Source organism: Streptomyces griseus, assembly GCF_900460065.1.
Lineage (GTDB): Bacteria > Actinomycetota > Actinomycetes > Streptomycetales > Streptomycetaceae > Streptomyces > Streptomyces griseus.
Window position 1 is genome coordinate 56,908 of sequence record NZ_UAVD01000029.1, and the last position, 57,671, is coordinate 114,578.

Below are 57,671 nucleotides of genomic sequence, written 5' to 3' on the forward strand. Positions count from 1 at the left end.
TGAGGGCGTGTTGTGCCATGTCCTCGGACTTGGCAGCCGCCCGTGGGGCGCACGCGCGACCAGCTAGGGGTGACTGTCGGCATGTCCCATCCGGACCAGGGTCCGAGCCCGGTTCCGCACCCGGCCGGCGCCCGGGGGTGGTCGGCCGGGCCGCCGCCGGTCCGCCCGCTGGGGTCGGGTGATCCGGCCACCGCGGGCCCGTACCGGCTGGAGGGCCTGCTCGGTTCGGGCGGCATGGGCCGGGTCTATCTGGCGCGCACCCCGGCCGGCAGCCCGGTCGCGGTCAAGATCGTGCACCGCGAGTACGCGGCCGACGCGGCGTTCCGCAAGCGGTTCGAGCAGGAGGTGGCCGCGGCCCGGCGGGTGCAGGGCCTCTACACGGTTCCGGTCGTCGACGCGGATCTCGGCGCCGACGAACCGTGGCTGGCCACGGCGTACGTCCCCGGGCCGGCCCTGCACGACGCGGTGGCCGCGCGGGGGCCGCTGGAGGCGGAAGCGGTGCTGGCGCTGACGGCGCAGGTGGCCGAGGCCCTGCAGTCCATCCACGCGGCCGGGGTGATCCACCGCGACCTGAAACCCTCGAACATCCTCCTCAGCGCCGACGGGCCCAAGGTCATCGACTTCGGGATCGCCCGGGCCGCGGACGTCACCTCCGTGACGAGTACGGGCATGCTCGCCGGGACGCCCGGCTACATGGCGCCCGAGTACATCAGGGGCGAGAGCCTCACCGAGGCCGTCGACGTCTTCGCGCTCGGCGCCATCGCCGCTTTCGCCACCACCGCACGGCCCGCGTTCGGCGGCTCCGGGCACGGTGTGCTGTACCGCGTTCTGGAGCAGGACGCGGACCTCGAAGGGTGTCCCGAGCCGGTGCGGACCGTGGCCGCCCGCTGTCTGGCGAAGGACCCGCGGGACCGGCCCGGGCTGACCGAGGTCATCCGCCTGTGCCGCAACGCCGACGCGGCTGCCGACGCCGGCTCCCCGGCTGCCGTCCTGCCTCCGCAGCGGACCGTCCTCGATCCCGTGGCCGCGTTCCACGACGCGGCCACCGCGCCCGCCGCGCCGCAGGGGCGGAGCCCGCAGCGGGGACAGAACCCGTCGCCGGGCGCGGTGACCGTACCCGATCCCGCGCAGGCCGTACCTCCCCCGGGCACACCGCCGATCTCCACGCCCGGACTGCTGGGCTGGCTCGGGGTACTGGCCGTGGTCGTCGTACTGATCGCCGTGCTGCTGCCCGACGACCCCTCGAAGGGCGACGCACCCACCGAGATGGCGCCGACGGCCACCCTGGGCGGCTACCCCCGGGGCGAGGGGCCGGAAGGCGTGGTGTTCAGCCCCGACGGCAGGACCATCGCGACGGGTGGCAAGGACGGCAAGGTACGGCTGTGGGACGTGGCCCGCCGCAAGGTCCGCGCGACCCTGGCCCTGCGTCCCGCGCCCGGCCGCACCACGGTGTCGGTGACCGCGGTCGCCTTCAGCCCCGACGGGCGGCTGCTGGCCGCCGGGACGAGCAGCAGTTTCGCGGCGCTGTGGGACGTGGGCCGGCGGCGACAGGTCGCCACCGTCACCACCGGCGACTACGGCGCGAACACCCTCGACAGCGTGGAGTTCAGTCCCGACAGCCGGCTGCTGGCCACGGCCAGTGCGGACGGCGCCCACCTCTGGAACGCGGTGCCCGGCCCGGACCTGGGTAAACGGATCACGGTTCTCGGCGACGAGATGCAGACGCAGCAGGTGGCGTTCAGCCGTGACGGGAGGACGCTGGCCACCGTGGGCCACCTCACCGACCGGAACCCCGGCTCCCAGGGGGTCGTGCGCCTGTGGGACGTGGCCCGGCACAAGCTGCGCAAGGAGCTCTACACCGCCGAGGAGGCGTACGGTCTGTCGTACAGCCCCGACGGCGAGACCATCGCCACCGCGGCCAAGGACCGGAAGGTCCAGTTGCTGGACGCGTCCGACGGCCGCTCCACGGGCACCGTCGACGAGACGACGGTCGTGCCGGTCCAGAGCGTGCAGTACGGGCCCCGCGACTCCCTCCTCGCCGTGTTCAGCGGTGAGGAGGTCAAGGTCTGGGACGTGGCCGAACAGAAGCTGAAACACCGGCTGGTGGGAAACAACTGGAACGTCCAGCACCTGGCGTTCAGCCCCGACGGCACGCTCGTCGCCTCGGCGAGCTCCGACGGAGTGGTCCACCTGTGGAAGCTCCCGCGGTCCTGACCGGAGCCCCTGAGGGCCGCCGCCGGGGCTCCGGCGGCGGCCCCGCGCCGGTCAGGCCGGCCGGGTTGCCGCGTAGGCGTCGATGGCGGCCCGCTGATACTCGGCCAGGCCCGGTGCGATGGCCTCGTACACGGCGCGCCACTGCTCGTTGTCCACGCAGGAGCGCCCGATCGAACGGAACTCGTCGGCGGAGACCGGGTGCAGTTCCGTGAGGGCCCGGTACTGGCCTTCGATCTCGGTCTGTACGGGCCCGGCGTCGGCCGGGGTGCCGGCGGCCATGTGCTCGGCCAGCCGGATCATCAGCGCCGTGCGCTCGCGCTGTCCGGCCTCGACCTCCACCGGGGTCATGGCGGCGGCCCGTCGGCCGGTCTCCTCGGCGAGGCCGGGGAAGTCGCGCAGGTTCTCCTCGTACAGGGAGGGCTGAACTCCCGCGAACAGGTTCTCCGGCCGGTTGATGGCGGTCATGGCGGTACCGTCCTTTCTGGACTGCTCCAGTTCGGCGATCGTGCGGGAGACGGTCGCGGCCAGGGTGTCCAGCCGGTCCCGTTCGGTGAGCAGCCGTCGATGGTGTCCGCGCAGGGCCTCCACCGTGTCGACCCGGTCGGCCAGGACCCTGCCGATCTCCGGCAGTCCGACGTCCAACGCCCGCAGTACGAGGATCTGCTGGAGCAGCAGGAGTTGGTGCTCCTCGTAGTAGCGGCGGCCGTTGGAGGCGATGCCGGCCGGGGGCAGCAGACCGATCTCGTCGTAGTGCCGCAGGGTCCGGGCGGTCACCCCCGACATCCGGGCGACCTCGGAGATCGGCCAGTCCTTCGCCACGTCCTCACTCCCTCACGAGCGCCTCACGGGGCCGGTTCCTCCGGCCCCGGTCATGACCGTAGAAGCTGCCGCAGCGGCAACTTCAAGTCCGCGTCCGGGCCGGTCGGAGGACCGGCCCGGACGCGGCGGCCGGTCTCGGCACCGGCCCTCCGTGACGGTGACGGAGAGGCTCACCGTGATGTTCTCCAGCACCGACTCGGGCTCCGGCGCGACACGCCCGGACAGAACGGGGCGTCGACGTCCTCGGCCGTGACCTCGAACAGGTCCACGGACGGGTCCGGGTCCTCGTCGTGGGGGTCTCTCGCATCGCCGACGTACACGATGCCGCCCGCGACGCAACGATCGGCGGCCGGCGGGCGTCTCACCGGGTGTGATGGATCTTCCCGAGACCATGAGCTTCGCCGACACCGAGGACGAGGACGAGCGCGTGCGATCCGGCCCGCTGTGGCGTCATGCGCTGTGGGCGGCGATCGTGACCGCCGCCGGCCTGACGCTGGGGTGGCTGGGCGCCCTGTTCCGGATCGGCCCGGAGGAGTACGGCCTGCCGCCCGCCGCCCCGGGAGCGCTCTGGCCCTATCTGCTCGCCTGGGCCGTGATCGGCCTGGCGCTGGGCGCCGTCCTGCGGTTCGTGGCGGCCAAGGTGCCGGTCTACGCCCCGTCCGAGGTCCTCCTCGGCACGGTCATGATCGGCACCCGGCTGTCCCTGGGCTGGCGGCCGGAGCCCCTCGAAGTCGCGGGCCTGGCCGGGGCGGCGCTGCTCCTGGTCGCCTTCTGGTGCGCCGTCGCCCTGCGCGGGGCGGCCGTCGTGTCCCGGGAAAACCCTTAGGTTCCCCGCCCGCGAGGTCCCGTCCGGCCCGCGGGGCCCGTCCGACACGCCGCGGACTCGGGCGCCGGTGACGGGGGAGAGGCCGGGCGCGCGGGGCACACTGGGGCAACCCCCGCATCCCCGTACGAAGGAGCGTGCCGTGGCACTCACCCGTGACGAGCGCGAACAGTTCCTCGCCGAACCCCGAGTCGCCGCCCTGTCCGTCGCGTCGCCGGGCAGCGACCGGGCCCCGCTCAGCGTTCCCATCTGGTACCAGTACGCACCGGGCGGCGACGTGCGCATCCTCACCGGACGCACCTCCCGCAAGGCCGAACTGATCGCGGCGGCGGGCCGGTTCACCCTCCTGGTCGACCGGCTGGAGCCGACCATCCGCTACGTCTCCGTCGAGGGACCCGTCGTCGACACCCGTCCCGCCACGCGCGCGGACCTGGAGGAGGTGTCGGCACGCTACCTCCCGGCGGAGAAGGTCGCCGGCTACGTGGACTTCGCCTGGCAGAACCACGGCGAGCAGGTGGTGATCACCCTGCGCCCCGAGCGCTGGGTCAGCTCGGACCTCGGCCAGGTCTGAGCCCCGGCCGCCCGGCCCGCGCGACGGGGTCCCGCCCTGGCGGGCCGGACCGGGGCGCCCCGCCATGTGTGGGCGACACCGGCACGGGGGAGGCGCGCCCCATGCACTCCTGGACTCTCGACGACATGCCCGACCTCTCCGGCTCCACCGCCGTGGTCACCGGCGCCAACAGCGGCATCGGCGCGGTGACCGCCCTCGTCCTGGCCCGCTCCGGCGCGCGCACCGTTCTCGCGTGCCGCGACCCGGAGCGGGGACGGCGGGCCGTGGACGCCGTCCGCCGGGCCGCGCCCGGTTCGGACGCCCGGCTCGTCCGCCTCGACCTGGCCGATCTGAGCAGTGTGGCCGAGGCCGCGGAGGCCATCGCGAAGGAGGTCGACGGGCGGCTCGACCTCCTGGTGAACAACGCCGGCGTGATGGCCCTGCCGCACCTCCGTACGGCGGACGGTTTCGAGATGCAGTTCGGCACCAACCACCTGGGCCACTTCGCCTTGACCCACCGGCTCCTGCCCGTCCTCGGGGTCCTGGGGCCGGCGCGCGTGGTGACGCTCTCCTCGCTCGGGCACCGCATCGGCCGTATCGATCTCGGCGACCTCGACGCCGAGCGCGCGTACAGCAAGTGGAGGGCCTACGGCCAGTCCAAGCTCGCCAACCTGCTGTTCACGAACGAACTGGACCGGCGGGCCCGCGCCGCGGGCCGGAACCTGGTCGCGCTCGCGGCCCACCCCGGCCTCGCCGCGACGGAGCTGGGGCAGGCCGGGCCCCGTCTGGCCGGGCGGAACTGGGCGGCGAGGCTGGAGCGCGCCTCGCGTCTGTACACCCAGCCGGCATCGGCGGGGGCCCTGCCCGTGCTGTACGCCGCGCCCCTGCCGGACGCGCCGGGCGGCTCCTACTACGGCCCAGCCCGCCTGGGCGAGACCCGGGGAGCCCCGGCGCCCGCCCGGTCGTCGCGGCGCGCCCGGGACCCGCTGATGGCACGGGCGCTGTGGGACGAGTCGGCCCGGCTCACCGGGCTGGACGCCGACGCCGTGTGACGCCTCCCCGGTACGGGGCGGCCGGTGCCGGTGCAGAGGCGAAAACACCTCGCGCGGCCCGCGTCGGGTCGGTAGGAAGGGACGATGGACACCGAAGCGCTGGACCCCCTGGAAGCGCTGATCGCCGAGCGGGCCTGTGAGCGGCTGGTCGTCGAGTTCGTGCGCCGACTCGACCTCGGTGAACCGGGCGACGTGGCAGAGCTGTTCACCCCCGACGGGGTCTGGGAGTGGGCCGAGGGGGACCGGCGGATCGAGGGGCGCGAGGCTCTGCGCGGCTACTTCGGCGGACCGACCGAACGGCTGGAGCCCGCCGCGCACCCGCGACCGGGGGACGCCCGGCGCGAGGGGTGACCGGTGCCCGGTGCCCGGCAGGAGGACCTGCCGGGCACCGGGGGCGTACGCGCGGGAGGCGTGCGGGGGGTCAGACCGCCGGGGCCGGGAAGGTCGGGTACTCCACGCCGGAGACGTGCTGGACGACCCGGATGACCTGGCACGAGTAGCCGAACTCGTTGTCGTACCAGAGGTAGAGGATCGCGTTGTCGCCGTCGACCTTGGTGGCGCCCGCGTCGACGATCGAGGCGTGCCGCGAGCCGATGAAGTCGCTGGAGACCGCGTCGGGCGCGCTGATGAAGTCGATCTGGCGCTTGAGCGGCGAGGCCAGCGACACGTTCCGGAGGTAGTCGAGGACCTCCTCGCGGGTGGTCTCGCGCTCCAGCCGCAGGCTGAGGATGGCGATCGAGACGTCCGGCACCGGCACGCGGATCGAGCTGCCGGTGATCGGCGCCTTCAGCTCGGGCAGCGCCTTGGCCACGGCCGAGGCGGCCCCGGTCTCGGTGATGACCATGTTGAGCGCCGCCGAACGGCCACGGCGGTCCGAGCCGTGGTAATTGTCCAGCAGGTTCTGGTCGTTGGTGTACGAGTGGACGGTCTCCACGTGCCCGCGCAGCACGCCGTACTCGTCCGCCATCGCCTTCAGCGGCGGCACGATCGCGTTGGTCGTGCAGGACGCGCAGGACAGGATCCGCTCGTCCGGCTTGACCGTGTCGTGGTTGACGCCGTGCACGATGTTCGGGACGTCGCCCTTGCCCGGCGCGGTGAGCACCACCTTGGCGATGCCCGGCCGGAGGTGGTTGGAGAGGCCCTCGCGGTCCCGCCACCTGCCGGTGTTGTCGATCAGGATGGCGTCCTTGATGCCGTACGCCGTGTAGTCGACCTCCCTCGGGTCGTCCGAGTAGATCATCTGGATCTCGTTGCCATTGGCGATGATCTTGTTGTTCGCCTCGTCCACGGTGATCGTGCCCTGGAACTGGCCGTGGATCGAGTCGCGCCGCAGCAGCGAGGCGCGCTTGACGATGTCCTGCCCGGAACCCCTGCGGACGACGATGGCCCGCAGGCGCAGACCGTTGCCCGAACCGGCCTTCTCGATGAGCAGGCGGGCGATGAGCCGGCCGATGCGGCCGAAGCCGTAGAGCACCACGTCACGCGAGGCGCGGCGCTCGATCTTGTTGTCGCCCGTCGCCCCGGCGACGGCCTCCGCCGTGAACTCCTCGACGGAGAGTCCGCGCCCGTCGGCCCGGTAGGTGGCGGCCAGCATGCCTATGTCGATCTGGGACGGGCCGAGGTCGAGTGTCGTCAGCGCCCGCAGGAACGGCATCGTCTCGGTGACGGAGAGTTCCTCACCGGCGATCTGCCGGGCGAAGCGGTGGGTCTTGAGGATGCTGACCACCGACTTGTTCACCAGGGAGCGGCTGTGCAGCAGGACGTTGACGTCCTGCTCGCGGTGCAGCTTCCCGATGATCGGGATCATCGACTCCGCGATCTCCTCGCGGTGCATCCAGTTGGTGAACGAGTCGTCATTGACAGTCACAAGTTTATCTTTCGAGCTAGGCGGCGCTCATATGCTAACCGGCGGCCTCCTCGCCCCGTCGAGTGGTCCCCCGCCCGGTGCGGGCTCCCCTCGCCCGGTCCGGGCGGGGCCGGTGCGTCCGGCGCGGTGGCGGCCCGTTCGGCGCTCCGGGGCGAATCGGGGCCAAGGCGGCCCAATCGGGCGCGCGTGCGAGAGGTCATACCAGAGTGGGACGGATGGCGGGCAAGTTCGACAACTGCCCGTCGCGCATACGTCATTGACGACTACCGTGTGTGCCCGGTGATCAACGGTGGGCTCACAACGTTCGGGCCTGCCCGACCGATGACCCGCGCCTGACCGACCACCGTAGGGGCCACCGCATGGACGCCGGCACGACCGCCGGCCCCCGGTGCCCCCTGTACCGAGGACGCTGATGTCTCAACTTCGCGCACCCGACGCGCGACCGGACCGCCGTGAAGGCGGGCGGCACGGCCGCCCCGGCACGCGCGCCCACACGGCCACGAGCAGGCCGCGCCCCGCAGGGCCTCCCCCCGACGCCCGCATACGGCCCCAGTTGCTGCGGACCGCACTGCTCCCGGCCATCGCCGCCGTGCTCAGCGGGGCCGCGGCCGTCATCTTCACCGTCCGCGCCGGCGCCGTCGACGCCTCGCCCAGCCTCTGGGCGGCGCTCGGCGGATCCGCGGCGCTCGCCGTCGCCGCCGTCGCCGCCGCCTACCTCGGGGCCAACCGCGTCTCGGGTCAGGTGCTCGACCGGGCCCTCGCGCTCCGGCGCGCCAGCGCCCAGGGCCAGGCCGAGCTGCGACGGGTGATGGAACAGCTCCGCAACGGGGAAACCGTCACCGCCCGACCGCCCGCGCAGCCCGCGGCGCCCGGCGCCGACGCCTTCGACCTGCTCGGCCAGGAGATGGCACGGGCCCAGGAAGCCTCCGTCGCCGCGGTCGTCCAGGCGTCCCAGCTGTTCAGCAGCGCCGGCAACGACCAGAAGGTCGAGGTCTTCGTCAACCTCGCGCGACGGCTGCAATCCCTCGTCCACCGCGAGATCCAGATCCTCGACGAGCTGGAGCACGAGGTCGAGGACCCCGACCTCCTCAAGGGCCTCTTCCACGTCGACCACCTCGCCACCCGGATCCGCCGCCACGCGGAGAACCTCGCCGTGCTCGGCGGAGCCGTCTCCCGGCGGCAGTGGAGCAACCCGGTCACCATGACCGAGGTGCTCCGCTCGGCCATCGCCGAGGTCGAGCAGTACCCCAGGGTCAAGCTGGTCCCGCCGATGGAGGGCACCCTGCGCGGCCACGCCGTCGCCGACGTGATCCACCTGCTGGCCGAGCTGGTCGAGAACGCCACGGTCTTCTCCGCCCCGCACACCCAGGTCCTGCTCCGCGTCCAGCACGTCACCGCCGGCCTCGCCCTGGAGGTGGAGGACCGCGGGCTGGGGATGCCGGACCACGAGCAGAGGCGGATGAACGCCCTGCTCTCCGACCCCGACCAGGTCAACGTCGCCCACCTGCTCCAGGACGGGCGGATCGGCCTGTTCGTCGTCTCGGCCCTGGCCCGCCGCCACGGCATCGCCGTCCGCCTCCAGAGCAACATCTACGGCGGTACGCAGGCGGTGCTCGTCCTCCCGCAGTCGCTGCTCGGGACCGACCCCGACGCCCCGCCCTCGCCCGACGCCGTGCCCGTGCCGCCCCCGGGCGCCGTGCACCGGCCGCCGGTCGAGCCCCAGGCGCCGGCCGTCCCGCCGCGGAGCGGTGCGGCCCGTCCCTCCGAGGACGGCTCGCACCGGAGGCCCGGCCGCGAGCAGGACGCCGGACCGCGACCGCCGGCGGACGACCCCCCGCGCAACGGCCCGCCGCAACCGCCCGCGGGCGAGGCCCCGCCCCTCCCGCTGCGCGCCGAACGCATCGACCGCCCCGCGTCGCCCGCCTCCCCGCCCGAGCAGGACGACCGCTCCGCCCACGAGCGCGACGACCGCCCGGCTCCGTCCTCCCGGCCCGAACTGCCCAAGCGGACGAACCAGGAATCCCTCGTCCCCCAGTTGCGCGAGGCACCCGCCCCGCGCGTCGAGGACGAGCACGCCCTGCACGACCCGGGCCTCATGGCCGCCTTCCGGCGCGGCGTCGATCTCGCCGAGGCCCAGACCGCCCAGGAGGAGAGCCCCGACGGCGGATACGGGGCCCCCGGCGGCACGGGGGCCGGGGGGCAGGCCGCCCTCGACGCCCCGCTGGAATCCCTCTCGCCCCTTCCCGTACGCGGAGCGACCGTCCAGCCCGGCCTCCCCGGCCCGGCCGGGGAGCCGCGGCCGGAACACGCGCTGCCCGCGGCCGGCCTGCCCGTACCGGACAGCTACCCGCCCGACGCGTACCCGCACGACAGCCCCCCGTACGGGCGCGGCGCCCACGACCGGAGCGCCCACGACCGCGAACCGGGCGAACCCGGAGCGTTCGCGGCCGACCCCTTCCTGCCGGGCCGGATCCTCCCGGAACCGCGCAAAGACGCCACCTTCAAGGAGCAGACACCATGACGACCGACATGCCGTCCGGCCAGGTCACGGACCTGGACTGGCTGCTGAGCGGACTGGTCCAGCGCGTGCCCTACACGCGCAGCGCGGTCCTCCTCTCCGCCGACGGGCTGGTGAAATCCGTGCACGGCATGGACCCCGACAGCGCCGACCACATGGCGGCCCTGGCCGCCGGGCTCTACTCGCTGGGCCGCAGTGCCGGGGCCCGCTTCGGCGACAACGGGGACGTCCGGCAGGTGGTCGTCGAACTGGACTCCACCCTCCTGTTCGTCTCCACCGCCGGATCCGGCACCTGCCTCGCCGTCCTCTCGGGGCGCGAGGCGGACGCCGCGGTGCTCGGCTACGAGATGGCGATGCTGGTCAAGAGTGTCCGCCCCTATCTGACGACCCCGTTGCGGCAGCCGGCCGGGTCGCAGTTCACCCCGGGGCACTGAGGATGCCGGCCCCGCAGGACGGGCCCCTGCTCGACGACGCGGCCGGCCGGCTGATCCGCCCGTACACGATCAGCAACGGCCGCACCCGGCCGTCCACCGCGTTCGACCTGCTGTCCCTGATCATGGCCACGGGCATCGAGCCGGACATTCCGCTCGGCCCGGAGCACGCCGTGGCCCTCGGCATGTGTGAAGGGCCGATGTCCGTCGCCGAGATCGCCGCGCACCTCCGGCTGCCCGCGGTCGTCGCCAAGGTCATCCTCTCCGACCTGGTGGCCTGCGGCGCGGTCACCGCGCACGCCCCCGCTTTCCACGACATGCCCACCGACCGATCCCTGCTGGAGGCAGTACTCGATGGTTTACGACGACAGCTCTGACCGCACCCGAACCTCCGCGTTCTTCCCCGTGGCACTCAAGGTCCTGGTCGCCGGTGGATTCGGCGTCGGCAAGACGACGTTCGTGGGCGCGGTCAGCGAGATCGCCCCGCTGTCCACCGAGGAACTGCTGACCCAGGTCAGTGTGGGGACGGACAACCTGGAGGGGGTCGAGTCCAAGACGGCCACCACCGTCGCCATGGACTTCGGCCGCATCACCCTCTCCGAGCAGCACGTGCTCTACCTGTTCGGCACACCGGGCCAGGAACGCTTCTGGTTCATGTGGGACGAACTCTCCCAGGGCGCCCTCGGCGCCGTGGTGCTGGCCGACACCCGGCGCCTCGCCGAATGCTTCGCCGCCGTGGACTTCTTCGAACGGCGCGGCATCGGATTCATCGTCGCCGTCAACGAGTTCGACGGCGCCTACCGCTACGAGCCGGACGAGGTCCGCGCCGCGCTCGACCTCGGGCCCGAGGTCCCCGTCGTCCTGTGCGACGCCCGGATCGCGAGCTCCGGCACGGGCGCCCTCGTCACCCTCGTACAGCACCTCATCAACGCCACCACGGCGCCCGCACCGCTGCAGACCTTCGGAGCCCACCCGTGACGTCCTTCGCCACCGGCCGGATGCTCCTCACGCCCACCGACCGGCACGGTCCGGCCCGCGCCGAACGGCTGCGCAGACTGGACCTGGGCGAACGCCCCGACGCCTCCTACGACAACTTCGACGCCTTCGCCGACAAGGTGGCCGAAGTCACCGCCTCCCCCTTCTCGATGGTCAACTTCATCGACGAGAACCGGCAGTTCTTCGCCGGACTGCACACTCCGACGGGCAACCGCGGTGGCCGGGAGCTCGGTTCGGCCGCGGCGGGCAGCAACCGCAGCAGCCGGTACATGGCCCGCGACCACGGCTACTGCCCGCACGTCCTCGTCCGGCGCAAGGCCCTCGTCCTGGACGACGTCTGCGACTACCCGCGCTTCGCGGGGAATCCGGTGGTGGACGACATAGGCATCCGCTCCTACCTCGGGGCGCCGCTGATCGACCGCACCGGCATCGCGCTGGGCACCGTCTGTGCCGTCGACACCGTGCCGCGCCCCTGGGGGCGGGCCGGGCTCGACACCATCAAGTCGCTCGCCCATGAGCTCGTCCGCCAGATCGACGACCGGGAGGGCCACCACCCCATCTGACCCCCCGCAGCCGGTGCCGTTCTCAACTCCCGGGCGGCGCACCGGTGCTGCCCCGCAGGACCACGTTCCCCTCGATCCGCAGCACCCGGGAGCGTCCCGCCCCCGAAGGCGTCCGCAACGCGAGGGCGATGACCTGCTCGCCCATCTCCGTGAGCGGCAGCGCCACCGTGGTCAGCGGCGGCGACACCTCACGCACGACGGGAATGTCGTCGAACCCCGCCAGCGACATGTCCTCGGGAACACGTACGCCGGCCTCCCGCAGCGCGGCGAGCGCTCCGACGGCCATCACGTCGGTCACCGCGAACACACAGGTGGGCCGCGAGCCCCCGGAGGCCAGCAGCTGTCGTGCCGCCGCGTGTCCGCCCTCCCGGGTGAACGCACCCCGCACCACGCGCTCCAGCGTGATGCCCGCCCGTGCGAGCCCCTCACGAAAGCCCGCCAACCGGTCGGCCACGGTGGTCAGTTCGGGAGGACCGCTGAGCACCGCGAACTCCCGGTGGCCCAGCGCCACCAGTGAGGCCGCGAGTGCCGCGGCCCCGGCCCGGTTCTCCGGCTGCACGGTGTCCACCCGCATGCTCCGGTGCCGGCTGACCACCGCGACCCGCCCGCCCGCCCGGACGTACGGCTCCAGCTCCGCGTCCATCGCCCGCTCCCAGGCGCGGTCCTGGAAGCCGGAGCCGATCAGCAGGATGGCCCGGGCGCGCTGGGCCCGCAGCATCGAGACGTACGCGATCTCCCGGGCGGGCTCGCGGAAGGTGGAGGCCAGCATCACCAGCAGGTCCTGTTCGGCGGCGGCGCGCATCACTCCGCCGGCGATGCCCGCGAAGTACGGGTCGCCGACGTCGTGGCAGATCAGCCCGACCGTGCGGTTGCCCTCGGGGCTCGCGAGGGCCTGGGCGTGGGCGTTGGGGATGTAGCCGAGGAGATCGGCCGCCGCGCGGACCCGCCCGCGCAGGTCGTCGCGGACCCGGGCGGTGCCGTTCAGCGCCCGGGAGGCGGTGGCGAGCGAGACGCCCGCCTCGCGCGCGACGGCGTCGAGCGTCACATGGGCGGCGGGGGCCCGGCGTCGCGTATCGGGATGGACCGGTGTTTCCCGTTCACTCAACTCGACCCCCAGGGGTGCGGTGGTGGCAGGGCCCCGAAACTTCGGGACGACCTCTTGACCGTGCGAGCGAGCAGTCATTAGCGTGGCGGCACCTTACCAGAAAGCGCTTTCTGAAAGCGCCTTCACGGTGCGGGTCCGCAGCATCGCACCCTTGCGCAGGTCTCCACAACTGCCCCCGAAGTCCAGGGAGTTCACCGTGAGTCAGAGCGCGTTGGCCAAGCGCCCCGCCGATGTCGCGGGGGTCGCCCGCAGGGACGGCCCCACGGCCGGGGAACGGCTCGCCCGAGCGGCGGAGCAGAGCTGGCGGCCCCTTACCCTGCTGCTGGCCGCTCTGGTGGCCTGGTGGGTGATCGCCGCCGCCGAGCTGATCGAGCCCTACCTCGTGCCCTCGCCCGGCGCCACGCTCGACGTCCTGACCTCCAAAACCGGTTACCTCTGGCAGCACACCTGGGTGACGACGTACGAGACGCTCCTCGGCTTCATCATCGCGGTCGCCGTCGGTGTGCTCGCCGCGGTGGTGATGGTCTACTCCTCGACGGTGGAGCGCACGCTCTACCCGATCCTGCTTTTCGCCCAGGTCGTGCCGAAGATCGCCATCGCCCCGCTGTTCGTGGTGTGGCTCGGGTTCGGCATCGCCCCCAAGATCCTCATCGCCGTCCTCATCGCCTTCTTCCCGGTGGTGATCTCGATGGTCACCGGACTCAAGGCGGTCGACCCCGAGATGCTCCAGCTCTCCGCCACCATGGGGGCGAAGCCCTGGCAGACCTTCGTGAAGATCCGGTTCCCGGCCTCCCTGCCGCACCTGTTCTCCGGGCTCAAGGTGGCCGTCACCCTCGCGGTGACCGGTGCGGTCGTCGGTGAGTTCGTCGGGGCGAACGAAGGGCTCGGCTACGTCATCCTCCAGGCCAACGGCAACCTCGACACCCCGATGCTCTTCGCGGGGCTGCTGGTGATGTCGCTGATCGGCGTCGTGCTGTTCGTCGTCGTCGAGATCGCCGAGAAGCTGCTCCTGCCGTGGCACGCCAGCCGGCGTGAGTCCTCGGCCACCACCACGTTCTGAAACCCCCGTCGCGAGAAGGGCCAGCCCATGCACGCGCGCAGACTCCTCATCGGTGTCGTACCCCTCGCCCTGGTGGCCGCCACCGCCTGCGGCGGCGAGGACGCGTCGACCAGTACCAGTGACTCGGGCAAGAAGCTCGACAAGGTCACGCTGACGCTCAACTGGTATCCGTACGGCGAACACGCGCCGTTCTACTACGGCAAGCAGCAGAAGATCTTCGAGAAGCACGGCATCGACCTGGACATCCGGGCCGGGCAGGGCTCCCAGAAGACGGTCCAGGCCACGGCCGCCGGGCAGAGCGACTTCGGCTGGGCCGACACCCCGGCCCTGCTCGCCGGTGTCGACCAGGGCGTCCGGGTGAAGAGTCTCGGCGTCTTCCTCCAGACCACTCCCGCCTCCGTGCAGTCCTTCGACGCCGAGGGCATCGAAGGACCCGCCGACCTCAAGGGGCGGACCATCGCGGGCACGGCCGGGGACGCGCTGTCCAAGACGTTCCCGATCTTCCTGAAGAAGAACGGCATGGGGGAGTCGGACGTCAGCGTCCAGAACACCGACCCGGCGGGCAAGATCGCCGCGGTGATCTCGGGGAAGACCGACGGGCTGCTCGGCTACGCGAGCGACCAGGGCCCGATCATGCAGGACAAGGCCGGGAAGCCGGTCTCCTACATCCGGTTCTCCGAGCACGGGCTGAACTTCTACTCCAACGGGCTGCTCGCCGGGCAGAAACTCCTCGGCGCGAAGCCGGAGGTGGCGGAGCGCATGGTGAAGGCGGTCAGCGAGGCGTGGGCGGCCGCCGCGAAGGCGCCCGAGCCGGCCGTGGCGGCGATGGAGGGAGCCTCCGAGCAACTGCCGCCGAAGGCCGTGCTGTCCGAGCAGTTCGCCACGACGCTGACCCTGCTGCACACGGCCGCCACCGAGGGCAAGGCGCCCGGCGTCAACACCGAGGCGGACTGGCAGCAGACCATCGACGTGTTCGCCGAGGCGGGCATGGTCACGAAGCCGAAGGCCGTGGCGGAGTACTGGGACACCGACAAGGCGCTGAAGGGATGACGATGCAGAAGCAGCAGACGACACCGCGTACCGCGCAGGCCACCGGGGCGGCCCCCTCGGCGGCGGTCCGGCTCGCGGACGTGTCGGTCCGCTTCCGCAGCAAGAAGCGCGACGTCACCGCGATCGACGACGTGTCGCTGGACGTGGCGCCGGGGGAGTTCATCGCCATCGTCGGACCGTCGGGATGCGGCAAGTCCACCCTTCTCAAGCTGGTGGCCGGTCTGCTCACGGCCTCCTCGGGGGAGGTCCTGCTCGGCGGCGAGCGCGTCACCGGACCCCGGCACGACATCGGTTACGTCTTCCAGCGCGCGGCCCTGCTGGAATGGCGCTCGGCGCTGCGCAACATCCTGCTCCAGGCGGAGATCCGCCGCCTGGAGCCGACCGTGGCGCGCGCCAGGGCCGACGAGCTGATCCGGATGACCGGGCTGACCGGATTCGAGGACGCCCATCCGCACGAACTCTCCGGCGGAATGCAACAACGCGTCGCACTCTGCCGGGCGTTGCTCCACGAGCCGCCGGTCCTCCTGATGGACGAGCCGTTCGGCGCGCTCGACGCCCTCACCCGCGAGCAGATGAACACCGAGCTGAACCGGATCTGGCGGACCACCGGCACCACGGTCCTGCTGGTCACCCACTCCATCTCGGAAGCCGTCTACCTGGCCGACCGGGTCGTGGTGATGAGCCCGCGCCCCGGCACCGTCACGGAGGTCATCGAGGTGGGCCTGCCCGCCGAGCGCGACTACAGCGAGACGCTGGGCCGCCCGGAGTTCCGCGCCGCGGCGGCGCACATCCGGGATCTGCTGGGCGCGGTGTCCGCTCAGGACTGAGGGGTGCGCCCCGAGGGGGCGGGAAGCGGCGGAAGGTACGTGCCGGGCAGGCCCGCTGCCCGGCACGGTCGTGTTGTCGGCGCGCGGTGCGGACTACGACCGTACGGTCACGGCGGCGATGCCCGCCGCCCGCAACTCGCTCGCCAGCAGTTCGATCTCGGGCCCAGTGCCGAGATGTCCGCCGTCGAGTATCAGTTCCAGCGCCGCCCGGGCTTCGGCGAGCGTCCGACCGCCGTGCGACCGCAGAACACGGAGGGCGGGAAGCGACCGGACCGGGCGGTCCGGCACGGACAGCCGGAAGACACCGTGCTCGGCGAGCATCCGGCCGCGCAGCGGCTCGGGGAGGGTGCCGTCGCACACCAGCGTCGTCTCCCCGCAGCGGGAGCACTGGTGCTCCTCGTCCCAGCGCAGCCGGTCGTCCACCACGGCCTGCGTTCCCGAACAGCGCGTGGCCGCCCCGCATCCGTCGCAGGTGGTCGACCAATGGACCGTCGCGCACTTCACCGTGACCGCACCCCGTTCGGTAGGTGGGCCCATAGTGCCACCCGTGCCACTCCGTGAGGCGCCGCGGCTCCGCCCGGGGCCGGACGGCGGTCCGGCCCCGGGCGCGGTACCGCACCCGGGGCCGGACCGCCGGCGCCTTCGCTCAGTAGCGCAGCCGGGACAGATAGCGGTAACTGGCCCGCGCCGAGGCGAACGGGTCGGCCGGGGCGTCGTGCTCCACCAGCCACTGCTTCACCCCGCCCTGCCGCGCGGTGTCGAACATGGCCGGGAAGTCCAGGATCCCCGACCCGACGTCAGCGAAGTCCCCGTTCGGCGCCATGTCCTTCACGTGGAGCGCGGGGAACCGGTCCCGGTGCCGGAGGAACAGTTCCCCCGGGTCGGACGAGCCGCCCTTGGCCGCCCAGTAGAGGTCCAGCTCGAAGCCGACCAGCTCCGGATCCGTCTCGTCGAGCAGGATGTCGTACAGGCTGTGGCCGTCCACCACCTCGTGGTCGCCGCCGTGATTGTGGTACAGCAGCTTCAGCCCGGACTCCCGGGCGGCCAGGCCCGCCCGGTTGAACTGCCGGGCCACCTCCCGGTATCCGTCCGGTGAGTGCAGCGAACCCGGCAGGCTCGGCACCACGATCCACCGGCCGCCCAGGGTGTGCACGTCCTCCAGCGCCCGCGGCAGCCCGGAGCCGGTGACGATGTCGTAGCCGACGTGCTCCAGCACGGCCTTGAGCCGGTTCCGGTCCAGCATCCGCCTGATCGCGGCGGGGGAGTTGCCGTGCCGGCCGCTGACGCCGACCGTCGCGTACCCGATCTCCGCGAGCTGCTCCAGCGTCCCCGCGAAGTCCGCCGCGAGCGGCGTCCGCATCGTGTACAGGTGCATGCCGATCCCCGACGGAGGGATGCGCCGGCAGCCCCGCCGCCCGGCCGCGGCGGCCGGGGCCGCGCCGATCCCGACGGCGGCCACCGCCCCCAACGCCGCACCGAGGAAAGCTCGTCGGGCTCCGTTCGTGGGCATCGTTCCCATGGGGCTCCTCACTTCACGTCGATGCGGACGGCGCCGGTGCTCGTGTCGCCCTTGTCGTCGGTGACCGTCAGCCGCGCGGTGTAGGCGCCCCCGCGCTCGTAGGTGTGCTTCGCCGTCGCACCCTCGGGCCCGGACGGCTTCACGTTGTCGCCGAAGTCCCAGTGGTACGAGGCGATCGTGCGGCCCTTGGCCGGTGTGACCGTGCTGCTGAGCGACACGGCGAGGGGAGCGGTGCCGGACACGGGACCGGCCTTCACCCTCACCGTGGTCCCGGCCTTCTTCTCGACGCCCGGACCGTTGAAGTGCAGCCAGTCGACCGAGAGCAGATCGGCCTTGCCGGGAGCCCAGTCCGGGTGGGTGAACACGGCGTACAGCGTGGTCGTGCCGCCCGGGTCTTTGAGCTTCGTCGTCGGAGAGACCAGCTTCTCCCAACCGCCGGTGTTCGGGATGCTCACCGAGCCCAACAGGGCGCCGGTGGGGGAGCCGGCCCGGAATTCCACCGTGCCGCCGAGACCGCCGGAGGACGCGCCCACCGTCACGGACTCGACGCCCTTGAGGTTCACCGGTTCGAAGGCGATCCAGTCGCCGGCCTCGATCTCGGTCAGCCGCTTGCCGCCGGAGGCGTCGGCCCGGCTTCCGGTCTCCGCGCCGCCGTTCGCCCCGCCCGTCGCCGTACGGTGCTCGGCCTCGCGGAAGGAGGTCCGCAGGGTCAGCGAGGTGGACCCGGTCAGCGCCGGGGCGTCGGGCGCGCCCCGGTCCTCGTACTGTGCGGTGATCCCGTAGTAGAGGTTCTGCCCCGGGCCATGGCTGTCCCCGGCGTCCGTGATGATCTCGCCCGTGCAGCCGGTGTAGTTGTCCAGGGGATGCAGATGGGTGTCATGGCCGAGCTGCGACTGCACCACGACCCGCGAGCAGTCGATCCGACCACTCCCGCCGTCCTCCGCGTCGGTCACCTTCACCGTGAACGGGATCGTGTCCCCGAAGCTGAACATCCCTCCGTCCGGAGGCTGTTGGATCGTCACCTCGGGCCTGGTGTTGCCCACGGTGATGTCCTGCACCGCGAGCGCCGTCAGTTCGCCGGGGCCGGTCACGGTCAGCCGCGCGGTGTGCAGTCCTTTGGCGGTGTACGTGTGCGTGGGATCGGCCTCGGTCGAGTCCGTGGTGCCGTCGCCGTCGAAGTCCCAGGCGAAGGTGACCGGTTGGTCGCCCGGCAGGCCCGAGCCCGCGCTGGAGAACCTCACGGTCAGCGGATCCGTCCCGCTGTCCCGGTCGACGGAGATCTTGGCGTCGGGCAGCCGGCCGTCGCCGACGTAGTCGATCCGGTAGATCCCGGCGCCCTCGTTGCTGCCGCCCCGCCCGGTTCCGCTGCCGAGGCCGAAGTCGATGACGTACATCGCTCCGTCAGGACCGAAGTCCGCGTCGAAGGGCTGGTTCCACTCCATGTCCTCGAAGATGCCGTTGATCGACTGGAGGTCGCCCGCCTGCACGGGGTCGAACCGGGGGTCGGTGAAGCTCTGGTCCTCGCGCTGGTAGGAGAACGTCTTGAACCAGCGGCGGGTCAGCTCGTAGTTGAACGCCTTCCCCTCGAAGTACTCCGGGAACTTGGTCCGGTAGGTGTTGTCCGGGTCGTAGTCGTAGACCGGACCGCCCATCGGCCCGCCCCCGCCGGTGCCCACCTCGGGGAACTCGGCCGAGGCGGAGTAGGCGTACCAGACCGTGGCGGGCTGGGCCGGCGGCAGCTCCCGCAGGCCGGTGTTGTTCGGCGAGTCGTTGACCAGCGCCGAGCAGTCGAACCGGGGACCGGACGTCTTCGTCGCGAAGTCGTAGTCGTTGAACGGGGTGTTGTTCCCGATGCAGTACGGCCAGCCGAAGTTGCCCGCCTCGGTGATACGGGTGTACTCGACCGTGCCCTCCGGCCCCCGGTCCGCCTTCGCCTCGCGGGCGTCGGGGCCGTAGTCCGCGACCATCAGGGCCCCGCTGATCGGGTCGGTGGTGATCCGGAACGGGTTGCGCATGCCCATCGCGTAGATCTCGGGCCGTGTCCTCTCCGTACCCGGGGCGAAGAGGTTGCCCTCGGGAACGGAGTACGTGCCGTCGTCCTCGGGGGTGATCCGCAGGATCTTCCCGCGGAGGTCGTTGGTGTTGCCGGCGGTCATCTGCGCGTCCCAGGCCCGGCGGCCCGCGCCCTCGTCGATCGGGGTGAAGCCGTCCGAGGCGAACGGGTCGGTGTTGTCGCCGGTCGCCGCGTACAGGTTGCCGTCCTTGTCGAAGGCGAGCGAACCGGCCATGTGGGAGTTGGCCCGGCCCTCACCGCGCAGCGTCGGAACGGTCAGCAGCCGCTTCTCGGACGCCGGGTCGACGGTGTCGCCGTCCGCGGTGAAACGCGACAGGTTCAGCCGCTTCTCGACCTTGTCGGAGTAGAGCAGGTACAGCCAGTTGTTCTCGGCGAAGCCGGGGTCGAGCGTCAGGCCCAGCAGCCCGTCCGACTGGCTGGTCATCTCCGGGGTGTACGCGAAGTCCAGCGCGGTGGAGACCTTCATCGTCTCCTGGTCGATCACCTTCAGCTTCCCGGTCCGCTGGGCGAAGAACACCCGGCGGTCGGGTGCGACGGCCAGCTCGAACGGGTCGGCCAGATCACTCGTGGCCAGCGGGGTCCGCTGGAACGAACCGGTGCGTGTCGCGGTGCAGTCGCCCTCCGCCACGCCGGCCGCCCACTGGATGCCGCCGAGCAGGTGCTGGACGAACGCCTCCTCCTGGAAGGCCGCCTTGTCATGCCCGCCCGCCGTGAACCAGGACCGGCCGCCGTCGTAGTTCTGGCACCAGGAGAACGGGTGGTCCACGCCCTCGTCCAGCCCGTCGATCCCGTCGCGCACCTTGATCTGGGCGAGGGTGTGCACCGTGGACGTGGGATTGGCGCGCCAGTTGTACCACTCCTCCTGGCGCTCCCAGAGGTCGGGAAGGTGCTCGGTCGAGGGGTGGGTGTGGTCGAGGACCTTGACCCGGCCGGTCTGCGGGGCGGGGTGCTTGTCGAAGATCGCGCCGACGAGCCCTTCGTACCACTCCCAGTCGCGTTCGCTGGCGGACGCGGAGTGCAGGCCGACCCAGCCGCCGCCGGCCCGGATGTACCGCTGGAGAGCGGCCCGCTCCTCCGCGTTCAGCAAGTCACCCGTCTCCGGTGTGGAGTTGGTGTTGTTGAAGACGACGGCCTGGAAGCGGCCGAGGTCGGCGTCGTTGAAGACCGAGGAGTCGGCGGTGGCCTCCACCTCGAAGTCGTGCTCGGCCCCGAGCTTCCGCACCGCCTCGATGCCGGCCGGGATCGAGGGGTGGTCGGAGTTGGTGACCTCGGAGTAGACGAGCACCCGGTACGAGGCCGCAGCCTGCGCGCCGGTCGGCGACGCCACCAGCAGGGCGAGGACCAGCGCCAGAAGCGAGGTGACGGCGATGAGGGGGGAGGGGCCGCCGGGGGGTCGGCCGACGCGGCCGGCCCGGCGTGACGAACGGCGTCTCATGGGGCGCTCCCTGTGCGGTAGATGCCGACTGTGGGGTGTAGAAAGCGCTTTCTGAAGTACGCCGTTCAGAGTAGGTTCAGTGTTCCGACGGGGTCAATGGGTCTGCGGGGCCCACCGTGCCCGTCGGGGCGCGGGGCCGGGTCGCGCGTGGATGTCAGTGCCGGGCGTTACGGTCGAATCCCGGCGAGAAGCCGCCGGCACCCCTCGAAACGGAGGCCCGGGATGACCGCCGACGCCGCGATCACCGCCGCCGATGTCCGCTCGGCCGCTCTGTCCCTGCCCGACACCACGGAGAAGCTCGCCTGGGGGCAGCCCACCTTCCGGGTGGCGGGCAAGATCTTCGCCTCGCTCGGCGACGACGGGACGGCGATGGGCGTGAAGTGCCCGCGGGAGGATCGCGCCGAGCTGATCGCCGCCGAGCCGGAGAAGTTCTTCGTCCGCGAGGGGCACGACGACCACTACGCCTGGATGCGCGTCCGGCTGTCCGCCCTGGAGGACGCGGACGAGCTGGCCGCCATCCTCGCCGACTCCTGGCGGCAGGTCGCCCCCCGCCGACTGGTGGCGGCGCACCCGGAACCGGACGTGCCGGAGGCCGGAGCGGGCGGGGGAGGGCCGGAGGAGGAGAGGTGAGGGGCGGAGGGCGAGCGCGGCGGGTGTCCGGTGGGGGCCGAGGGGGCGGCGGGCCGGGCCCGCGGCCTGCGCGGATCAGGGGCGCAGGAATCCGCCGATCCGCTGCCGCAGCCCCCGCGGGTCCAGGCCGTGCGCCGCGAGGTGCTCCTCCATCTGCCCGTACCGACGCAGCTCGGCGCGGCCCACTCCCAGCCCGAGCACCCGGTGGGGCAGGTCGATCAGCGCTTCGCCCGCGGCGGCCGTGGAGGTGCCCGCCAGATACGGCTCCACGATCACCACGTCCGCGGTCGTGGCCGCGGCGGCGGCCCGGCGCACCCCCGCCGCGTCGAACGGCCGCACGGTCGTCGCGTACAGCACGGTGACGTCCAGTCCCTCGGTGGCGGCGAGGACGTCGTCGAGCATCGGGCCGACCGCGATCACGGTCCCGCGCCGCCCCTCGCGCACCACGGCGAACCCCGCGGAGCCGCTCACCGGCAGCGCCTCCCGGTTCGCCTGGAGCGAGAGGCGTACGTACACCCGGTCGTCGCCGGCGACGGACTCCCGCAGCAGGGCCTCGGCCTCGTCCGGATGGCCCGGCACGTGTACGGTCCAGCCGTCGAGCGTGTCGAGGAGGGCCACGTCACCGGGGGACATGTGCGTGAAGCCCCCGGCGGGCCAGTCGTACGAGCCGCCGGCGCTCACCAGGATCCCGCCGACCCCCTGGTGCCCGAAGTCCAGCTTGACCTGCTCGAAGGGCCGCTCGACCAGGAAGCTGGCGAAGGTGTGCACGATCGGCCGCATTCCGGTCAGGGCCATTCCCGCACCTGCCCCGACCAGCAGCTGTTCCCGGATTCCGACGTTGATCACCCGGTCCGGATGGGCGCGCAGAGCGGGGGCGAAGCCGTCGGCGCTGATATCGGCGAGCACGACGGCCAGCCGGGGCTCCTCGTCCAGGAGTCGCGAGGCGGTGCTGATGAATCGGTCACGCATGGTGTCCATGAGGGGTCCCTTCCGGGGGCTCCGGTGCGGTGGCGGCAGCGGTGCGGTGGTGGTCGTTCGGGGTGGGGCGGGGCGGCGCTCAGCTCTTGGGTTCGACGCGGGCGACGACGGCCAGCGGCCTGCCCGGGTGGGGTGTGGTGAACGCCGCGTGCAGGGCCTCGTGGTCGCGACCGTCCACGGTCACCGCCGCCCACCCGGCGGACGCGAAGCGGGAGGCGATCCCGCCGGGCCAGCCGTGGGTGGCGGAGGCGTTGTCGATCACCAGCGTGTGCAGCTGTTCGAGCCCGGCCGGGCCCGCGTGGGCGATGGCCTCGTGATTGCTGCCCTCGTCCAGCTCGGCGTCGCCGATCAGGACCCACACCCGGGGGTCGGTGAGACCCTGGGCGCGCAGCCCGAGCACGGTGCCGACGGCGAGCGGCAGCCCGTGCCCCAGGGACCCGCTGCCGATCTCCGCCCCCGGCACCAGCATCCGGTCCGGGTGGTGGCCGAGCGGTGAGTCGTACGCCCCGAAGCCGGGCAGCAGCTCCTCGTCGAAGAATCCGTGCGCGGCGAGGACGGCGTAGTACGCCATGGGCCCGTGCCCCTTGGAGAGCAGGAAGCGGTCCCGCTCGGGGGCGTCGACCGTCTCCGGTGTGACGCGGAGCACCCTGTCGTAGAGCACCCACAGGGCGTCGAGCGTGGAATGGGCGGCGGGCGCGTGCTTCTCCGCGCCGGTCATCAGGGCGATCAGGCGGGCGAGGTCGGGGAATGCGCGAGGTCCGCGTGCCGTCGCGGCGGTCGTGTTCGTCATGACACCGAGCGTTCAACATCAACCGTGGTTGAGGTCAAGCGCGGAATGGCGTTGGTGACCACCTGCTGGAGTGCGGTATTGTTCTCATGCGCGTTCAGCCAGGGGAAACCCCAGGTCAGACGGGCATCGGGACGTGGCGCAGCTTGGTAGCGCACTTGACTGGGGGTCAAGGGGTCGCAGGTTCAAATCCTGTCGTCCCGACTGGAGACAGTCGTTGATCAGGGCCGGTTACGGAGCAATCCGTAACCGGCCCTGATCATTTCGGGGACCGGTCGGGGACCAGCCGGAGGCCCGGCGCCCTGGACGGGGTCGGCGCGTCATGGGGGCGGGGCTCCGCAGCGAGCATGGTGCGCGCAGCGCGTTGAAGAGGGCCGGGAGCGCCGCCCCGGGGGCCGTTGTCACACGACCGCGCCGAAGCCTTGCGTGCCATGGTTCGACCCCTGCGCGGAATCGAGTCTCCACCGGGCCCGGGGCGGTGCGCTCGCGGTTCAGGAGGACGGTGCGTCCAGGTTCGGCTTCCGCCTCACCTCGGTCACGGACACGCTCTCGTCGACGGGGGCGCCGAAGGGTTCCGCGATCACGCCCGTTCCGGTGCCGATGACCTCCACCACCAGGCCGGAGCCCATGAACCGAAGGTCCACTCGTGCGCGCGGGTCGCCGCCGAGGTCGGGCATCTCGTGGATGCGGTCGGTGCGGTATCCGGCGGCGACGATGGTCTGCTGAAGTGCGCTGTAGGTGGTGTGCGGCTCTCCGGCGGCTTCGGTGGTCAGGCGCTCGGCGTGCTTGGCGGCGGCGCACTTCTCGATCGCGTCGAGTTCGACTTCCTGCGGCGGGCCGGACCGCATGGGCTTGTCGGGCATCTCACCTGACTCATCGACGGGGATGGGGATGTCGCCGTTCGCGTCGGGTGTCCCCGCGGGCTTTTCGGTGCGGGGGGCCGCGCCGCTGGGGATGCCGCCGGGCAGTGTCCCGGGGTCCGGTGCGGCGCCGTTGTCGCTGGGGGCGTCGGGGGAGCACTGGCGCGCGAACTCGTTGAGGGTGTCGAGGAACTGCTTCTCGGTGGGCTGCAGGGCGGGTGCGGCGGAGACCTGGGAGCCGACCGGGGCGGCGGAGGATGCGGACGAGGCTGTCTGGGTGCCGCAGGCGGTCAGGGCGAGGGAGCCCGCAGCCGCTATGACGACGGACGCGGTGAAGCGAATCGATGGCATGGATGAATCTTCGCCACACGCCCACCTGGGCGCATGAGTATGCGTACTCATGGCTTGATCACAGGCCGGAAATAGTCGTCCAGATCTGTGGGCCGATTATTCTCGGTCTCGTTGCGATGGCTTGATTTCGACAAGTTCGTTGGCGAAGCCGTCATGGTTCTCCGGGAACGGCTCCGGTGTGGTGACGCTCTGGCCGATTTCACGATGGCTGGTTAGATGTCGTAGACGGCGCAAGCGTCCCGCGGTGGAGCGGGCCGCGGCGGGTGCGGGCGATGCCGGCTCGTCCGGCGAGGGGGATCGCGCTGATGGCCAGGTTGCGGAAGCCGGCTGATGTCCGCGGAGCCTTACTGCACCTGACCTGGGATTTTCCCTCGGGAAGGTGCTGTCCGGGTCGGATCGGGCGGGCTTGCCGCCGCTCATGACGGGGGGTCTCCTGTCGGTGCTCTCCAGGGCTCACCCGCCGAAGCGGGAAGCCTTCTCCAAGGCTGACGGAGAGGGGCTCGACGGCCGTCCCGGGCCCATTCGGCCAGGCATCCTTTTTTCGCCGGTCACCCGAGGCCGATTCACGAATCCCGGGTATTCCTCGGGGTCTCGACAACACCGATGAATGGAGGAGTCGGTTCCAGTTTTATGGTCTTGCAGACACATGTTCGGATCGCATAAGTTCCCGGATTGTTGATCAGAGTTGGTCAACTTGAGCGAAGGGAACACAGTGCGCAAATTCGCGCTTCCTGTGATAGCAGCGGTTTCCCTGGCCATGCTGCTGCCGCAGTCACCCGCCGTCGCCGAAACCACGCCCAGCGCACCTCTGGCTGACGGCACGGTCACCAGCATCGGCCCCGGCCTGTACGAGTCCGCCATCGACACGTACACCGTCACCGAGAACGATGTCCCCGTCGGTCTGATGGGTCGCTCACATGCCGTGAACGGGCAGGGCTCCGGCGCCGCCGGCGTTCAGCAGGCGCCTTCTGCGCGTGCGGACCTGGACGTGTTCGGCACGGCATGGGAGGCCGAGTTCCTCGGCGGACAGCTCAACCGCACCCTCGCCTCCTCCAGTGGTGCGATCACCGTGCGGGACCTGGCGTCGGGTGCCTCCACCCGCTACGACCTCACCGATTCCATCGCCGGCCCCAACGGTGGCAGCGTCAGCACCTACCGGGCCGTTGACGGGTCCAAGCTCGTGGAGTCCATCGTCTTCGACGACCTGTCCGGGTCGCTGAAGACCACCGTCACCGAGACCGTGGAAGTCGACCTCGCCACCAGCACCACCGGGGACGACGTTCCCGTGGATGCGTCCGGCGCGCCCATTCCGGCCGCTGACCTGAAGCCGACCTACGTCTACAAGCAGGTGTCCGGCAGTGGGGACACCTGGCGAGTGACGTCGGTGGGCAACCACGCGTACAAGCCGTCGACCGTCACCTATGACGCGCAGGGCCGCGTCTCGCAGGTGAAGGAACCGGCGCGTGGCACCGACGCTCCGGCGCAGACGCTGAAGGTGAACTACTCCACCGCGACCACCGCGACCTCCTCGGTGCCGGGTGAAGTCAGTGGTCTGGTGAAGGACATCGCTCTCACGGTCGGTACGACCACGCAGACGCTGGCCCGCTACAGCTACGACACCGCGGGGCTGCTGAAGAAGGCGGAGAACCCGGCGGCGGGTGACGAGCTGAACGCGTACACCTATGACGGGTTGAACCGGCTCGACACCGCGACCACGGACGGTGGCGCGAAGTGGGATCTGAACTTCGGTGCGGAGACCGCCCAGGCGACGGCGACGGAGACGACCGGAACGGTTCCGGTCGCCGGCACCGCGATGGCGGGTGCACCTTCGATCCAGCAGCAGGACGGGGTTGTTCCGGCGGCGTCCGACTTCGAGTCCGGTGAGATCAACGAACCCAGTGCCAAACCGTCGTGGTGCAACAACGCGTACGAGTGGATGTGGTACACGGCGAGTGGCTGTGCGACGAAGGTCGCTCACTACGGGTGGCGCAACCCGTACTGGAAGGTGACGCCGACGGGGCACTACGTGGTGGGTGTCAACCACGATCACTGCACCTCTGCCAAGGACAAGCCGAACAACTGGAACTTCGTTCCGGCGTGCGACATGCACGACTACGGGTACGGCACGATCGGGAACGCCTACAAGGGCTACAAGTGGTACCTGGACAAGGGCAAGGGCGTTCAGGCCGACGTGACGTTCTACAACACGTTGTACAGCTACACCTGCCCCCGGTACAGCAACAAGAAGTCCTGCCGGGCCACGGCGTACACGTACTACCTGGCCGTCTTCTACTTCGGTCGTCCGAAGAACGGCGCCAACGCCACCTGACCCTTCAGGTGAGCGAGTCGGCTTGCTGAGGTGACAGGGGTCCGAGTCGGCCTGTGCCCGCTCGGACCCCTTTTCCATGCCGTCCCCGGAAGAAGGAAGAACCCGTTTTGAAGCGGCCCTTTTGGGCTGCCGTCACGGCGACGGCAGCAGCCATGGTCCTCGCGACCATGCCCTCCCCCTACAACCCCGTCACCGGCACTGCGCTGGCGGCTGCCAGCGACGCCGTTGATCCGGCCCTCAACGACAAGGTTGCCTCCGGCGGCACCGTCCGCGTCAACGTCGTCACCTCCCAGACGTCGGAGCTGTCCTCCGCGCAAACGGCGGGGCAAACCCTCGTCACCTACACCACGCTCCCCCTGGTCACCCTGCGCGTGGACCGGACCGGACTCACCCAGCTCGAGTCGCAGCCCGGTGTCGTCTCCGTCACCGAAGACGTGCCGGTCAAGGCGACTCTGAACGAATCCACCGTCAAGATCGGTTCCGACAGGGCGAACGACGCCGGCAAGACCGGCGCCGGAGTGTCGATCGCCGTCCTGGACACCGGAGTGGAGAAGGGGCATCCGTTCCTCGGCGGGCGCGTCAAGCAGGAAGCCTGTTTCTCCGTCACTGACGCGAACTACGGTGCCACCAGCCTCTGCCCCAACAGCCTGCAGGCCCAGGTGGGTGCCGGCTCGGCGGACACCGCCACCGGCCCGTGCTCGCTGCTCGGCACGCAGTGCGACCACGGCACTCACGTCGCCGGTATCGCCGCGGGCAACGCGAACAACGCCGCTGGTGCGCCCAAGCGAGGCGTCGCCCCCGCGGCTGATATCGCCGCCGTGCAGGTGTTCACCCAGTTCAACGACGACAGCTACTGCGGAGCCGGGGGCAGCCCGTGCGTGCTGTCCTTCACCTCCTCGCAGATCAAGGGCCTGGAGCAGGTGCAGCAGTGGAAGGCCGCCGGGGTGAACATCGTCGCCGCGAACATGAGCCTGGGCGGGTCGCGCTGGACCACCGGCTGCGACGCGGATCCACGTAAGGCGATCATCGACAGTCTTCTCACCAAGGGCGTCGCCACGGTCATCGCCGCCGGCAACAACGGCTACACCGATGCCGTGTCCGCGCCCGGCTGTATCGCCTCCGCCGTCACCGTGGGATCGACCACGGACACCGACGAGGTGTCCACGTTCTCCAACCGTGGCCCGCTACTGGACCTGCTCGCCCCCGGCACCTCCATCAACTCGTCGGTGACGGGCGGCACGTACGCCTCCAAGAACGGCACTTCGATGGCCACTCCGCACGTTGCGGGGGCTCTGGCCGTGCTGCGGCAGACGTATCCGGCGGAGACCGTCGAATCCCTGGTGTCGCTGCTCGCCACGACGGGCAAGCCCATCTCGTACACGGGGGCGACCACGCCGCGTATTGACGTGTACAAGGCCATCACCGCTGTGACTCCCGCACCTGATCCCACGACGAAGAAGCCGCGTACGTTCCACGTCGACAACGACCAGACGGTCGTCATCCCCGATGGTGTGGGCTCTCCGGCCCCCGGGCCCTCTGTCACGTCGCCGATCACCGTGGCCGAGTACCCGGGGCAGGCGTCGAACAAGCTGAGCGTGTCGGTGAACATCACCCACACCTACCGGGGCGATGTGAAGCTGGAGCTGCTCTCGCCGACCGGCAAGGTGTTCCTGCTGAAGAATTCCTCTGTTTCGGACGGGGCGGACAACATCGTCGCCATCTACACGGTGGATGCTTCCGTCGAACCGGCGAACGGCATGTGGAAGCTTCGTATGACCGATGTCGATGACGCCGACACCGGAAAGCTGAACTGGTGGTCGCTGATCTTCCCGACGCCGTTCGAGAAGAACGCCAACGAGGTCATCGCCGACAACAGCACGCTCGTGTCCGCGATCGACGTCACCAACATCAACGGCAACGCGGCCGGGCCGCTCCAGGTGTACGTGAACATGGATCACACCAAGCTCGGTGAGGCCCGTGTCCTCCTGGCGAGCCCGGACGGCCGGGTGTACACCCTCAAACCGTACGGTTCGGAGCCCGGTGGCAGTCTGGTCACCACGTGGGGTGTGGACGCCACGGATGCGGTCGCGAACGGCACGTGGACGCTGAAGGTCACCGACAACGCCACAGGTGACACCGGCACGCTGAAGGGCTGGGCGCTGGGTTTCCCGTCGTACGAGAACCAGACCGTCAAGCCCATTCCGGACAAGAACTTCGAGGAGATCTGGACCAGTGTGTCCAGCCTCGTCGGCACCGCGTCCTCGAAGGTCCAGGTGTATGTGGAGGTCGATCACCAGCGTCACGCCGATCTGAAGATTGACGTCATCGCCCCGGATGGCTCCATCCATCTCCTCAAGTCGTCCGGTGCGCCCACGGGCGGCGGCATTTTCAAGAAGGTGTACACCGTGAATCTTGATGGAAAGTCCGTCAACGGCTGGTGGAAGCTGCGCGTCGATGACCTGACTGTCGGCAACACGGGCACGACGAAGAATTTCGCCGTCCGTTTCTGAACCCTCTTCGGAAGCGTACGGAGATATCCGCGCGCCCCGCCCTTCTTTTCCGGGGCGGGGCGCGCGCTCCGTGTCCGTCGACCTCCATGGCGGAACCGGCACCCGGCGAGATCCCGAATCTCGCCCGCTTTCCCGTTCGGCACGATATTGTCTGTGCCAGTCGGGATCGTCTTACTGTCACTTCAAGGGGAGAGCATGAAGAATTTGATAGGCCTGGGCGGCGTCGTTGCCGCCCTGTTAGCTGCGATGATGATCGCGCCGGCCGCGTCCGCGGCTGACCGGTCCGACCGGAACGGCAGTGCGTCGATCGAGGTCGTGCATGTCAAGGGCGTCAAGGTCGACAAGCAGGCATCGGCTGAGACCAGGCGGATCATCGAGTCCGACGTGCGTGTCGCCGCGGCTGCCGCCAACGTGTGCGGATCCGGCTACACCATCTCCACCGGGGCTGCTCGCTACGGTACTCACGGCACCACCTACACCTGGACCAATGGCGCCAGCACGGGCGACAGCTACTACGACAAGCCGATCTGTGCTGTGTTCTTCAATGACACCGGCTCCGCCCGTTACATGGGCATCCGCCTGAAGGACAACTACACCGCCACCCCTGACGTCCAGGACTTCGGCACGTTCAGTTCGTACGCCGGGCCCGTCTACCAGAACCGCGGTTACTGCGGCCAGGCCTATTCGTACATGAAGGCCGGAAGCAGCGTCGTCGTCGACAACTACCTCACCGTGGGGTCCTGCAACTGATGTCATCTCGCACTATCCCGCGCTCCGCTTCCTGGTGCGCGGTGCTGCTCGTCACCGTACTGCTCACAGGATGCTCGGGCGGCGGGAACGCTCCCCCTCCCTCGGCCGATCCTCCTGTCCCGCAGAGCAGCACTCCACGTGTCCCGCAGAGCAGCACTCCACGTGCTCCGAAAACACCCGAAACCACCCCGGAACCATCACCGGTCATCGAATATGTGGGGAAGACGAAGGTTCTCACGCTCGGCGATACGGAGATCCGGGCCACGCGCAATGAAATTGGCATCAGTGTCGCCTGCAACATCAAGAACACGACCGACAGGACACACGACATAAAAGTCACCGTCAGTGTCGGCAACGGAAGCGACTGGGTGACGACCAACAACTTCGAATTCCAGAAAGTAGCCGCGGGGCAGACAGCTTCAGAAACCACTGTCATGGGCGCTTCTTTCGAAGGGGAGCTCCCGGACGATCCGAAGATCTACGTCGACTCGGTCATCTTCTCCTGACCCCGAAGCGACGGTTGGCCCTCGAACTCTCGTGACGGGCTGCCGGACCTCCGGCGGCCCGTTCGCTCCCGCGCTCCGCCGTCCCGGGCGGTTCGAGCCACCCGGGACGATGGACCTCTACTCCGCGGGGACGACAGCGACGGGAGCGTTGGCGAAGTGCATGGTCGAGTGAACGACGTGCCCCACATAGCCGCCGCCCCGCCCGCTGCGCCCGACGACCAGCAGTTCCGCGCCCGCCGCCAACGTCATCAGCATTTCCGCGGCGAACCCTCGTTCGACGTGTTCGTTCACCGCGATGTCGGGATAGCGTCGGCGCCACGGTTTCAGGAGATCGAGCAGTTCAGAGCGGTTGTGCCCCTCGATTTCGCCCGCTCTGCCGGAGAGGCTCGTGGCGCCGGACCGCTGCGTGAACATGGCGGGCAGCCCCCAGGCCCGCGCTGCCCGCAGAGGGACGCCGTGCGCGGCTGCCGTCCGGAAGGCGAAGTCCAGGACGGCCGCCGCCTCCTTCTCCTCAGCGGGTACGCCCGCCACGATCTCGCCCTTGCGCGGATGCCGGTCGACGTCACCGCCACGGATCATCACCACGGGGCAGACAGCCCGGCTCAGTACGCGAAGGCCGACCGACCCGAGGAGGAACCCGGTCACCGGACCCGGCCTCCGGGACCCGAGTACGATCATCTGCGCCTCGCGGCCACGCTCGGCCAACAGCTCCGCCTCGGGGCTGTCGACCAGCTCCGCACCCGCCTCGACATCGCCGAAGTGGTCCTGCACCCAGGAGAGGGCGCTGTGGAGAGCTTGTTCGGCCGCCTGGTGTTCCTTCTCGGTGTCGCGGCGGGAGAAGGACTCATGTCCGGGATCGTGTCCGTGCAGCAGCAGGAGAGGCGCGCCCCGGCGGTGGGCCTCGTCGGCCGCCCAGCCGACCGCGAGCAGGCTGTTCGACGAGCCGTCGACTCCCACGATGACGGGTTGCTGCACGATGTCTCCTCTCATGCCGACAGGCGGCGGAGAACGGCCGGTCGTCGGGCGTGGTGCGGGCGTGGTGCGGGTGTGGTGCGCGACGGAGCGCGGCACCGCCTCCCTCTCGAAGGGTAGGCGCTTCATCCCGCTTCACACCTTTTGTCTTGGATTCGGTGTGGTTCCGGTGCGCGGTCGCCACAGAGGACGACGGACTCGTGCCGATGCCGGTGATCCGGTACACGGGCCTCCGTCCACGCTTCGTGCCGGAGCCGGCGGTAGCGCGACGTCGAGAAGCGCGGATCGGCCACCACCGGCCGGCGGCAGAGGGGACGATGGCCGGATGACCGACTCCATCCATCCCCCTGACGACACGACCGCGTACGGCGGCACGGACACCCGACCGCGGCCCCACACCACCGACGCCGACGCGCCGCGCCGCCTCCCGGGCGAAGCGGGCGCCGACGGGGCAGCACCCGGCCGGAAGACCACCGAGGAGTCGCCCTGATGTGGGAGAGCGCCATCGCCGTCATAGGCACCCTCGCCGGCGGACTCCTCGTCACCATCACTCAGCAGGTGACCGACCGGCGGCAGCAGCGCGAGCATCACCGGGAGCGGGTGGCCGATCTCACCGGTCAGCTTCTGTCCGCCGCGCTCCGCTACCGCCAGCTGTACTGGCTCCGGGTCGACGCACTCCGGGCCGGCGAGCCCGACCCGGTCGCCCGGGCCGATTTCTACCAGGCCCGCAGTGACGTCACGGAGGCCCGGGACCGGCTCGCCCTCACCGTCACCGACGAGACCCTGCTCCGGGCATCCGGACGGGCGGCGTGGTCGGCACTGGACCTCAGCGACATCGACCCGGGCCTGCCGGAGGGGGGCCGCTACGCACCGGAGATCGAGGCCCGGCTCGACGAGGCGCGGGAGCGCAGTCGCGAGGCCCACACCGCGTTGCGGCAGGCCGCCACCGGTTACGGCAATCCGTCGGCCCCCGGCAGCGTCGTCGACTCGCGGTCCCAGTCCAGCTGACGTCCCGTCGGCCGCCCTCGCCGACCCGTGCCGGTGGGGGGCGGCCGTTGCTCGGCCCGCCCCGGGGGCCGTTCCGACCGCCCTCAGGGGATGGGGCTCGTCCGTCGTGGCGCCGGCCGGCGGATCTCCAGGCAGCGACCGGCGTAGTACGCCGCGAGTTCGTGGTTGTCGAGGTAGTCGTCGAACCCCACGCGGTACGCGAGCGTCAGCTCGACCGGCGAGGGCGCGTCGTCGAACGGCCGGTTCGCGCGGAGGGCGTCCAGGACGTGCGGCATCGCGTACTGGAACCGCAGGCCGCTGCGGACGTAGTGGGGCAGGCCGTCGATGGTGCGCAGTTCGGCGTCCTCGGCACCCGCCCCGGAGTAGATCGGGCGGGTCGTACGGTCGTAGCGGAAGATCTCGTCGAGCAGCGGCCTGTGCCGCTCGGGCACCTTCGGCAGGATCGCCTCGTCCCACCATCGCTGGAAGACCGGTGCGAACCTCGGGTCGGCGTAGAGCTTGTGCAGCGACTCGACGACCAGGCCGGAGTCGGTGAACTCCCGCCCGTGGCCGAGCAGCTCGGCGACGGCGGGATCGGCCGAGTCCTGGAACCAGTCCGACAGGATCAGCAGCACGGTGCTCTGAGTGAGCCCCGCGAGCTCCCGCAGGGGCACCCAGATGTGCCGGAAGTACATGTTCTCGCCCATCATCCGGGCCCAGAACATGAACCGCTGCATCATCGTGTTCTCCGCGACCGTGACGGTGCGGTTGGCGAGCACGTACTCGAAGTCGTCGCTGTCGCCGCGCACGGTGACGAAGCCGTGCTCCTCGCGGTTCTCCGTGTAGCTCGTGTTGGGCAGCAGCAACAGGGGGTAGACCGCGATCCGCGGCACGTGTTCGGACAGCTGGTCGTAGCCCGTGAGGAAGGAGTCGACCGTCTCGCCCGGCGCACCCCAGATCAGCTCCGCGTAGGCGTCCAGTCCCTCCGCCGCGAGCCAGGCCGCCAGCTCCTTCCACTCGTTGAGCCGCATGTTGCTCCTGCCCATGTCCCGCAGGGCCGTGTCGTCCAGTGTCTGGAGCGCCACGGTGAACGAGCTCTGGAACCCCTCGGACTTCATCCGGCGGATGATGTTGTGGAACGTCTTGGACTTGTTCTTCGCCCACGACGTTTCCAACGACCTCGGGAATCCGTATTTCTCGCGCGTCCTGACGAGGTCCTCGACGAATTCCGCGTCGGGCTGCCGCATACCGAAGTTCGAGTCGCACAACACCACGGTCGGAATCCGGTGATAGCCGAAGAGGTCCAGCTCCGCGCGCAGCCGCTCGCGCGAGAAGTCCCGCATCCGCTGGCCGACCGCGCCACCCCAGTAACAGAACGAGCACTTGTACGGACAGCCGCGGTTGGTCTCCATCAGCGCGACGTCGTAGGGGAACCGGCCCCGGTGGTCGAGCAGCGGGATGGCGCCGGTGAGGAAGGGGGACGGAATCATGTCCAGGTCGTCGATGCGCGGCGCCTCCGCGGTGGTGTGGACGGCGCCTTCCTCGTCGCGGTAGGAGATTCCCGGCACCCGGGCGAGATCGTGCGGCGCCTTCTGGTCCAGGACGGCGAGCAGCAGGTCGCGGAAGGTGAACTCGCCCTCGCCGTTGGCGACGACGTCCACCTCGGGGAAACGCCTGAAGACGCGTTCCGCCTGGTGGGCGACGTGCGTTCCCCCGAAGACGACCAGGCCGTCCGGGCGCACCGACTTGTAGGTCTCGGCGAGCGCGCCGAACTGGTTGAGGTTCCAGCCGAGCACCGAGAACGCCAGCACGTCGGGCACGACCCCGGAGAAGAGTGTGCGCGCCATCGAGCCGAGCGACTCACCACCGCGGAAGTTCTGTATTCCCACGTCGAACTCGGCTCCCACCACGGGATCGGCCCGCGCCGCGGCCGTCAGATAGCCGGCGGCGAGCGGCATCGATTCCTTGGGCATGTCCCAGGCGCCCTGCTGCACGATCAGCGCCCGCCCGCGTTTCTCCCGCGAACGTGGTCGTCGTCTCGGTCGAGGAAAGGGAAGTGCGGAGCGACTCACTTTTCTGCCCCCATGCCGTCAGGCCGCCGGGCTGCCGCGGCCGGTTCACGCCCGCCGGTTCACCCGGTCGGGCCGTCCATGGCGCGGCGCAGGGAGGCCGGACGCAGGTCGGTCCAGTGCTCCTCGACGTACGCCAGGCACGCCGCCCGGCCGTCCGGGCCGTGCACCACGTGCCACCCGGTGGGCACCGGAGCGAACTCCGGCCACAGCGAGTGCTGGTCCTCGTCGTTGCGCAGCACCCGGAACGGCGCCTCGTCGTCGTCGAACGGGTTGGTCGTCTCAGCCATGCCGTCTCCGGCCTCCTCGCGGGGCACCCGGCCCGCCCGCCCGCACAGGCGGGCGGACCGGGCGGTTCGATCAGATGCGGTAGCCGAGGCTGCGCAGCTGCTGACGGATCGCCTCGTCGTCGGCCGTAGCGGTGCCGCCGGCTGCGGCGTCCGGGTCGGTCGGAGCGAGGGCGCGTCGCTCCTCACGAAGGTTCTCGTTCACTGGTTCTCCTTTCCTGGCTTCGGTGTTCATCCCTGTCCGGTCGGACAAGCTCGGTTCCGCCCTAGGGTGGCGGTATGGACGGCGACACGAATGACCTGGCCCACGACGCGACCGGTACGCCGACGGTCCGGCTGCGCCGGTGGGAACGGTGCTGGCCACCGGACGACCCGCACGCCAACTTCAAGGCCGAGGTGGTCGACTACGGGCTCCTCGATCCGCTGGAGACCGTGCGCGGCATGTCCCGGAACCTGGACATCCCGGCCGGGGCGATCGTCCGGTACGTGCTGGCGAAGTGGGCCACCGGCGGCAGCGGTGGCCTCCTCGAACTCGGGCCGGTGATGGTGCCGCGCCTGTGGGAGCCGATCGCGGCCGCGGAGGAGGCCGATTCCGACGAGCAGCGGCTCGCGGCGTACCACCAGCTCCGGCAGATGATCTCCTGGCTGAAGGTGCCGCTGGACGACCCCACGGTGTATCCGGCTCAGCGGCCGGCCGAGTGACCGGCTCTCAGTGCTCACGGCGCACCACCCCGGTCACGCAGCCGATCCCGCCGGCCGCCCGCAGGTACGCGCCGACGTCGATCTCGTCGACGGCCACGCCCGCCCGCTCCAGCGTCCGCCGGATTCCCGGGCAGCCCGCGGGCATCAGCACCCGCTCCGGCGCGAGCACCAGCAGGTTCATCCCGCGCCGCACCAGCAGTTCCTCGTCCGGCGGCAGCGGGATCACCCGGTAGCCGTACGCGGCGAGCAGGGCCGCCAACTCCGGCGGGCAGGCGGCCCGGTGGACGACGGCGGTGGACGGGCCGAGGAACACCACCGTCCCCAGCAGGTGCTGCACGCCCGGCGCCAGCGGCACCGTCACCACCCGCGCCCCCAGCTCCGCGACCGCCGACGCGACCGCGGCCGCACCGGCCGCGTTCGTACGGAACCCGGTTCCGACGACCACCGTCGACGGATCGATCCACAGCGCGTCGGCGCCCTCGAAGACGGCGGTGCCGGAGACCGTGCGCAGGATCGGGAACCCGGCCCCGGCCAGCGCGAGCGCCGCGTGCCGTTCCTCGCCGGCCCGCTGTGCCGAGGCCATCCGGGCCAGCACCGCCCCGGCCGGGGTCATCCAGAACAGGTCACGGGCGAACACCACGTTCGGCGACGCCTCGGGGGCCGCCAGGTGCACCTCGACCCCGTCGTCCCGCAGGCGGTCCGCCAGCGCGTCGCACTGCGCCCGCATCGCCGGCAGATCCACCGGGCCGACCATCAGCGAGGCCCCCGGCCGTCGCACCGCGCCGACGCTGTCCGGCGGGCGGACCAGCAGCACCGACCGCAGCGCGGCCGTCTCCGACCGGTAGCCGCACGGCGTCCACACCGCTCCGGCGGCGACCTCCTCCGCATGGGACGCCACCCGGGGGACCCACCCCGGGCCGCCATGGGTGCTCGGCTCAGATCCAGTGGTCGTCACGGGCGTAACCGAGCCTCTCCGCCATCGCGAGCACATCGGCGCTCAGCGCCGACCGGACTTCCGCCTCCCGCGCCCGCCACCGGCCGGGGCGTGGCGCCGCGGTCGACACGGTGGCGGGGATTCCTGCGGTCGCGGTCCGCTTCAACGGTCCGTCGTACGGGACGCCCAGCCAGTGGGCGACGCGCTCGACGGCGTCCGCGCGGCGGTGCGGACCGCTGATCAGGTCCTCGAACCGCACCGTGTGATCCGCCCCGTGGGCGAGCACCGCACGGTGGCTCGACCACCACTGGTGGGCGCAGACCCGGGGCAGGGCGGCGGCGGTGTACGCGGACCAGCAGGGGGGCAGGTCGAACTTCCACCAGTGCCGGTCGGCCGGCCGTACGTCGGCGTATCCGGCGATGCGCAGCGGTTCGTCCATCCGGTACGCGTGGAACCCGTGGTGCAGCCACCCGTCGACCAGGCCGTTGACCGAGGCGGCCGGATTCCTGGTCAGGTGCAGCACCCGCAGGCGCGCGTTGGGGAACACCGCCCGCAGGAAGCCGAGCCGGTAGGCGTTCCCCGGCGTCTTGACCACCAGAGGCTTCGTGGCGAGATCGTGTTCGCTCGCGGGCCGCCACGGGCGGGGGAGGACGAAGGGCGGTTCTTCGAGCAGTACGTCACCGGGCGGCCCGGCCGGCCGTGGCCCCGGCGACCGCCCGGGAAGGTCGTAGTACAACGGGTTCACGCCCGCCCTGCCGATCAGCGCCCGTGCGAACCGGGGGAGATCGCGGTCCAGTACCGCCTCGGCGGTCCGCACCAGGTCGACGGGGTCGAGGTCCAGCCCCGGCCACTGCACGACCAGCCGCCACGCCGCGTCCACCGCCAGGTTCTCCACGCCCGTGCCGGGGGAGCCCGCGTCCAGCGACAGCTCCGCCTCGAACAACGCCCGGGACCACGGGGGGAGCCCGTGCCAGTGCGCCGCGTCCAGCGCGTCGGATCCGGTACCGCTGTGCGGGTGGTCGAGGCCCACCAGCCGCAGCAGCGGATTCAGCTCACCGCGCAGGTGCAGCAGGTGCGGCGAGGACCGCAGCAGCTCGGAGAGCATGCTCGACCCGCCCCGCGAACTCGACGCGACGACGACGAGGTCGCGCACCTTCGTGCAGAAGCGCGGCACCGGCGTGCCCCGCAGCGGTCGCAGCACCTCCAGCCGGCGCACGACCCCGGCGACCGGGCCGTCCGGGGCGGGGCCGCGGTCCTTCGTCCGGATCACGCCGGGCTCGCCCCTAACCACGGTCGGGCTTCCGCACCGAGTACACGCACCACCGCCACCGGTCGCGCACCGAGCCGTCCGGCAGCACCTCGAACGGGTGAACCGCGCGGACCTCGCGCGGCGCCTCGTAGTAGAGGCGGTAGATCTCCTGCCGGTTCGCCGGTGTCGTCTCGTGGGTGTCGATCCACCGGTCGATCGACTCCCACAGGAAGTGCTCCTCCATCCGCACGTCGGTGAAGCCGCCCCCGGTGAGCAGGGCCCGGAAGTCCTCCTCGCGGAACATCTGGTACAGCAGCGGCTGCTTCTTCTTGAACACGCGGAACATCCAGAACGCGTCCACGTCCGCGTACGGCACGATCTGCCCGACGATGAACTGGCCGCCCGGCCGCAGCACCCGGAAGATCTCCGACACCGGCCGCTCCGGCCGGGGCAGCAGATGCAGCACCTCCCGGGTGACCACGAGGTCGAAGCTGGCGTCGGGGAACGGCAGGTCGTAGACGGTGCCCTGGTGCACCACGTCCAGCCGGGTGGCGGCGAGCGCGGCCATCTCCGGGGTGAGGTCCAGCCCGACCGTCTCGCCGACCCGGCCGCGGAACGCGCCGCCGACGACACCGCTGCCGCAGCACACGTCCAGCATCCGCGCGTCCGGCGGCACCGCGCACAGCTCCGCGTGCTTGCCGAGCAGCTCCTCGTCGGTGAGCCAGGCGCACGAGTCGTGCCAGTCCTTCGAGCGGATCCCGAACTGTCGCTGGTAGACCGCGTAGTCGACCTCGACGGCCCGGGTCCGGGAACGGGCCGTCCGCCCGGCCAGCCGCGCGGCGAGCCTGGCCCGGCTCGCGTCGACGGCCCGTTCGGCGATACGGCGGGCCAGCTCCGGGTCGGCCGCCAGCGCCCGCCGCGCCTGCTCGGTGACGACGTCGAACACACGGGCGCCGGCCTCGTCGTTGCGCAGGGTGCGTTTCGTCTGGCCGTCGAAGCGCGCGTCCGGGATCCGGATCGCGATCACCGCCGTCAGCCCCTCCAGGATGTCGACCACGGTCATCCTGTCCGCGGCCGGACCGAGGTGATCGGCCACCACCCCGGCCAGCGCGCCGCGCAGCGCGTCCACGTGCGACCCGCCCAGATCGGTGCGGATGGTGTTGACGTAGGCGAAGACCTGCTCCGCGTACCCCTCGGTCCACTGGACGGCGGCGTCGATCACACACCCGTCCCCGGCCCAGGCGAACGTGACCGGCTCCGCGTGCACCTTCTCGGCGTCGCGGGCGCGGTGCGCGAGGAGGCCCCGCACTCCGGACCTCTCGCACAACGACTCGTTCCGCCCGGTGCGGTGGTCGACGAGATCGACCCGCAGGCCCGGGTGCAGGTACGCGATGTCCAGGAGCCGGGCGTACAGCAGCTCCGCGTCGAGCACGCACGAGGAGAAGATCTCCGGGTCCGGCCGGAACCACACCCGGGTGCCGCGGCGGGCGCTGTCGCCGACCCGCTTGAGCGGGGTCTCGACCGAGCCCCGGGCGAACGACTCGCTGTGGTGCGCGCCGTCGCGCCACACGTCCAGCCGCAGCCACTTCGACAACGCGTTCACACAGGCCAGGCCCACCCCGTGCAGCCCGGCCGAGGTCGCGTACGAGGAACGGTCGAACTTGCCCCCCGAGTGCAGCGTGGTGAGCACCAGTTCACACGCCGGGACCCCGGCCTCCGGGTGCTGGTCGGTGGGGATGCCCCGGCCGTCGTCGGTGACCGAGCAGGAGCCGTCGCCGTGCAGTTCCACGGAGATCGTGCCGCAGTGCCCGGCGGCGGCCTCGTCCACGGCGTTGTCGACCAGTTCGAGCACCAGGTGGTGGGCGCCGTCCGCGCCGGTCGACCCCACGTACATCGACGGGTTGCGGCGCACCGCCTCCAGCCCGGAGTAGAGGGTGATCGCCTCGGCGTCGTAGTCGGTGGTCATGGCGCTCCGTTCCCGGCGAACCGCGGCTCGGCCAGCCCGGTGAGGGCCTGCTCCAGCCGGTCCACGTGCGTCCTCTTCAACGTGCTCAGGGTCTCCAGCCAACTCGCCACGTCCGCCGCCCCGTCCAGGTGCGCCCGCGCCGCCAGGCCCGGATAGCGTTCGCCGGCCTCCCCGAGGTCGCCGCTGATCGCCGCGGCGAGATTGCCGCGGGTGTCGCCGAGCACGGGGCCGGCGCCCGTGTCGTCGCCGCCCAGCAGGTCGCGCAGCACATCCAGGTGGCCGTGGGCTGCGCAGGCCACGCTCTCGGCGAGCTCGCCGAACACCCGGGCCGCCTCGGGGTGACCCTCGATGTCGGCGACCCGTGCGCAGTAGGTGTAGCGCGCCGCGGTGGCCGCCTCGGCGAGGAACGCGGCCCGTACGCCGTCGGTGAGTGACCGGTCCGGTTCCATGTCAGACCCTCGTTCCCGAGGCGACGACGAACAGCATCCGGTCGGTGATCCGCCCGTCCGCCTCGGCCACCGCGTGCCGCGCCCGGAACGCGGGCGACGCCCTTCGGTAACGGTCCCTGATGGCCTCCCGCGCGTCCTCGCCGATCGCGCCGTTGTCCGACCACACGTCCACGTCCTCCACCGACACGTGCCGCTGCGACCGCACCGGGGCGCACCCCGCGCCGGCGAGCAGGGCCTCGACGTCGCCGGCCCGGAAGAAGTGCCGCCGGGCCGGGTTGCGCAGCCGCAGGATCTCGGCGTACTCGTCGCGGTCGTCGTCCCCGTAGGCGCACAGATGGGTCAGGACGACCCGCCCGCCCGGCCGGGTCACCCGCACCATCTCCCGCACCGCGTCCGGCAGCGTCATGAACTGGATCCCCTGACGGCACACCACGAGGTCGAACGCGCCGTCAGCGAACGGCAGCTCCTCCGCCGGGGCGATCACCAGTTCGTCGAGCACGTCACGCGCCCGCTCGGCCATCTCCGGCGTGATGTCCACGCCGGTCAGCCGCCGTACCCGCCCGGCGAACAGCCTCGACACCAGTCCGGTGCCGCACGCCACGTCCAGGACCGCGTGGTCCGGCCGGGGCGCGGCCGCGGACAGCATCAGCCCGCCCAGCGCGTCGTCGGTGCACCACGCACTGGACCGGTCGTAGGTGCCCGCCCGGTCGGCGAAGTGCGTGCGGACGTTCTCCGTCTCGTTCATCTGCTCTCCCCTGCCGGAACCCGTACGCGGCCCGGCCTCGCGCGGCGGCGCAGCCGGTGGACGGTGGCGTCGCGCCGCCAGCGCCGGAAGTGGTTGCGGTCGGTGCGCAGCGACCGGGCCTCGACCGCCAGCCGCACCGCCAGGCCGCGCAGCGCGACACCGAACTGACCGGGGGCCGGTTCGGCCCGCGAGGCCGGGTCGAACGGGTAGCGAAGGGTCTCCATCGCCCGCGCGGCCACGCTCTCCACCTGCCGCCGCTCCCGGTCGGTCAGCCCCCGCCGGTGGGCGCCGATCCGGGCCGTGGTGATCGGGTCGCCCGCCGTGCGCCAGGAGGCCGACAGCGACGCGGTCATCCGGGCGTGGCCACCGAGGTGGTGCGCCAGCATCGCGGGCTCGAACGCCTCCCCGACGAAGTCGCAGATCGCCCGGATCTCCCGTTCGGGCGCGGACACCAGGTCCTCGTACCGCACCAGGTGCACCACGGAAGGACCCCACCGCTCCAGGGCCGCGCGGGCCAGCTCCTGCTCGGCCGTCCACCGCTCTGCCATCCGGTACGGGTGGCAGGGGCCGAACACGGCCCGCTTCGCCGAAGCGGCCACATCGCGGGGATCGCGCACCAGCCAGAGGAACCGCGCGTGAGGGAGTCCGGCGAGCACCTCGTCGACGTGCTCGACCATGAACGTGCTCTTGCACCCCCACCGGGCCGCGCCCTCGGCGACGCGGTACTGGTCGTAGATCGCCGACACCACCCCGAACAGCGACGGGCCGGCCGCCCTCGTCACCGCGGCCCGGTCGATCACGTGCGGCCACGGATGGATGTGGTGGCGCAGCAACCGCATCGCGTCGTCGACCATCGCGTCCACATCGCCGTCGTACGGGATACCGGACAGGTACCGCAGGAAGTGCGGCGGGTGCGGGACCGCGATCCGCGAGTGCGCGTCGAGCACCAGCCGCAGCAGGTTCGACCCGGAGCGTTCGGTCCCGATGATCAGGATCGGGCCGTCCTGGGCGGCCACCGGTCAGCCCCCCACCGCGAGCTTCTTCGCGCCGCAGTCCATCAGGGTGCTCCCGACGGCGGCCACCTCCGGGTCGGCCACCTTGTCCAGGGTGTACTGCTCGGAGCCGGGGACCAGGGGCGCGGCGGCGGAGCTCCACTCCGCGCGCCAGCCGGTGCCGGCGTACGAGGTCGAGCGCTCGGTGCCGTCGGCCGGCTGCGGGTGGAAGTACTGGAAGTGCTCCGGCCAGTGCTGGAAGTCCATCACCGGACCGGGCTGATAGGCGTCGTACACCCGCTTGTACGCGTCCCGGCAGACCTGCTCGGGCAATCCGCTGACGTTCAGGAACTCGTCCTCGTGCAGCGCCTGTTCGACCGACAGCCAGTTCAGGTGGTCGACCTCGGTGCGGATCACCTTGTTCCGCACCGCGTCCTGGTACACCGTCGTGCCGGGCATGGCCGACAGGTACTTCACCCGGGTCACGTGGTTGTACTGCTCGGCGAACTGCACCATGTCCGCCAGGGACTCCTCGGTCTCGTTCGGCAGACCGACGATGAGGAGCGAGCCGAACCGCACACCGCCCTCGAACGTGGTGCGCATCGCGCGGACGGTCAGGTTCTCGCTGCTGCCCTTGCGGGCCTCCCGCAGCACCTCGCGGCCCAGCGACTCGACGCCGTACAGGATGATGTCCGCACCCGCCTCCCGCATCGCGTCGATGCGCGGCACGTCCATGTCGGCGCACCGGGTCAGACAGGTCCACCGCAGATCGTGCTGGGAGATCACGTCGCACATCTCGATGGTCTGGCCGCGGTGCGAGCTGAACGTCAGGTCGACGAAGAAGCAGAACTCCACGCCGTACCGGGTCTTGAGCCAGTCGAGGTCGCGGTCCATCTTCTCCGGCGACTTCGCCCGCACCTGCGGGGTGGTGCGGTAGCAGAACGAGCAGTCCATCTTGCAGCCGCGGCTGTAGGACGAGATCACCTGCGGCTGCATGCCGAGCGGCGACCGCGACTGGGGCCACAGGTCGAGCCGCATCCTGGGCAGGGCGTCGAGATCCATCATCTGGCCACGGGGCGGCGTGCGGCGCGCCTTCCCCTTCTCGTCCCGGTAGCAGATGCCCCTGATGCCGGGGAGGTCCCGCTGCCACGAGCCGCGGGTGTAACTCTCCATCAGCTCCAGGATGGTGATCTCACCCTCGCTGATCACCGCGATGTCGCAGTCGGTGTCCGACATGAACACCGACGGGGCGGAAGTGACCAGCGAACCGCCGCAGACGATGGGTATGTCCGGGTGGGATCCGCGGACCATCGCCATCAGCGAGCGGCAGAACGGGAAGTTGTCCTCGAACGTGCATATGCCGAGCACGTCGGTGCCTTCGACGATCTGCTCGTACGCCGATTGCAGGGGGTTCGGGGTGTAGCGGACGTCGACGATGCGCACCGGGTACCCGGCGTTGTGCAGCACGGTCGAGATGTACGTCGCACCCTCGTAGGGGGAGGTGAGGAAGAACTCCCAACCGCGCGGCATGGTGAACGGCGAGGGTCCGACGACGAGGGTGAACCTCGGCAGGGTGGGATCGACCGGCACCGGTTCGGCGTCCTGGTCGCGCATCTGCTCGATGTAGCGCTGGTCGACGGCGCCGTTCGCGTCGGCGTACAGCTCCAGGGCCAGGGACAACTTACGCGCCATGTGCATGCTCCCTCGCTTCACGGACGTGGAGTCTTCGCCGCGTAACTGTAGGAGCGGGACGCGCTGTTCAGCACGGGTGTTCATGCCCGCCGGTCGGCCGATGTCGAACGCGGGGAGCCGGTTGTTAGCTTCGGTCCCGCCCGGCGTCGACAGAGGCAGACGGAGGAATCCCGGTGACCGCACAGCCGAACGTCCTGTTCATCTCCCTCGACACCGTCCGCGCCGACGTGGCCTATTCGGGGAAGTACCCCGGAGTGGAGCGGCTGCGCGCGAGCGGGGTCAGCTTCACGCAGGCGATCTCCTCGTGCCCCCTGACTCCGGTCAGCCACGCGACGGTGTTCACCGGGCTCCAGCCGCCCCGCCACGGGGTCAGGCACCTGTTCCGCGAAGCGCTGGACAAGCGGGTGCCGACGCTGGCGGAGCGGCTGTCGGCGGTCGGGTACACGACGGGCGCGGTGGTGTCCTGCCCCGGCCTGAACCAGTGGTACGGGATCGACCGCGGATTCGACTTCTACGACGACGAGATCCCCCTGCTGCCGGACGGCCGGGACCCGCTGTCGGTCGGCGACGTGAAGTTGCGCGGACTGGCCCTCAAGCGCGCGCCGCTGGTGGTCGAACGCGCCACCGAGTGGCTCCGGTCGCTGGACGGCGCCGGCCCGTTCTTCCTGTTCGCCCACTTCTTCGACGCGCACTGGCCCTACGAGCCGCCCGAGGACGTCGGCGTCGAGGTGGCCAACCCGTACGAGGGCGAGATCGCCTACACCGACCACTACGTCCAGCTGCTGCTCCGCCGCATCGCCGAGCTGGGCCACGACCTCGCGTCGACGCTGGTGGTGTGCTTCTCCGACCACGGCGAGGACCTGGCCGGGTGGTACCCCAACGACCACGCCGGCGACCTCGGCCACCCGTACGAGGAGGGGCACGGCTGCCTGCTGTTCGACGCGACCCAGCACGTGCCGCTGGTCATCAGCGGCCCCGGGGTCCCGGCGGGGATGAGCGTGGACAGCCAGGTGCGGCTGGTCGACATCATGCCGACGGTGCTCGACCAGCTCGGACTGGACCCGCTGCCGTCGGACGGCGCCTCGCTGACCGAGTTCTTCGCGAGCGGCAACGGGCCCTCCCGCGAGGCGTACTCGGAGACCTACTTCCCGCAGGAGCGGGCCGCCGCCTCGGACGACTACCCGGACCTGAAGGCGCTGCACGCGGTGCGGGCGGACGGGCGGAAGGTGATCTGGGAGGCGGACGGGCGCCAGGTGTGGGCCTACGACCTCGCCGCCGATCCCGACGAGCTCGACGGGCGGGTCCTCGTGTCCGACGAGGACGCGTGAAACCAGGGGCGACCGCGGCGCCGCGGTCGGTCCGCCGGGTGCTGGTCGCGAGCACGATCGGGACCGCGATCGAGTGGTACGACTTCTACCTGTACGCCACGGCGTCCGCGCTGGTGTTCGGCCCGCTGTTCTTCCCCGGGTCGTCGGCCGCCGGCGGTGTCCTCGCCTCGTTCGCCACCTACGCGGCCGGGTTCGTCGCGCGCCCGCTGGGCGGCCTGGTGTTCGGCCACTTCGGCGACCGGGTGGGCCGCAAGTCGATGATGGTGTGGACGCTGCTCGTCATGGGCATCGCCACGTTCGGCGTCGGCCTGCTGCCCACCTACGACACGGCCGGTGTCCTCGCACCGGTCCTGCTGGTGACGCTGCGCGTCGCCCAGGGCATCGGCATCGGCGGCGAATGGGGAAGCGCGGTGCTCCTCAGCACCGAACACGGCCCGCCCCGACGCCGGGGCTTCCTCAGCAGCTGGCCCGCGATGGGCTTCGCGCTGGCCCTGTTCGGCAGCAACCTCACCTTCGTCCTGATCTCCGGACTGCCCGAGGAGGACTTCCTGACCTGGGGATGGCGACTGCCGTTCCTGGCGTCGGTCGTCCTGGTCGGCATCGGCATCTGGGTCCGGCTGGGCATCGAGGAGACACCGGAGTTCGTACGGGGCCGGGCGGCGGCCCCCACCGCCCGGGTGCCGGTGATCACGGTGCTGCGGCGGTGGCCGCGCCGCGTGCTGATCGGCGTTCTCGCCTCACTCGGCACCGGGTCGGTGATCGCGATGTTCACCGTCTTCCTGGTGGCGCACGCGGCGAAGGCCGGGCTGGAGGTGCGGTCGACCGTGCTGACCGGACTGATGATCGCGGCCCTGGGGGAGTGCGTGACGCTGCCGGTGTTCGGCGCGCTGTCCGACCGGTTCGGCCGCCGGCCGGTCATGATCTTCGGCTACGTGGTCGCGGTGGCGGCGATGGTCCCGGCGGGCGCCTGGCTGTCCTCGGGCGATCCGACCCTGGCCGTCCTGGTGTTCGTCCCCGCGCTGACCATCGCGCACGGCGCGATCTACGGCGGCCTGGCGGCGTTCCTGGTGGACCTGTTCCCGACCATGGTGCGGTTCTCCGCGATCGCCGTGACCTATCAGGTGGGCGTCACGATCTCCAGCTTCCTGCCACTCGTCGCGGTCGCGATCACCGCGGACGATTCGTCGCTGCTCCCGGTGGTCGCGCTGTTCGCGGCGGTACAGACGGCGGCGGCCGTCGCCGTGGCGTGTGCGCCGGACTCACGCGCTGACGCGGAGCTGCTCGCGGACCCGGCAGGCGAGCGCCGACCAGTCGGCCGCGCAGTCCATGGCGAGGTCGGCGACAACCGGTGACCAGCGCTGGGGGACGGCGGCGGCGAGGCGCTCCCACTGCGCGGCGTCGAGCGTGTTGGCGTCGAGCAGCCGCAGGAGCGCGCGGCCGACCCCGGAGAACCGCAACGACGGGTCGGTGCGCAGCGCGAGCAGGAACCGGTCCCGTTCGGCGCGAGGCGTGCCGGCGCTGCCGTCGCCGGTGCTGACTCTCCCACCGGTGTTGTTGCCGGACGCCTTCTTCTCCGCCGCGTCGCTTTCCGTGTGCTGCCCGGCGGGAAGGCGATAGCGCGGCGGCACGGGATGCTCGCCGCGACGCATTCTTTCGCGGACGTCCCGCGCGGTACCGACCGATATTCCGGCGATGCGGGCGATGGCCCGTAACGAAAGGCCGGGGTCTTTCGCAATGGCCTGACTCGCCCTCATGCGTCCGTGCGACGCGTCGAGGGGCCGCACCTTTCCGTCGCGGCCGAGACGGGTGTGCAACTGGGTCATTTCCCCGCTTGTACGCTGCCGGATCGCCGACACCGTCTTGGTGGACAATCCGGCCGTCGACGCGATCAGACGGTCCGACAGATGCGGATGCGACGCGAGGATCCGGGAGGCGGCCGCCGTGCGGTCGGCGAGCGTCAGCGGCAATCCCTGGGTCGCGTTGGCGCGCACGGCCAGGACGAACGCGTCCTCCTCCGAGCCGTCGACGAACCGCGCGCCGATGGTGGCGTCCCCGCGCAGCCTGGCCGCGCGCAGGCGATGCACACCGTCGATGACCTGCATCGTCGGCCGGTGCACAAGGATCGGCGGGAGGTCGTCCCGGCACTGGGCGAGCGCGCTGACGTGGTCGGGGCGAGAGCCGGCGACCCGTACGAGACACGTTTCGGTCACCTGGTCGACCGGCACGAACGTCGGCGGCGTGTCCGACGGTGGTGCACCCAGCGATGTCGCGCTCATCCGAACTCCTCCAGATGGCCAAGCCTTTTCCGAGCACGCCGTGTCACGCTCGGCAGCGCGTAACCGATCGGATCCCGGAAGCGGCTACAAGATACCGGCCGCGTTCTGGCGCCGAACAGACCGGTGAGACAAAGTTTCCCTGAGTAAGTTCTCATGATTCCTTTCCCGTCGGTGCACCAGGTGAGGGCCGAAGTAAGCGCCTCGTCGAACTCGTTGACACCGATCCGCGTCATGGGACAGAGTTCCCCCCGTTCCCCCAATGGATTTCCGTGGGTCACGGAGTGTGAAATCACAGTGGACGCGCGAATGGATACGGTGAATTCCCTGCCTGCCGGGACGATGGTCGGAATGTTCCGGCGCCAGGTGGTCCGGGCCCCGGACTCGATCGCGGTGGCCACCGCGGACGGCACCCTCACCTACGGCGAACTCGACACCCGCGCCCGCACTGTGGCGGGCGGGCTGCGCGAGCGGGGGATCGGGCCGGACGACATCGTCGCCGTCGCGATACCGCGCGGCGCGGACATGGTGGTGGCCGTCGTGGGGGTGCTCGCCGCGGGAGCCGCCTACCTGCCGGTCGACCCCGCCCAGCCGCCCGACCGGGTGGTCGCCGTGCTCGCCGACGCCCGTCCCGCCCTGGTGCTGACACCGGGCGAGCTGCGGGAGCTGGAGGCCTCGGCGGTACCCGCGGCCCCGGTGACCGAACCCGATCCGGCGTGCGCCGCCTACGTCATCCACACCTCCGGCTCGACCGGAGCACCCAAGGGCGTGGTCGTTCCCCATACGGGGATCGCCCCTCTCGTCGCGGCGCAACGAGAACGCTTCGGCGCCCGACCGGGCGCCCGGGTACTCCAGTACGCGTCGGTCGGCTTCGACGTGGCCGTCGCCGACCTGTGCATGGCGCTGCTCACCGGGGCCACGCTCGTCCTCGCACCGCCCGAGGGCCTTCCCCCCGGCGAACCGTTCGCCCGGTTCATCGCCGAACACGGCGTCACCCATGTGTGCATGCCACCGAGCGCGCTCGCCACCCAGCCGGACCTGGCACTGCCCTCGGTCACCTGCCTGATCGTCGCGGGGGAGGCGCTGGGCCCGGACCTCGTCACCCGATGGTCCGCCGGCCGCCGGATGATCAACGCCTACGGCCCGACCGAGACGACCGCGTGCGCCACCATGAGCGCACCGCTCACCGGCGGCCCCCCGGCGCCGATCGGAACGGCGATCCCCGGCACCGAACTACGCGTGCTGGACGGGACGTGCGCCCCGGCCGCCGAGGGCGAGCTGTACATCGGCGGCGCCGGGGTCGCGCGCGGCTATCTGGGCCGGCCCGGAGCGACCGCGCAGCGGTTCGTCGCCGACCCGTGGGGGCCGCCCGGCTCGCGCATGTTCCGCACCGGCGACCTCGTCCGTGTGCTGCCCGACGGTGACCTGGTGTTCCTCGGACGCACCGACGACCAGGTGAAGATCCGCGGCCACCGGGTCGAACCGGCCGAGGTGGAGGCCGCGCTCGGCGCACACCCGGCGGTGGCGCGGGCCGCGGTCGTCGCCCGCTCCGGGCCGCTCGGGGCCTACCTGGTGGGCTACGTGGTGCCGCGCGGGGCGAGCGTGCCCGACCTGCGCGCGCACCTCGCCGAGCGGCTGCCGGCCCACCTCGTCCCCGACCTGATCGAGGTGGTCGGCCACTTCCCGCTGACCCCCAACGGGAAACTGGACCGGGCCGCGTTCGACGCTCCCGTACCGAGGGCGTCGGTCGGGCTCGCCGACGACCTCGCCGGGCTGTTCGCCGAGGTGCTGTCGGTGGACGCGGTCGCGCCGGACGACGACTTCTTCGCCCTCGGCGGCACCTCGCTCACGGCCACCGCGCTGGCCAGCCGAATCCGCGTCGAACTGGCCCTGGAAGCGTCCGTGGCCACCGTGTTCGACGCCCCCACCCCCGCCGAACTCGCCAACGCCCTCTCCGCGACGGACGCGGCGGACGCGACGGACGCGGTGGACACGGCGGGGGCGGTGAACGCGGTGGGCGTGGCGGAGGCGACGGCCCCGGCCTCGCCGGTCCCGGTCTCTCCGGCGGACTCGGCCGGGGGCCGGACATGAACGTCGTCATCGTCGGGGCGGGTATGGCCGGAACGATGCTGGCGATCCGGCTGGCCCGCCGCGGCCACCGAGTCGACCTGGTCGAGCGGCGCGCCGACCCCCGCGCCACGGACGGGCCGGAGGCCGCGTCGATCAGCGTCGGGCTGTCCGAACGCGGGCGGGCCGCGTTGCGCGACATCGGTCTCCTCGACAAGGCCCTGGCCGCGGCGGTTCCCATGCGCGGGCGGATCGTCCACCACGGCGGCCGGGTCACCCACCAGCCCTACGGCACGGACGACACCCAGGTCCTGCACGCGGTCCGCCGCCACGACCTCAACATCACCCTGCTCGACGCCGCCGAAGCGGACCCCCGGGTGCGGCTGTGGTTCGGGCACCGCGTCACCGGCCTGGCCGGTGACGAGGTGTGGACCCCGGCCAGGACGTTCGCGGCGGATCTCGTCGTGGGCGCGGACGGCGCGTACTCGACCGTGCGCACGCACCTGCACCGCCAGGTGCGCGCCGAACTCCACGTGACCCACCTGGACTGGGGCTACCGGGAGTTCACCATCCCGGCCGTCGACCGCCCGGAAGCGCTGCACGTGTGGCCCGGCCGGCGGGGGCTGGTCGTGGCACACCCCAACCCGGACGGCTCCCTGACCGGGACCGTGTTCCTGCCGTTCGACGGCGACACCGGGTTCCAGGGGCTGCGCGACCCGGCGAGGGCCGGGGCCTTCCTGGCCGAGGAGTTCGGCGACCTGTCCGAACTGGTGCCGGACCTGGTCACCCAGTTCCTCGCGCAGGAACCGGGCAGCCTGGTGTCGGTGCGCACCGCGCCGTGGCGGCACGACCGGGTCGTCCTCGTCGGCGACGCCGCCCACGCCGTGTTCCCGTTCTACGGCCAGGGGATGAACGCCGCCTTCGAGGACTGCGCGGTGCTCGAAGCGTGTCTGGCCGAACACGCCACCGGCGACGCGCTCGCCGCCTTCGAGGCCCGTCGCCGCCCGCACACCGACGTGCTCGCCGACCTGTCCGCGCGCAACTTCGTGGAGCTGCGCGACCGGGTGCGGTCACCGGTGTTCCTGGCCCGCAAGCGGATCGACTTCGAGCTCGGCCGCCTGATACCGGGATGGCGGACGCTCTACGCGATGATCAGCCACAGCACCCTCCCGTACGGTGACGCGCTCGCCCGCGCCCGCCGCCAGGACCGGCTCCTCGGTGGACTGGCCGGGCTCGGCGGAGTCGCGTTGCTCGCCGCGGCGCGGCGGAAGCGGAGCGGGGGATGCTGAGCCACCCGGCGGGTGACGTCTCGCTGTTCGAGCCCGGCCACCCGGACCTGCCCCCCGCCGCCGAGGTGGTACTGGCGTGGGCCCGCTCCTACCTGTGCCGACCGCACCCCGATCTCGGGCGGGGCGGCGACGTCTGCCCGTACACCGCCCTCTCGCTGGAACGGGGCGGACTGTTCCTCGCCGTGCACCCGGGACGGCCGGACCTGCGGGCGGTGATGACCGCCTACCGGGACTGGTTCCCCGAACTGCCGCCCCGTGCGTGGCCGGCGGCCAGATACCGGACGGTCCTGGTGGTGCTGCCGGACGTCCCGCCCGGGGAGATCGACCGAGCGCAGCGGGAGCTGAAGCCCGGGTTCGTGGAACGCGGCCTGATGATCGGCGAGTTCCACCCCGGACCACCGTCGGCACAGGGACTGTGGAACGCGGACTTCCGGCCCATGCGCAGCCCGCTGCCCCTGCTGGCGGTGCGGCACATGGTGGCCGCCGACGCGCCGTTCCTGCGGTCGGATCCGGAACAACTGGCGGCGTACCGCCGCCGGTTCGGGGACCGGGGGGCGCACCGATGACGTTCCCGCTCCCGCCCGGGGCCCGACGGCTCTGGTTCGCCGAGGCGTTCGCCGACGGCGCCCCCCTGCACAACAACCCGGCGGTGTTCCGGTTGACCGGCCCCCTGTCGGCGGACGCGCTGCGGCGCGCGGCGGACCTGGTGGCGGCCCGGCACCCGGTGCTGCGCACCACCTTCGACGAGGTCGACGGCGAGCCGGTCGGGCGGACGGGTCCGGTGGCCGCAGCGGATGTCGTGGTGCGGGCCGTGCCGGCCGCGGACGCCGAGGCGTTCGCGACGCGGGCCGCCCGGGAGCCGTTCGACCTGCGCACCGGGCCCCTGTTCCGGGTCCGGCTGGGCCGGATCACACCGACCGACCACATCCTGGTGATCAATACGCATCACGCGGTCGTCGACGGCAGGTCGCTGGCGGTGCTGTGCGGGGAGATCGGCGCCCTGTACGCCGACCCGGGCCGGGCCCTGCCGGATCCCGGAGCACCGCCGGACACCGTCGACCACGACCCGTCCCGCCGGGTGTCCGACCTGGCCGGTGTGCCTGACCTCCTCACCCTGCCCACCGACCGGCCCCGCCCGAGGATGCGCGGGTTCCGGGGCGAGTTGCGCCGCCACTCCGTCCCCGCGGGCCTCACCGCGCGGGTCGACGCGCTCGCCCGCGCCACGCGCGCCACCCGCTTCGTCGTGCTGCACGCCGCGTACGCCGCCACCTTGGGCACGACCGCGGGTCAGGACGACGTGGTGGCCGCCACCCTGGTGTCCGGGCGGCCGGGGCCGGAGTCCGCCGACGCCGTCGGCATGTTCGTGAACCCGGTTCCGCTGCGGGTGCGGATCGGCGGCGATCCGACCTTCCGCGAGCTGGTGGCCAGGGCCCGCGGCGCGGTCGCGGCGGGACTGGGCGGCGCGGCGGTCCCGTTCGACCGGATCGTCGAGGCGGTCGGCGCCGCCCGCGACCCGAGCCACGCGCCGCTGTGCCAGGCACACCTGGTGATGCAGGACCCGCCCGAGGTGGTGCTTCCCGGCGTGCGGGCCGACCGGATGCTGCCGGACACGGGCACGGCCGACGTCGACCTCACCGTGATGGTGGAGTCCGGCGGCCCGGAGATGACCGTGGTCACCGAACACGACACGGACCTGTTCGACGGGGCGACGGTCGACGGTTTCGCCGGGCGTCTGCTGGCCCTGCTGGACGGTGCCTGCGCCGACCCCGACCGCCGGCTGTCGGCGTTGACGGCTGGGGCTTCGGCGGTGGCCGAGTCGGCGCCCCCGACCGGGGGTTCCGCCGGACCGGCCGGTGCCCCGGCGCCGTCGACCGTGCTGGAGCTGATCAGGTTCGACGCGGAGGGCCTCGCGGTGGGGGAGCTGTCCTACGCCGAGTTGGAGCGCCGTTCGGCGGCGCTGGCCTCGGTGTTGCGGTCGCGGGGCGCCGGACCGGAGGTGTGGGTCGCGGTGGACCTGCCGCGCGGCAGGGACCTGGTGGTCGCCGTCCTCGGGATCTGGCGGGCCGGCGCGGTGTACGTACCGGTGGAACCCTCGTGGCCCGGGCCGAGGCGCCGGGCCGTCACCGGGGCCGCCCGGATCGTGCTGACCGGGATCCCGGAGCTGCCACAGGAGTTCGAGCGCGTCGAACCCGGCATCGCCCCCGAGTCACTGGCGTACGTGCTGCACACGTCCGGGTCGACCGGCAGCCCCAAGGCGGTGGGCGTGCCGCACCGCGCGGTGGCCGGGATGCTGGCCCGGTCGACGGCGTTGGTCGGGCTGCGCGCCGGGGACGTGGTCGCGGCCCTGATCTCCCCGGCGTTCGACATCTCGGTGTGGGAACTGGTGGCGCCGCTGACGGTGGGCGCCCGGGTGGTGCCCGTACCGCCGGAGACCGTGGTGGACGGTCCCGCGCTCGCCCGGCTGTTGAAGGCGGAGGCGGTCACGGTCGTCCAGGTCACCCCGTCGCTGTGGGCGGTGCTGGCGGCGGCCGGGGGAGTGCCGGAGTGCGTACGGGTCCGGGTGTCGATCGGGGAGGTGCTCACCCCGGAGCTGGCCGGGGCGCTGGGCGGGGCCGAGCTGTGGAACACGTACGGCCCGACCGAGACGACGATCTGGTCGACCGCCGAACGGGTGCACCGGGGCGGCAGGTTCGGCATCGGCGACCCGCTCGACGGGGTGGCCCGGTACCTGCTGAACGCGGGCCTGCGACCGGTTGACGACGACGTGGTCGGTGAGGTGTACCTGGGCGGCTTCCCCCTGGCGCGCGGTTATCTCGGCGCGCCCGGCCGGTCGGCGACGAGGTTCGTCGCCGACCCGTTCTCGCCGGTCCCCGGTGCGCGCATGTACGCGACGGGCGACTTGGCACGGCGCAGGCCGGGCGGTCTCGTGGAGTTCGTCGGACGGGCGGACGCGCAGCTCAAGGTGCGGGGCCACCGGGTGGAACCGGCCGAGGTGGAGGCGGCGTTGCGGGCGGACCCGGAGGTCGCCGACGCCCGCGTGACCGGTGACGGCGACCGTCTGGTGGCCTACGTGATCCCGGCCGCAGGGCGGCCCCGCTGGACGGGGGTGCGGGAGCGGCTGAGCCGTGTCCTTCCCGCCTACCTGGTGCCGTCGGCGATGGTGACCGTGGATGCGTTCCCGTTGACCAGCTCCGGAAAGCTGAACGTACGCGCCCTGCCCCCTCCGGCGGAGGACACCACCGCCCCTGACCCCCACCCGGGCCTGGAGACCACGGTCGCGGAGATCTTCGCGGGTCTGCTGGCCCGCCCGGTCGGCCGGGACGACGACTTCTTCCTGTCCGGCGGCCACTCCCTGGCGGCGGCGAAGGCCGTCGCGCGGATCGCGGCGTCGACCGGCGCGGAGGTGACGGTCAGGACCCTGTTCGCCCACCCCACCGTCGCCGCCCTGGCCGCCGCGATCGACGCGGGCCGGGGCGACCCCGGCACTCCGGAGGAGCCCGGGGCGGCGCCCGCCACGCCAGGAGGGCTGTCCGGCCCGCAGCGAGGACTGTGGGCCATCCACCAGGCGGGCCGGGACGACGGCGCCTACGTCGTGCACGCCGCTTTCCGGCTGGACGGCGCGCTCGACGAGGCCGGCCTGCGGGCCGGGTTCACCCACACCCTGGCCGCCCACCCGGCCCTGCGGTCGGCGATCACCGTCCACGCGGGCGTCCCGCGGCTGAGCGCCGAGCCCTGCACGGACGCGCTGTCGGCGAGGGCCTGGCGCACCACGGACCTGAGCGCGCGGACCGACCCGTGGCCGGAGGCCGAACGCCTGGCCGCCCGGGACGCCGACCGCCCCTTCGACCTGACCCGCCCCCCGCTGGTGCGGGCCCACCTGATCAGAACCGCCCCCACGACCCATCTCCTGACGCTCACCGCTCACCACATCATCTGCGACGACACCTCGATGTCGATCCTGCTGTCGACCCTGACCTCGGCGGACCCGATCGCCTCGTCCCCTCCCGGTGGCGCCGCGGATGTCCGGCGGACGGGGCCGGGGCCCGCGCTCCGGGCGAGGACCGGCGCACCGGAGCCGCCGATCGGCGCGCCGGCGGTCGTGGGGCCACGGCCCTCCGCGCCGCCCCTCGGGGGCCCGAGGCTCTCCGCGCCGACGGTCGTGGGGCCACGGCGACGCACCACCGACTTCTGGGCCGAAACACTGCGCGACGCCCCGTCCGCCTCCGGACCCGCGCCGGACCACCCGTACGGCACGTCCCCGGCCACCGCGCCGGACACACCGCCGCACCCGGAAAACGGCGGGGGCCCGGCTCACCCCGACCGCTCGGGCGCCGCCCCCGGTGCCACGCACCGGTTCACCGTCCCCGCCGGGCTCGCCCGCCGCTTCGCCACCCGGTGCCGGGGCGAGGGCGCCACCACCGTCGCCGGTCTCCTCGCCGTCCTCGCGATCGTCTCCGCCACCCGGGACGGTGGCGACGACCTCGTCGTCGGCACCCCGGTCAGCACCCGCCCGGACGGGTGGGACGACGTGATCGGCATGTTCGTCACGACCCTCCCGCTCCGGCTCCGCACGAATCGTCGAGCCACCCCGCGCGACCTGCTCGCCGACGCCACCGGGGCGGTGGCCGACGCGATGGACCACGCCGACATCGCACCGGCCGACATCCTCACCGCGCTCCCCACCCCGCGGGGGGACCGCGACCCGCTGTTCCGGACGATGCTGGTCCTCAACCGCGAGACGGCCCCCGTCACCTTCACCGGCCTGACCGCCACCCCGCTCCCGATCGACCGCGCCACCAGCCGTTTCGACCTCACCCTCCACATCAGGGAACGCGAGGGCGACTGGCCCGCCCTCATCGACTACCGCACCGACCGGTACGAGGCGGACACGATCACCGGGATCGCCGACCAGGTGCTCGCGGTCATGGAGGCCGTGGCCCGCCACCCCGGACGTCCGCTGTCCCACCTGGACCTGTTGTCCCCGGCCGACAGCGCCGTCCACACCGCCCTCGGCGCCCGGCCCGACCCGGCCATCCCCGGGGGTGCACCGGACACACCGCCAACCGGTCCGGCCGTCCCCCCGCGACCGGCCCCCACGACCGTCGTGGACCTGATCGCCGCCCGGACCGCCCGGACCCCTGACGCCATCGCCGTCCTCGACCTCGCCGCCGCCCCGCTCACCTACCGCGACCTGGACCGCGGATCCTCGGCCGTCGCCCGCCACCTGCGCGAGGCCGGTATCCGGAGCGAGGACCCGGTCGCGCTCACCCTTCCGGCCGGCGCAGACGCGATCATCGCGATCCTCGGCGTGCTCAAGGCGGGCGGGTGCTTCGTCCCCCTCGACCCCGACCAGCCGCCCTCCCGCCGACAGGCCCTGATCACCGCCGTCGGTGCGACGACCGTCCTGACCCGCGAGAATCTCCTTGCCGTCGGCCGCCACGAATCCCGTGAGGCTCTCCTTGCCACCGGCCGCCACGAACCCCGCGAGGCCCTCCCCACTCACCTCGCATCGACGCCCGTTGACCCGTCGCAGCTCGCCTACGTCGTCCACACCTCCGGCTCCACCGGCGAGCCCAAGGGCGTCGAAGTGCAGCACGACACGCTCCTCAAGCTGACCACCGCGTTCATCGCCGAACACGGCCTGACCGCCGGGCACCGCCTCCTCATGGTGCCGCCCGCGCACTTCGACGCCGCGTTCGGCGACATCTTCCCGGTCCTCGCGGCCGGGGCCACCCTGGTCACCCACCCCGACCCGGGCAGTCTCACCGGACCGGACCTCCTGGCGCTCTGCGTCGAGCACCGGCTGTCCGCGGTGGACACGGCCGCACCCCTCTGGCAGCGCTGGGTGGCCGATCTCGCGGGCGAACGCCTGCCGTTGGAGATCATGATGGTCGGCGGCGACACCGTTCCGGCGGCGACCGTCCGCGCGTGGGCGAAGCACGGCGTTCCCCTCCACAACCACTACGGCCCGACGGAAGCCACCGTCTGCGCGACCAGCCACCGCACCGTCGACGGCCGCGAGCACCCCACCCGGCTGCCGATCGGCCGCCCGCTGCCGCACGTCCGCGTCCACCTCCTCGACCGGGCCCTGCGCCGGGTGCCCGTCGGCGTGGTCGGCGAGATCTACATCGGCGGGACGGCGCCCGCCCGGGGATACCGGGGGCAACCGGCCGCGACCGCCGCGGCGTTCCTCGCCGACCCGTACGCCGACCGCCCCGGCGCCCGCATGTACCGGACCGGCGACCTCGCGAGGCTGAACCGACACGGCACGCTCGAATTCGTCGGCCGCGCCGACGACCAGGTCAAGATCCGCGGCAACCGGGTGGAGCCGGGAGAGGTGGCGGCCGTGCTCGCCGCGCACCCGGCCGTCGCGGAAGCCGTGGTGGTGGCCGACGGGGACCGCCTCATCGGCTACGTCGGCGCCCCGGCCCCGCTCACCACCGCCACCCCACCCGGGCCTTGGACGGCCGTCCCGACGCGGCTCACGCCCGGCACGGCTATCCCGACCCCGCCCCTCCCGACGACGGCTATCCCGACCCCGCCCGTCCCGACGACGGCTATCCCGACCCCGCCCGTCCCGACGACGGCTGTCCCGACCCCGCCCGTCCCGACGACGGCTATCCCGACCCCGCCCGTCCCGACTCCGGCCACCCCCACCCCGCCCGCACCCGGCGCAGCCGTCCCCACCCCGGCCACCCCGACCCCGCCGGGTACCCCGCCCGCGCCCGGCACGGCCACCCCCACCCCGCCGAGTTACGCCCCACCGGCCGGAGCCCCGGACGCTTTCGGCCTGCGCGCCTTCTGCGCCGACCGCCTGCCCGCGTATCTCGTGCCGGACACCGTGGTCGTCCTCGACGCCCTTCCGACCACGAGCACCGGCAAGGTCGACACCACCGCCCTGCCCGAACCACCGGCCGCCCCCGCCGCCCCGGCGGATCCTCCGCGGACCGCCACCGAGGGAGTCGTCGCCGCCATCTGGGCCACCGTTCTCCACCGGAGCGACGTGGACCGTTCCGCCGACTTCTTCGCCCTCGGCGGGCACTCGCTCATCGCCGCCCACGTCCTC

47 protein-coding genes, 1 tRNA gene and 1 pseudogene (1 of these 49 running past the window's edge) are annotated in these 57,671 nt (G+C 71.9%); 28 read left to right on the plus strand and 21 right to left on the minus strand.

The annotated features are described in order from the left end of the window. Positions 1-81 precede the first annotated feature (81 nt). Positions 82-2,214 carry a WD40 repeat domain-containing serine/threonine protein kinase gene (locus tag DTB53_RS20180; protein WP_012378192.1) on the plus strand — a complete coding sequence of 711 codons (2,133 nt, stop codon included), beginning with the start codon at positions 82-84 and terminating at the stop codon, positions 2,212-2,214. Between the two features lie 51 nt (positions 2,215-2,265). Here DTB53_RS20180 and DTB53_RS20185 read toward each other — a convergent pair whose 3' ends face one another. Beyond that, entirely contained in the window at positions 2,266-3,033 is a 768-nt protein-coding gene (locus DTB53_RS20185; RefSeq protein ID WP_012378191.1) for a MerR family transcriptional regulator, read from the minus strand. Positions 3,034-3,406: 373 nt separating this feature from the next. Between DTB53_RS20185 and DTB53_RS20195 the strand changes: the two genes are divergently transcribed. From DTB53_RS20195 to DTB53_RS20210, 4 genes and pseudogenes are all read left to right on the plus strand, one after another. Further along, on the plus strand, positions 3,407-3,859 hold the full coding sequence (locus DTB53_RS20195; RefSeq protein WP_012378190.1) for a hypothetical protein: 453 nt from the start codon (positions 3,407-3,409) through the stop codon (positions 3,857-3,859). Positions 3,860-3,998: 139 nt separating this feature from the next. After that, positions 3,999-4,427, plus strand: a complete 429-nt coding sequence (locus DTB53_RS20200; RefSeq protein WP_012378189.1) for a pyridoxamine 5'-phosphate oxidase family protein — start codon at positions 3,999-4,001, stop codon at positions 4,425-4,427. A gap of 101 nt (positions 4,428-4,528) precedes the next feature. After that, positions 4,529-5,458 (plus strand): oxidoreductase, encoded by a 930-nt coding sequence (locus DTB53_RS20205; protein ID WP_012378188.1) that lies wholly within the window; start codon positions 4,529-4,531, stop codon positions 5,456-5,458. Positions 5,459-5,542: 84 nt separating this feature from the next. Next, positions 5,543-5,761, plus strand: a pseudogene (locus DTB53_RS20210) (nuclear transport factor 2 family protein); the annotation flags it as partial. 118 nt (positions 5,762-5,879) lie between these two features. On the opposite strand, the gene DTB53_RS20215 reads toward DTB53_RS20210, so the two are convergent. Then, positions 5,880-7,325, minus strand: a complete 1,446-nt coding sequence (locus DTB53_RS20215) for a glyceraldehyde-3-phosphate dehydrogenase (RefSeq protein ID WP_003964822.1) — start codon at positions 7,323-7,325, stop codon at positions 5,880-5,882. Between the two features lie 412 nt (positions 7,326-7,737). Between DTB53_RS20215 and DTB53_RS20220 the strand changes: the two genes are divergently transcribed. Genes DTB53_RS20220 through DTB53_RS20240 form a run of 5 tightly spaced genes read left to right on the plus strand, consistent with a single transcriptional unit; the run spans position 7,738 to position 11,833 of the window. Then, entirely contained in the window at positions 7,738-9,846 is a 2,109-nt protein-coding gene (locus DTB53_RS20220; RefSeq protein ID WP_012378186.1) for a sensor histidine kinase, read from the plus strand. Beyond that, the gene (locus DTB53_RS20225; RefSeq protein ID WP_003964820.1) at positions 9,843-10,277 is read left to right on the plus strand and encodes a roadblock/LC7 domain-containing protein; all 435 of its coding nucleotides are present in this window, start codon (positions 9,843-9,845) and stop codon (positions 10,275-10,277) included. The genes DTB53_RS20220 and DTB53_RS20225 overlap by 4 nt, the downstream gene beginning before the upstream one ends. A gap of 2 nt (positions 10,278-10,279) precedes the next feature. Then, the gene (locus DTB53_RS20230; protein ID WP_012378185.1) at positions 10,280-10,651 is read left to right on the plus strand and encodes a DUF742 domain-containing protein; all 372 of its coding nucleotides are present in this window, start codon (positions 10,280-10,282) and stop codon (positions 10,649-10,651) included. Further along, positions 10,629-11,252: a GTP-binding protein gene (locus DTB53_RS20235; RefSeq protein ID WP_003964818.1), complete on the plus strand. Its 624-nt coding sequence runs from the start codon at positions 10,629-10,631 to the stop codon at positions 11,250-11,252. The genes DTB53_RS20230 and DTB53_RS20235 overlap by 23 nt, the downstream gene beginning before the upstream one ends. After that, on the plus strand, positions 11,249-11,833 hold the full coding sequence (locus DTB53_RS20240) for a GAF domain-containing protein (protein WP_003964817.1): 585 nt from the start codon (positions 11,249-11,251) through the stop codon (positions 11,831-11,833). Before DTB53_RS20235 ends, DTB53_RS20240 begins: the two co-directional genes overlap by 4 nt. 22 nt (positions 11,834-11,855) lie before the next feature. Here DTB53_RS20240 and DTB53_RS20245 read toward each other — a convergent pair whose 3' ends face one another. Then, a complete protein-coding gene (locus tag DTB53_RS20245) occupies positions 11,856-12,878 on the minus strand; it encodes a LacI family DNA-binding transcriptional regulator (RefSeq protein ID WP_012378184.1) in 1,023 nt (340 codons plus the stop codon). Positions 12,879-13,134: 256 nt separating this feature from the next. On the opposite strand from DTB53_RS20245, the gene DTB53_RS20250 reads away from it, so the two are divergent. Genes DTB53_RS20250 through DTB53_RS20260 form a run of 3 tightly spaced genes read left to right on the plus strand, consistent with a single transcriptional unit; the run spans position 13,135 to position 15,875 of the window. Next, positions 13,135-13,998 (plus strand): ABC transporter permease, encoded by an 864-nt coding sequence (locus DTB53_RS20250; RefSeq protein ID WP_012378183.1) that lies wholly within the window; start codon positions 13,135-13,137, stop codon positions 13,996-13,998. A 27-nt stretch (positions 13,999-14,025) separates the two neighbouring features. Beyond that, on the plus strand, positions 14,026-15,048 hold the full coding sequence (locus DTB53_RS20255) for an ABC transporter substrate-binding protein (RefSeq protein ID WP_012378182.1): 1,023 nt from the start codon (positions 14,026-14,028) through the stop codon (positions 15,046-15,048). Beyond that, on the plus strand, positions 15,045-15,875 hold the full coding sequence (locus DTB53_RS20260; protein ID WP_003964813.1) for an ABC transporter ATP-binding protein: 831 nt from the start codon (positions 15,045-15,047) through the stop codon (positions 15,873-15,875). Before DTB53_RS20255 ends, DTB53_RS20260 begins: the two co-directional genes overlap by 4 nt. A 93-nt stretch (positions 15,876-15,968) precedes the next feature. On the opposite strand, the gene DTB53_RS20265 is transcribed toward DTB53_RS20260, so the two are convergent. The 3 genes from DTB53_RS20265 to DTB53_RS20275 form a co-directional block, all read right to left on the minus strand. Beyond that, positions 15,969-16,301 (minus strand): hypothetical protein, encoded by a 333-nt coding sequence (locus tag DTB53_RS20265; RefSeq protein WP_236586415.1) that lies wholly within the window; start codon positions 16,299-16,301, stop codon positions 15,969-15,971. Positions 16,302-16,521: 220 nt separating this feature from the next. Beyond that, entirely contained in the window at positions 16,522-17,394 is an 873-nt protein-coding gene (locus DTB53_RS20270; protein WP_042495613.1) for a sugar phosphate isomerase/epimerase family protein, read from the minus strand. A gap of 8 nt (positions 17,395-17,402) precedes the next feature. Continuing rightward, positions 17,403-20,903 carry a ThuA domain-containing protein gene (locus tag DTB53_RS20275; protein WP_012378179.1) on the minus strand — a complete coding sequence of 1,167 codons (3,501 nt, stop codon included), beginning with the start codon at positions 20,901-20,903 and terminating at the stop codon, positions 17,403-17,405. A 222-nt stretch (positions 20,904-21,125) separates the two neighbouring features. Between DTB53_RS20275 and DTB53_RS20280 the strand changes: the two genes are divergently transcribed. Further along, on the plus strand, positions 21,126-21,533 hold the full coding sequence (locus DTB53_RS20280; RefSeq protein WP_012378178.1) for an MmcQ/YjbR family DNA-binding protein: 408 nt from the start codon (positions 21,126-21,128) through the stop codon (positions 21,531-21,533). A 75-nt stretch (positions 21,534-21,608) separates the two neighbouring features. Here the strand turns inward: DTB53_RS20280 and DTB53_RS20285 are convergent, their stop codons facing one another. Continuing rightward, entirely contained in the window at positions 21,609-22,511 is a 903-nt protein-coding gene (locus tag DTB53_RS20285) for a transketolase family protein (protein ID WP_012378177.1), read from the minus strand. 79 nt (positions 22,512-22,590) lie between these two features. Beyond that, a complete protein-coding gene (locus DTB53_RS20290; protein WP_012378176.1) occupies positions 22,591-23,301 on the minus strand; it encodes a thiamine pyrophosphate-binding protein in 711 nt (236 codons plus the stop codon). Positions 23,302-23,428: 127 nt separating this feature from the next. Between DTB53_RS20290 and DTB53_RS20295 the strand changes: the two genes are divergently transcribed. Then, positions 23,429-23,502 (plus strand) — tRNA-Pro (locus DTB53_RS20295). A 287-nt stretch (positions 23,503-23,789) separates the two neighbouring features. Here DTB53_RS20295 and DTB53_RS20300 read toward each other — a convergent pair. Then, positions 23,790-24,509, minus strand: a complete 720-nt coding sequence (locus tag DTB53_RS20300) for a hypothetical protein (RefSeq protein WP_012378175.1) — start codon at positions 24,507-24,509, stop codon at positions 23,790-23,792. A 733-nt stretch (positions 24,510-25,242) separates the two neighbouring features. Between DTB53_RS20300 and DTB53_RS20305 the strand changes: the two genes are divergently transcribed. The 4 genes from DTB53_RS20305 (at position 25,243) to DTB53_RS37455 (ending at position 30,604) form a co-directional block, all read left to right on the plus strand. After that, the gene (locus DTB53_RS20305; protein WP_234345267.1) at positions 25,243-26,838 is read left to right on the plus strand and encodes a phospholipase A2; all 1,596 of its coding nucleotides are present in this window, start codon (positions 25,243-25,245) and stop codon (positions 26,836-26,838) included. A gap of 152 nt (positions 26,839-26,990) precedes the next feature. Next, entirely contained in the window at positions 26,991-29,348 is a 2,358-nt protein-coding gene (locus DTB53_RS20310; RefSeq protein WP_012378173.1) for a proprotein convertase P-domain-containing protein, read from the plus strand. Between the two features lie 195 nt (positions 29,349-29,543). Then, on the plus strand, positions 29,544-30,098 hold the full coding sequence (locus DTB53_RS20315) for a hypothetical protein (RefSeq protein WP_172595277.1): 555 nt from the start codon (positions 29,544-29,546) through the stop codon (positions 30,096-30,098). A gap of 41 nt (positions 30,099-30,139) precedes the next feature. Further along, positions 30,140-30,604 (plus strand): hypothetical protein, encoded by a 465-nt coding sequence (locus DTB53_RS37455; RefSeq protein WP_236586416.1) that lies wholly within the window; start codon positions 30,140-30,142, stop codon positions 30,602-30,604. A 117-nt stretch (positions 30,605-30,721) separates the two neighbouring features. Here DTB53_RS37455 and DTB53_RS20325 read toward each other — a convergent pair whose 3' ends face one another. Next, positions 30,722-31,579 (minus strand): universal stress protein, encoded by an 858-nt coding sequence (locus DTB53_RS20325; protein WP_042495608.1) that lies wholly within the window; start codon positions 31,577-31,579, stop codon positions 30,722-30,724. A gap of 322 nt (positions 31,580-31,901) precedes the next feature. Here DTB53_RS20325 and DTB53_RS36885 point away from each other — a divergent pair, with 322 nt between their 5' ends. Continuing rightward, a complete protein-coding gene (locus tag DTB53_RS36885) occupies positions 31,902-32,066 on the plus strand; it encodes a hypothetical protein (protein ID WP_003964799.1) in 165 nt (54 codons plus the stop codon). Further along, positions 32,066-32,584, plus strand: coding sequence for a plasmid transfer protein KilB (gene kilB, locus DTB53_RS20330; protein WP_012378170.1), 519 nt, complete (start codon positions 32,066-32,068; stop codon positions 32,582-32,584). Before DTB53_RS36885 ends, kilB begins: the two co-directional genes overlap by 1 nt. Before the next feature lie 83 nt (positions 32,585-32,667). Here the strand turns inward: kilB and DTB53_RS20335 are convergent, their stop codons facing one another. The 3 genes from DTB53_RS20335 to DTB53_RS37460 all read right to left on the minus strand — a co-directional run bounded on the left by DTB53_RS20335 (position 32,668) and on the right by DTB53_RS37460 (position 35,124). Then, the gene (locus DTB53_RS20335; RefSeq protein ID WP_141727083.1) at positions 32,668-34,557 is read right to left on the minus strand and encodes a KedN5 family methylcobalamin-dependent radical SAM C-methyltransferase; all 1,890 of its coding nucleotides are present in this window, start codon (positions 34,555-34,557) and stop codon (positions 32,668-32,670) included. Positions 34,558-34,694: 137 nt separating this feature from the next. After that, complete coding sequence (locus tag DTB53_RS20340; protein WP_003964796.1) at positions 34,695-34,922, minus strand: MbtH family protein; 228 nt, start codon at positions 34,920-34,922, stop codon at positions 34,695-34,697. A 70-nt stretch (positions 34,923-34,992) separates the two neighbouring features. Then, positions 34,993-35,124 (minus strand): hypothetical protein, encoded by a 132-nt coding sequence (locus tag DTB53_RS37460; protein WP_003964795.1) that lies wholly within the window; start codon positions 35,122-35,124, stop codon positions 34,993-34,995. 74 nt (positions 35,125-35,198) lie between these two features. On the opposite strand from DTB53_RS37460, the gene DTB53_RS20345 reads away from it, so the two are divergent. Continuing rightward, positions 35,199-35,621 (plus strand): DUF6027 family protein, encoded by a 423-nt coding sequence (locus DTB53_RS20345; RefSeq protein ID WP_003964794.1) that lies wholly within the window; start codon positions 35,199-35,201, stop codon positions 35,619-35,621. A 7-nt stretch (positions 35,622-35,628) separates the two neighbouring features. Here DTB53_RS20345 and DTB53_RS20350 read toward each other — a convergent pair whose 3' ends face one another. Genes DTB53_RS20350 through DTB53_RS20380 form a run of 7 tightly spaced genes read right to left on the minus strand, consistent with a single transcriptional unit; the run spans position 35,629 to position 43,648 of the window. Next, on the minus strand, positions 35,629-36,519 hold the full coding sequence (locus DTB53_RS20350) for a dimethylarginine dimethylaminohydrolase family protein (RefSeq protein WP_012378168.1): 891 nt from the start codon (positions 36,517-36,519) through the stop codon (positions 35,629-35,631). Between the two features lie 37 nt (positions 36,520-36,556). Beyond that, positions 36,557-37,825 carry a sulfotransferase gene (locus tag DTB53_RS20355; protein ID WP_012378167.1) on the minus strand — a complete coding sequence of 423 codons (1,269 nt, stop codon included), beginning with the start codon at positions 37,823-37,825 and terminating at the stop codon, positions 36,557-36,559. Between the two features lie 13 nt (positions 37,826-37,838). After that, a complete protein-coding gene (locus tag DTB53_RS20360) occupies positions 37,839-39,770 on the minus strand; it encodes a methyltransferase domain-containing protein (RefSeq protein ID WP_012378166.1) in 1,932 nt (643 codons plus the stop codon). Then, a complete protein-coding gene (locus DTB53_RS20365) occupies positions 39,767-40,219 on the minus strand; it encodes a rubrerythrin family protein (RefSeq protein WP_012378165.1) in 453 nt (150 codons plus the stop codon). The genes DTB53_RS20360 and DTB53_RS20365 overlap by 4 nt, the downstream gene beginning before the upstream one ends. Position 40,220: 1 nt before the next feature. Next, positions 40,221-40,964: a class I SAM-dependent methyltransferase gene (locus tag DTB53_RS20370; RefSeq protein WP_012378164.1), complete on the minus strand. Its 744-nt coding sequence runs from the start codon at positions 40,962-40,964 to the stop codon at positions 40,221-40,223. Further along, a complete protein-coding gene (locus DTB53_RS20375; protein ID WP_012378163.1) occupies positions 40,961-41,980 on the minus strand; it encodes a sulfotransferase family protein in 1,020 nt (339 codons plus the stop codon). Before DTB53_RS20375 ends, DTB53_RS20370 begins: the two co-directional genes overlap by 4 nt. Before the next feature lie 3 nt (positions 41,981-41,983). Further along, positions 41,984-43,648, minus strand: coding sequence for a B12-binding domain-containing radical SAM protein (locus DTB53_RS20380; protein ID WP_003964787.1), 1,665 nt, complete (start codon positions 43,646-43,648; stop codon positions 41,984-41,986). A gap of 173 nt (positions 43,649-43,821) precedes the next feature. Here DTB53_RS20380 and DTB53_RS20385 point away from each other — a divergent pair, with 173 nt between their 5' ends. Continuing rightward, positions 43,822-44,976, plus strand: a complete 1,155-nt coding sequence (locus tag DTB53_RS20385) for a sulfatase (protein WP_012378161.1) — start codon at positions 43,822-43,824, stop codon at positions 44,974-44,976. Further along, positions 44,973-46,328: an MFS transporter gene (locus DTB53_RS20390; RefSeq protein WP_012378160.1), complete on the plus strand. Its 1,356-nt coding sequence runs from the start codon at positions 44,973-44,975 to the stop codon at positions 46,326-46,328. Before DTB53_RS20385 ends, DTB53_RS20390 begins: the two co-directional genes overlap by 4 nt. Here the strand turns inward: DTB53_RS20390 and DTB53_RS20395 are convergent. Beyond that, entirely contained in the window at positions 46,236-47,201 is a 966-nt protein-coding gene (locus DTB53_RS20395; RefSeq protein WP_256340652.1) for a ParB/RepB/Spo0J family partition protein, read from the minus strand. The two genes, DTB53_RS20390 and DTB53_RS20395, sit on opposite strands and share 93 nt — an antisense overlap. A 390-nt stretch (positions 47,202-47,591) precedes the next feature. Between DTB53_RS20395 and DTB53_RS20400 the strand changes: the two genes are divergently transcribed. The 4 genes in view from DTB53_RS20400 to DTB53_RS20415 are tightly spaced (each overlapping or abutting the next) and all read left to right on the plus strand, a layout consistent with a single transcriptional unit that may run on beyond the window. Beyond that, complete coding sequence (locus tag DTB53_RS20400; RefSeq protein WP_012378158.1) at positions 47,592-49,340, plus strand: non-ribosomal peptide synthetase; 1,749 nt, start codon at positions 47,592-47,594, stop codon at positions 49,338-49,340. Beyond that, positions 49,337-50,605 carry an FAD-dependent oxidoreductase gene (locus tag DTB53_RS20405; RefSeq protein WP_012378157.1) on the plus strand — a complete coding sequence of 423 codons (1,269 nt, stop codon included), beginning with the start codon at positions 49,337-49,339 and terminating at the stop codon, positions 50,603-50,605. The genes DTB53_RS20400 and DTB53_RS20405 overlap by 4 nt, the downstream gene beginning before the upstream one ends. Next, positions 50,599-51,171, plus strand: coding sequence for a DUF6875 domain-containing protein (locus DTB53_RS20410; RefSeq protein ID WP_012378156.1), 573 nt, complete (start codon positions 50,599-50,601; stop codon positions 51,169-51,171). Before DTB53_RS20405 ends, DTB53_RS20410 begins: the two co-directional genes overlap by 7 nt. Then, a protein-coding gene (locus DTB53_RS20415) for a non-ribosomal peptide synthetase (protein WP_012378155.1) crosses the window boundary here: on the plus strand, positions 51,168-57,671 show its 5' portion. It continues 1,317 nt past the right edge of the window; the window shows 6,504 of its 7,821 coding nt (coding positions 1-6,504); the start codon lies at positions 51,168-51,170; its stop codon lies off the right edge, out of view. The genes DTB53_RS20410 and DTB53_RS20415 overlap by 4 nt, the downstream gene beginning before the upstream one ends.

Bases quoted from the DNA above. Each gene is read 5' to 3' on its own strand.
- DTB53_RS20285 (WP_012378177.1), bottom strand. From the start codon at position 22,511: ATGGACACCATGCGTGACCGATTCATCAGCACCGCCTCGCGACTCCTG.
- DTB53_RS20180 (WP_012378192.1), top strand. From the start codon at position 82: ATGTCCCATCCGGACCAGGGTCCGAGCCCGGTTCCGCACCCGGCCGGC.
- DTB53_RS20340 (WP_003964796.1), bottom strand. From the start codon at position 34,922: ATGGCTGAGACGACCAACCCGTTCGACGACGACGAGGCGCCGTTCCGG.
- DTB53_RS20365 (WP_012378165.1), bottom strand. From the start codon at position 40,219: ATGGAACCGGACCGGTCACTCACCGACGGCGTACGGGCCGCGTTCCTC.
- DTB53_RS20360 (WP_012378166.1), bottom strand. From the start codon at position 39,770: ATGACCACCGACTACGACGCCGAGGCGATCACCCTCTACTCCGGGCTG.
- DTB53_RS20270 (WP_042495613.1), bottom strand. From the start codon at position 17,394: ATGGGAACGATGCCCACGAACGGAGCCCGACGAGCTTTCCTCGGTGCG.
- DTB53_RS20230 (WP_012378185.1), top strand. From the start codon at position 10,280: ATGCCGGCCCCGCAGGACGGGCCCCTGCTCGACGACGCGGCCGGCCGG.
- DTB53_RS20280 (WP_012378178.1), top strand. From the start codon at position 21,126: ATGACCGCCGACGCCGCGATCACCGCCGCCGATGTCCGCTCGGCCGCT.
- DTB53_RS20220 (WP_012378186.1), top strand. From the start codon at position 7,738: ATGTCTCAACTTCGCGCACCCGACGCGCGACCGGACCGCCGTGAAGGC.
- DTB53_RS20300 (WP_012378175.1), bottom strand. From the start codon at position 24,509: ATGCCATCGATTCGCTTCACCGCGTCCGTCGTCATAGCGGCTGCGGGC.
- kilB (WP_012378170.1), top strand. From the start codon at position 32,066: ATGTGGGAGAGCGCCATCGCCGTCATAGGCACCCTCGCCGGCGGACTC.
- DTB53_RS20260 (WP_003964813.1), top strand. From the start codon at position 15,045: ATGACGATGCAGAAGCAGCAGACGACACCGCGTACCGCGCAGGCCACC.
- DTB53_RS20380 (WP_003964787.1), bottom strand. From the start codon at position 43,648: ATGGCGCGTAAGTTGTCCCTGGCCCTGGAGCTGTACGCCGACGCGAAC.
- DTB53_RS20205 (WP_012378188.1), top strand. From the start codon at position 4,529: ATGCACTCCTGGACTCTCGACGACATGCCCGACCTCTCCGGCTCCACC.
- DTB53_RS20235 (WP_003964818.1), top strand. From the start codon at position 10,629: ATGGTTTACGACGACAGCTCTGACCGCACCCGAACCTCCGCGTTCTTC.
- DTB53_RS36885 (WP_003964799.1), top strand. From the start codon at position 31,902: ATGACCGACTCCATCCATCCCCCTGACGACACGACCGCGTACGGCGGC.
- DTB53_RS20315 (WP_172595277.1), top strand. From the start codon at position 29,544: ATGAAGAATTTGATAGGCCTGGGCGGCGTCGTTGCCGCCCTGTTAGCT.
- DTB53_RS20225 (WP_003964820.1), top strand. From the start codon at position 9,843: ATGACGACCGACATGCCGTCCGGCCAGGTCACGGACCTGGACTGGCTG.
- DTB53_RS20290 (WP_012378176.1), bottom strand. From the start codon at position 23,301: ATGACGAACACGACCGCCGCGACGGCACGCGGACCTCGCGCATTCCCC.
- DTB53_RS20370 (WP_012378164.1), bottom strand. From the start codon at position 40,964: ATGAACGAGACGGAGAACGTCCGCACGCACTTCGCCGACCGGGCGGGC.
- DTB53_RS20405 (WP_012378157.1), top strand. From the start codon at position 49,337: ATGAACGTCGTCATCGTCGGGGCGGGTATGGCCGGAACGATGCTGGCG.
- DTB53_RS20255 (WP_012378182.1), top strand. From the start codon at position 14,026: ATGCACGCGCGCAGACTCCTCATCGGTGTCGTACCCCTCGCCCTGGTG.
- DTB53_RS20275 (WP_012378179.1), bottom strand. From the start codon at position 20,903: ATGAGACGCCGTTCGTCACGCCGGGCCGGCCGCGTCGGCCGACCCCCC.
- DTB53_RS20400 (WP_012378158.1), top strand. From the start codon at position 47,592: ATGGTCGGAATGTTCCGGCGCCAGGTGGTCCGGGCCCCGGACTCGATC.
- DTB53_RS20345 (WP_003964794.1), top strand. From the start codon at position 35,199: ATGGACGGCGACACGAATGACCTGGCCCACGACGCGACCGGTACGCCG.
- DTB53_RS20310 (WP_012378173.1), top strand. From the start codon at position 26,991: ATGGTCCTCGCGACCATGCCCTCCCCCTACAACCCCGTCACCGGCACT.
- DTB53_RS20195 (WP_012378190.1), top strand. From the start codon at position 3,407: ATGGATCTTCCCGAGACCATGAGCTTCGCCGACACCGAGGACGAGGAC.
- DTB53_RS20410 (WP_012378156.1), top strand. From the start codon at position 50,599: ATGCTGAGCCACCCGGCGGGTGACGTCTCGCTGTTCGAGCCCGGCCAC.